The organism is Kitasatospora sp. NPDC058478 (genome assembly GCF_042720345.1).
Lineage (GTDB): Bacteria > Actinomycetota > Actinomycetes > Streptomycetales > Streptomycetaceae > Kitasatospora.
The window spans coordinates 1-57,671 of sequence record NZ_JBHXML010000059.1; the positions used below are offsets into that span (position 1 = coordinate 1).

The 57,671-nt window shown below is 71.9% G+C and carries 48 protein-coding genes and 2 tRNA genes (1 of these 50 running past the window's edge); 16 read left to right on the forward strand and 34 right to left on the reverse strand.

Annotated features, from left to right (window positions below):
• Nucleotides 1-467, forward strand: a 467-nt coding sequence (locus tag ACFWPT_RS28755) for a transposase (RefSeq protein ID WP_380485300.1), incomplete at its 5' end; no start/stop codon positions are given.
• Nucleotides 464-1,384 carry an IS3 family transposase gene (locus ACFWPT_RS28760; RefSeq protein WP_380485351.1) on the forward strand — a complete coding sequence of 307 codons (921 nt, stop codon included), beginning with the start codon at nt 464-466 and terminating at the stop codon, nt 1,382-1,384. The genes ACFWPT_RS28755 and ACFWPT_RS28760, both read left to right, overlap by 4 nt.
• Before the next feature lie 32 nt (nt 1,385-1,416).
• Here the strand turns inward: ACFWPT_RS28760 and ACFWPT_RS28765 are convergent, their stop codons facing one another.
• From ACFWPT_RS28765 to ACFWPT_RS28780, 4 genes are all read right to left on the reverse strand, one after another.
• Nucleotides 1,417-1,710, reverse strand: coding sequence for a hypothetical protein (locus ACFWPT_RS28765; protein WP_380485302.1), 294 nt, complete (start codon nt 1,708-1,710; stop codon nt 1,417-1,419).
• A 383-nt stretch (nt 1,711-2,093) separates the two neighbouring features.
• A complete protein-coding gene (locus ACFWPT_RS28770) occupies nt 2,094-2,453 on the reverse strand; it encodes a hypothetical protein (protein WP_380485304.1) in 360 nt (119 codons plus the stop codon).
• Nucleotides 2,450-2,605 carry a hypothetical protein gene (locus ACFWPT_RS28775; protein ID WP_380485307.1) on the reverse strand — a complete coding sequence of 52 codons (156 nt, stop codon included), beginning with the start codon at nt 2,603-2,605 and terminating at the stop codon, nt 2,450-2,452. Before ACFWPT_RS28775 ends, ACFWPT_RS28770 begins: the two co-directional genes overlap by 4 nt.
• Nucleotides 2,602-3,054: an ATP-binding protein gene (locus ACFWPT_RS28780; protein WP_380485309.1), complete on the reverse strand. Its 453-nt coding sequence runs from the start codon at nt 3,052-3,054 to the stop codon at nt 2,602-2,604. Before ACFWPT_RS28780 ends, ACFWPT_RS28775 begins: the two co-directional genes overlap by 4 nt.
• A 155-nt stretch (nt 3,055-3,209) precedes the next feature.
• Here ACFWPT_RS28780 and ACFWPT_RS28785 point away from each other — a divergent pair, with 155 nt between their 5' ends.
• The gene (locus ACFWPT_RS28785; protein ID WP_380485311.1) at nt 3,210-4,562 is read left to right on the forward strand and encodes a transcriptional regulator; all 1,353 of its coding nucleotides are present in this window, start codon (nt 3,210-3,212) and stop codon (nt 4,560-4,562) included.
• Nucleotides 4,563-5,081: 519 nt separating this feature from the next.
• Here the strand turns inward: ACFWPT_RS28785 and ACFWPT_RS28790 are convergent.
• Nucleotides 5,082-7,019, reverse strand: coding sequence for a TIGR03960 family B12-binding radical SAM protein (locus tag ACFWPT_RS28790; protein WP_380485313.1), 1,938 nt, complete (start codon nt 7,017-7,019; stop codon nt 5,082-5,084).
• A 461-nt stretch (nt 7,020-7,480) separates the two neighbouring features.
• Between ACFWPT_RS28790 and ACFWPT_RS28795 the strand changes: the two genes are divergently transcribed.
• A complete protein-coding gene (locus tag ACFWPT_RS28795; RefSeq protein ID WP_380485315.1) occupies nt 7,481-8,773 on the forward strand; it encodes a M14 family zinc carboxypeptidase in 1,293 nt (430 codons plus the stop codon).
• 131 nt (nt 8,774-8,904) lie between these two features.
• Here ACFWPT_RS28795 and rodA read toward each other — a convergent pair whose 3' ends face one another.
• From rodA to ACFWPT_RS28835, 8 genes are all read right to left on the reverse strand, one after another.
• Complete coding sequence (gene rodA, locus ACFWPT_RS28800; protein WP_063347559.1) at nt 8,905-10,104, reverse strand: rod shape-determining protein RodA; 1,200 nt, start codon at nt 10,102-10,104, stop codon at nt 8,905-8,907.
• On the reverse strand, nt 10,101-12,392 hold the full coding sequence (gene mrdA, locus ACFWPT_RS28805) for a penicillin-binding protein 2 (protein ID WP_380485317.1): 2,292 nt from the start codon (nt 12,390-12,392) through the stop codon (nt 10,101-10,103). The genes rodA and mrdA overlap by 4 nt, the downstream gene beginning before the upstream one ends.
• Before the next feature lie 51 nt (nt 12,393-12,443).
• Nucleotides 12,444-13,085, reverse strand: a complete 642-nt coding sequence (gene mreD, locus ACFWPT_RS28810) for a rod shape-determining protein MreD (protein WP_063347560.1) — start codon at nt 13,083-13,085, stop codon at nt 12,444-12,446.
• A 3-nt stretch (nt 13,086-13,088) separates the two neighbouring features.
• Nucleotides 13,089-14,027 (reverse strand): rod shape-determining protein MreC, encoded by a 939-nt coding sequence (gene mreC, locus ACFWPT_RS28815; protein WP_380371253.1) that lies wholly within the window; start codon nt 14,025-14,027, stop codon nt 13,089-13,091.
• A 95-nt stretch (nt 14,028-14,122) separates the two neighbouring features.
• Nucleotides 14,123-15,148, reverse strand: a complete 1,026-nt coding sequence (locus tag ACFWPT_RS28820) for a rod shape-determining protein (RefSeq protein ID WP_031076009.1) — start codon at nt 15,146-15,148, stop codon at nt 14,123-14,125.
• Nucleotides 15,149-15,467: 319 nt separating this feature from the next.
• The gene (ndk, locus tag ACFWPT_RS28825) at nt 15,468-15,881 is read right to left on the reverse strand and encodes a nucleoside-diphosphate kinase (RefSeq protein ID WP_063347562.1); all 414 of its coding nucleotides are present in this window, start codon (nt 15,879-15,881) and stop codon (nt 15,468-15,470) included.
• Nucleotides 15,882-15,991: 110 nt separating this feature from the next.
• Nucleotides 15,992-16,342, reverse strand: coding sequence for a DUF4233 domain-containing protein (locus ACFWPT_RS28830; protein WP_063347563.1), 351 nt, complete (start codon nt 16,340-16,342; stop codon nt 15,992-15,994).
• A 1-nt stretch (nt 16,343) separates the two neighbouring features.
• Complete coding sequence (locus ACFWPT_RS28835) at nt 16,344-17,735, reverse strand: bifunctional folylpolyglutamate synthase/dihydrofolate synthase (protein WP_380485319.1); 1,392 nt, start codon at nt 17,733-17,735, stop codon at nt 16,344-16,346.
• A 175-nt stretch (nt 17,736-17,910) separates the two neighbouring features.
• Between ACFWPT_RS28835 and ACFWPT_RS28840 the strand changes: the two genes are divergently transcribed.
• The 3 genes from ACFWPT_RS28840 to ACFWPT_RS28850 all read left to right on the forward strand — a co-directional run bounded on the left by ACFWPT_RS28840 (nt 17,911) and on the right by ACFWPT_RS28850 (nt 22,311).
• Nucleotides 17,911-19,344 carry a glycosyltransferase gene (locus ACFWPT_RS28840; protein ID WP_380485321.1) on the forward strand — a complete coding sequence of 478 codons (1,434 nt, stop codon included), beginning with the start codon at nt 17,911-17,913 and terminating at the stop codon, nt 19,342-19,344.
• A 78-nt stretch (nt 19,345-19,422) separates the two neighbouring features.
• On the forward strand, nt 19,423-20,601 hold the full coding sequence (gene wecB / locus ACFWPT_RS28845; protein ID WP_380336982.1) for a non-hydrolyzing UDP-N-acetylglucosamine 2-epimerase: 1,179 nt from the start codon (nt 19,423-19,425) through the stop codon (nt 20,599-20,601).
• Nucleotides 20,602-20,772: 171 nt separating this feature from the next.
• Nucleotides 20,773-22,311 carry a chitinase gene (locus tag ACFWPT_RS28850; protein ID WP_380485323.1) on the forward strand — a complete coding sequence of 513 codons (1,539 nt, stop codon included), beginning with the start codon at nt 20,773-20,775 and terminating at the stop codon, nt 22,309-22,311.
• Nucleotides 22,312-22,332: 21 nt separating this feature from the next.
• Here ACFWPT_RS28850 and ACFWPT_RS28855 read toward each other — a convergent pair whose 3' ends face one another.
• Nucleotides 22,333-22,854 carry a hypothetical protein gene (locus ACFWPT_RS28855; RefSeq protein ID WP_350878266.1) on the reverse strand — a complete coding sequence of 174 codons (522 nt, stop codon included), beginning with the start codon at nt 22,852-22,854 and terminating at the stop codon, nt 22,333-22,335.
• Nucleotides 22,855-23,170: 316 nt separating this feature from the next.
• Entirely contained in the window at nt 23,171-25,783 is a 2,613-nt protein-coding gene (locus ACFWPT_RS28860; RefSeq protein WP_107453022.1) for a valine--tRNA ligase, read from the reverse strand.
• A 213-nt stretch (nt 25,784-25,996) separates the two neighbouring features.
• Between ACFWPT_RS28860 and ACFWPT_RS28865 the strand changes: the two genes are divergently transcribed.
• Nucleotides 25,997-26,881, forward strand: a complete 885-nt coding sequence (locus ACFWPT_RS28865) for a hypothetical protein (protein WP_380371242.1) — start codon at nt 25,997-25,999, stop codon at nt 26,879-26,881.
• Between the two features lie 92 nt (nt 26,882-26,973).
• Nucleotides 26,974-27,756 carry a hypothetical protein gene (locus ACFWPT_RS28870; RefSeq protein WP_380336924.1) on the forward strand — a complete coding sequence of 261 codons (783 nt, stop codon included), beginning with the start codon at nt 26,974-26,976 and terminating at the stop codon, nt 27,754-27,756.
• Nucleotides 27,757-27,852: 96 nt separating this feature from the next.
• Here the strand turns inward: ACFWPT_RS28870 and clpX are convergent, their stop codons facing one another.
• The 5 genes from clpX to ACFWPT_RS28895 all read right to left on the reverse strand — a co-directional run bounded on the left by clpX (nt 27,853) and on the right by ACFWPT_RS28895 (nt 32,756).
• Nucleotides 27,853-29,142 (reverse strand): ATP-dependent Clp protease ATP-binding subunit ClpX, encoded by a 1,290-nt coding sequence (clpX, locus tag ACFWPT_RS28875; RefSeq protein ID WP_063347569.1) that lies wholly within the window; start codon nt 29,140-29,142, stop codon nt 27,853-27,855.
• Nucleotides 29,143-29,391: 249 nt separating this feature from the next.
• A complete protein-coding gene (locus ACFWPT_RS28880; RefSeq protein ID WP_063347570.1) occupies nt 29,392-30,054 on the reverse strand; it encodes an ATP-dependent Clp protease proteolytic subunit in 663 nt (220 codons plus the stop codon).
• 56 nt (nt 30,055-30,110) lie between these two features.
• A complete protein-coding gene (locus tag ACFWPT_RS28885; protein WP_360211667.1) occupies nt 30,111-30,728 on the reverse strand; it encodes an ATP-dependent Clp protease proteolytic subunit in 618 nt (205 codons plus the stop codon).
• Between the two features lie 265 nt (nt 30,729-30,993).
• Nucleotides 30,994-32,388 carry a trigger factor gene (gene tig, locus ACFWPT_RS28890; RefSeq protein ID WP_363369863.1) on the reverse strand — a complete coding sequence of 465 codons (1,395 nt, stop codon included), beginning with the start codon at nt 32,386-32,388 and terminating at the stop codon, nt 30,994-30,996.
• Nucleotides 32,389-32,682: 294 nt separating this feature from the next.
• A tRNA-Pro gene (locus ACFWPT_RS28895) sits at nt 32,683-32,756 on the reverse strand.
• A gap of 157 nt (nt 32,757-32,913) precedes the next feature.
• On the opposite strand from ACFWPT_RS28895, the gene ACFWPT_RS28900 reads away from it, so the two are divergent.
• Nucleotides 32,914-32,984: transfer RNA gene (locus ACFWPT_RS28900), tRNA-Gly, on the forward strand.
• Between the two features lie 90 nt (nt 32,985-33,074).
• Here the strand turns inward: ACFWPT_RS28900 and ACFWPT_RS28905 are convergent.
• Nucleotides 33,075-33,647: a hypothetical protein gene (locus ACFWPT_RS28905; protein ID WP_380485325.1), complete on the reverse strand. Its 573-nt coding sequence runs from the start codon at nt 33,645-33,647 to the stop codon at nt 33,075-33,077.
• Between the two features lie 210 nt (nt 33,648-33,857).
• On the opposite strand from ACFWPT_RS28905, the gene ACFWPT_RS28910 reads away from it, so the two are divergent.
• Nucleotides 33,858-34,649 carry a DUF6348 family protein gene (locus ACFWPT_RS28910; RefSeq protein ID WP_380371235.1) on the forward strand — a complete coding sequence of 264 codons (792 nt, stop codon included), beginning with the start codon at nt 33,858-33,860 and terminating at the stop codon, nt 34,647-34,649.
• Between the two features lie 34 nt (nt 34,650-34,683).
• On the opposite strand, the gene ACFWPT_RS28915 is transcribed toward ACFWPT_RS28910, so the two are convergent.
• The 4 genes from ACFWPT_RS28915 to ACFWPT_RS28930 form a co-directional block, all read right to left on the reverse strand.
• Nucleotides 34,684-34,881, reverse strand: coding sequence for a hypothetical protein (locus tag ACFWPT_RS28915; protein ID WP_063347574.1), 198 nt, complete (start codon nt 34,879-34,881; stop codon nt 34,684-34,686).
• 501 nt (nt 34,882-35,382) lie between these two features.
• Nucleotides 35,383-36,522, reverse strand: a complete 1,140-nt coding sequence (locus tag ACFWPT_RS28920) for a PP2C family protein-serine/threonine phosphatase (protein ID WP_063351101.1) — start codon at nt 36,520-36,522, stop codon at nt 35,383-35,385.
• 384 nt (nt 36,523-36,906) lie between these two features.
• On the reverse strand, nt 36,907-37,392 hold the full coding sequence (locus ACFWPT_RS28925) for a ribose-5-phosphate isomerase (RefSeq protein ID WP_063347575.1): 486 nt from the start codon (nt 37,390-37,392) through the stop codon (nt 36,907-36,909).
• Nucleotides 37,393-37,436: 44 nt separating this feature from the next.
• Nucleotides 37,437-38,036, reverse strand: a complete 600-nt coding sequence (locus tag ACFWPT_RS28930; RefSeq protein ID WP_063347576.1) for a biotin transporter BioY — start codon at nt 38,034-38,036, stop codon at nt 37,437-37,439.
• A gap of 277 nt (nt 38,037-38,313) precedes the next feature.
• On the opposite strand from ACFWPT_RS28930, the gene ACFWPT_RS28935 reads away from it, so the two are divergent.
• Nucleotides 38,314-39,729, forward strand: a complete 1,416-nt coding sequence (locus tag ACFWPT_RS28935) for an amino acid permease (RefSeq protein WP_063347577.1) — start codon at nt 38,314-38,316, stop codon at nt 39,727-39,729.
• A gap of 63 nt (nt 39,730-39,792) precedes the next feature.
• Here the strand turns inward: ACFWPT_RS28935 and ACFWPT_RS28940 are convergent, their stop codons facing one another.
• The gene (locus tag ACFWPT_RS28940; protein ID WP_380336936.1) at nt 39,793-40,425 is read right to left on the reverse strand and encodes a DsbA family protein; all 633 of its coding nucleotides are present in this window, start codon (nt 40,423-40,425) and stop codon (nt 39,793-39,795) included.
• 225 nt (nt 40,426-40,650) lie between these two features.
• On the opposite strand from ACFWPT_RS28940, the gene pepN reads away from it, so the two are divergent.
• Nucleotides 40,651-43,215 (forward strand): aminopeptidase N, encoded by a 2,565-nt coding sequence (pepN, locus tag ACFWPT_RS28945; protein ID WP_380485327.1) that lies wholly within the window; start codon nt 40,651-40,653, stop codon nt 43,213-43,215.
• Nucleotides 43,216-43,271: 56 nt separating this feature from the next.
• Here the strand turns inward: pepN and ACFWPT_RS28950 are convergent, their stop codons facing one another.
• Nucleotides 43,272-44,597 carry a glycoside hydrolase family 18 protein gene (locus ACFWPT_RS28950; RefSeq protein ID WP_380371228.1) on the reverse strand — a complete coding sequence of 442 codons (1,326 nt, stop codon included), beginning with the start codon at nt 44,595-44,597 and terminating at the stop codon, nt 43,272-43,274.
• A 207-nt stretch (nt 44,598-44,804) separates the two neighbouring features.
• Nucleotides 44,805-47,450 (reverse strand): aconitate hydratase AcnA, encoded by a 2,646-nt coding sequence (gene acnA / locus ACFWPT_RS28955; RefSeq protein ID WP_063347581.1) that lies wholly within the window; start codon nt 47,448-47,450, stop codon nt 44,805-44,807.
• Nucleotides 47,451-47,908: 458 nt separating this feature from the next.
• Between acnA and ACFWPT_RS28960 the strand changes: the two genes are divergently transcribed.
• A complete protein-coding gene (locus tag ACFWPT_RS28960) occupies nt 47,909-48,496 on the forward strand; it encodes a superoxide dismutase family protein (protein WP_380485330.1) in 588 nt (195 codons plus the stop codon).
• Between the two features lie 9 nt (nt 48,497-48,505).
• Here ACFWPT_RS28960 and argF read toward each other — a convergent pair whose 3' ends face one another.
• From argF to ACFWPT_RS28975, 3 genes are all read right to left on the reverse strand, one after another.
• Nucleotides 48,506-49,507 (reverse strand): ornithine carbamoyltransferase, encoded by a 1,002-nt coding sequence (gene argF, locus ACFWPT_RS28965; protein ID WP_380485332.1) that lies wholly within the window; start codon nt 49,505-49,507, stop codon nt 48,506-48,508.
• A 196-nt stretch (nt 49,508-49,703) separates the two neighbouring features.
• The gene (locus ACFWPT_RS28970; RefSeq protein ID WP_380485334.1) at nt 49,704-52,493 is read right to left on the reverse strand and encodes a polynucleotide kinase-phosphatase; all 2,790 of its coding nucleotides are present in this window, start codon (nt 52,491-52,493) and stop codon (nt 49,704-49,706) included.
• Nucleotides 52,490-54,088 carry a 3' terminal RNA ribose 2'-O-methyltransferase Hen1 gene (locus ACFWPT_RS28975; RefSeq protein ID WP_380485354.1) on the reverse strand — a complete coding sequence of 533 codons (1,599 nt, stop codon included), beginning with the start codon at nt 54,086-54,088 and terminating at the stop codon, nt 52,490-52,492. Before ACFWPT_RS28975 ends, ACFWPT_RS28970 begins: the two co-directional genes overlap by 4 nt.
• Nucleotides 54,089-54,264: 176 nt before the next feature.
• On the opposite strand from ACFWPT_RS28975, the gene dapD reads away from it, so the two are divergent.
• A complete protein-coding gene (gene dapD, locus ACFWPT_RS28980) occupies nt 54,265-55,254 on the forward strand; it encodes a 2,3,4,5-tetrahydropyridine-2,6-dicarboxylate N-succinyltransferase (RefSeq protein WP_063347584.1) in 990 nt (329 codons plus the stop codon).
• Between the two features lie 448 nt (nt 55,255-55,702).
• Entirely contained in the window at nt 55,703-55,942 is a 240-nt protein-coding gene (locus tag ACFWPT_RS28985) for a hypothetical protein (protein ID WP_380371214.1), read from the forward strand.
• Here the strand turns inward: ACFWPT_RS28985 and ACFWPT_RS28990 are convergent.
• From ACFWPT_RS28990 to ACFWPT_RS29000, 3 genes are all read right to left on the reverse strand, one after another.
• On the reverse strand, nt 55,885-56,508 hold the full coding sequence (locus ACFWPT_RS28990; protein WP_380485336.1) for a DUF6099 family protein: 624 nt from the start codon (nt 56,506-56,508) through the stop codon (nt 55,885-55,887). The two genes, ACFWPT_RS28985 and ACFWPT_RS28990, sit on opposite strands and share 58 nt — an antisense overlap.
• A 165-nt stretch (nt 56,509-56,673) precedes the next feature.
• Nucleotides 56,674-57,039, reverse strand: a complete 366-nt coding sequence (locus tag ACFWPT_RS28995; protein WP_380336988.1) for a nucleotide pyrophosphohydrolase — start codon at nt 57,037-57,039, stop codon at nt 56,674-56,676.
• 78 nt (nt 57,040-57,117) lie between these two features.
• Nucleotides 57,118-57,671: the 3' end of an AAA family ATPase gene (locus ACFWPT_RS29000; RefSeq protein WP_380485338.1), read on the reverse strand. 799 nt of this gene lie beyond the right edge of the window; 554 of the gene's 1,353 nt are visible here — the last part of the coding sequence; the start codon falls outside the window, past its right edge; it ends in the stop codon at nt 57,118-57,120.

Below are 57,671 nucleotides of genomic sequence, written 5' to 3' on the forward strand. Positions count from 1 at the left end.
GGCACAATCATCGGACAACGGGACTCCGTCGAGTAGGAAGACCTTGGTCGGCTTCCTGGCTCTACCCGGGGTCCCGCCTTCATGATCTCCGCCGCTGCCTTCGGCGAGCTGGAACATCACCCGGACGTGGTCTTGACCAGCCCAACCACCCCTTAACTACGCGGCATTGGAAGTACCCGCCCGAGTTGCGGCAGCGTGCTGTTGCCGCGTATCGGGCTGCCGATCCGAAGCCCGTGATCCGGCAGATGGCCCGCGATCTCGGGGTGCATCACGAGGCCCTGCGGAACTGGATCCGTCAGGACGAAGCAGACCGGGGCGAGCGCGACGACCGGCTGACCACCGCGGAGAAGGAGGAGCTGGCCGCTCTGCGCAAGGAGAACGCCGAGCTCCGCCGGTCCTGCGAGATCCTCAAGGCCGCATCGGCTTTTTTCGCCCAGGAGCTCGACCCGACCCGGCGACGGTACTGAAGCTCGTCGACGAGCACCAGGACCGCTTCGGGGCCGAGCCCGTCCTCCGGGAACTGCACATCCCCGCCTCCACCTACTACCGCTGGCGCCGCGACGTCCACGAGCCCTGCGAACACAAGCGCCACGACGCCGAACTCACCGAGCACATCCGACGCATCCACGCCGGCTCCGACGAAACCTACGGCTCCCCGCGCGTCCACGCCGTCCTGCGACGCGAGGGCGTGCACGTCGGCCGTAAAAGGGTCGAGCGTCTGATGCGCGAGGCCGGGCTTCAGGGCGTCAGCCCGCGCCGGCCCCGCTCCTTCACCCGCCGCGACCCGGCGGCCGACCCCGCCCCGGACCTGGTCCAACGCAACTTCACCGCGAACGCCCCCAACCGGCTGTGGGTCGCCGACATCTCGCTGATCCCCACCGGCGAGGGAGCATGGTGGCTGGCCACGATCCGCGACGCCTTCTCCCGCCGGATCGTGGGCTGGCACACCTCGGAGCGAGCGGACACCGACCTCGTCCTCACCGCCCTGGAGTACGCGCTGCACGGCCGGCCAGTCGAGCCCGGCAAGCTGATCCATCACAGCGACCACGGCTGCCAGTACACATCCATCAAACTCACAACCCGCCTGCTGAAGGCGGGAATCGAGCCAAGCATGGGAACCGTCGGCGACTCGTTCGACAACGCCCTCGCGGAGAACTTCTGGAGCGTGCTGAAGACCGAGTGCGTGCGCCGCACGACCTTCGCGGCCCGCACGGACGCCGACCTCGCACTGTTCGCCTACATCGACGGCTGGTACAACACCCGCCGCATCCAGAAACGACTCGGCTGGCTCAGCCCGGACGAGTACGAGGCAAAGTACTACGCCGACCAGGCGACGGCCGAACCGGTGGCCGTCGCACCACCCACACCTGCCCTGACCAGGTAATCACCACCTCCCGCACAACGGGGGAAGCTCAGTCAGGCCAGCTCACCACGCACGTGCGCGGCCAGACACAGCAGTTCCTTGAGGCTCAACCACCCTTCGGCGACGCCCTCCAGCCGGACCACTGCGCCGCCCTCAGCATCGGTGTCGGCGATCGCCCTCAGGTTCGAACGTTTCACGCCGCACGCAGCCAGCAGCGCGTTCACCTCGTCTGCTGTCCGACGCGCCGCCCGCCAGCCGGCGGCGTAGTCCACGCCCGGCAGCCACACCCACGCATCCGGGTCGAGGTCCCCGGCCAGCTCTGCGCGGAAGTCGTCGTCCCCGTGCAACGCCTCTCAACTCCCTTGATCTACAACCGAACCGGCTCATCCGTGCGCACACATGCCGAGGAGCCCGATACCATCGGCACCGGGTTCCGACCCACCGGACCACCCCATCTCCCGCCAAGGTCACGGGGTGGTCCGGCACGTCTTCAGTTGTCGTTGATCAAGTCAGGAGCAGTTCTGCGAGGCCTGTTCGTGGTCGCACTCGAAGATCCGCTGCATCAGCCCCAACCGCAGCCCCACGAGGAACCCCGGCTCAGCGCACCACAGCGCCACGTCACGGTGCGCAGATCGGCGACTCGGCGAGATGGCCCTCACCGGCCACGAGAACTGGCCGTCCAGTTGCCACCACGTGAGAGCGCGATCGTGCCAGGCCCGCAATCTCCCCATCACAAGGGAGCCTTGGGGTCGGCCGGGTAGAGCTTGACCAGGTGCGGGGTGAGGTCGAGGAACGCCAGGGTCCGTACCTCCCCGTACGTCGCGAGCCGGTACCCGATCTGCTGAACCGCCGAAGGCCCGAACAGCTCGTCGAAGTAGTCCTGCTGCTCCAGACTGAGCGGCAACACCCGCAGAGCCCCCAGCAACGCAGCCAGCGCGTCCGACAGCTTGGAGAACTCCGCGGGCTCCGTTACCCCGCGGACTTCCACGACCACCGGAAACGGGTACGGCGCGGCTCCCTCCAGCCCCGCATCGTCGCCGGCCGACACCGCTTCCGCCCCCTGCGTACCGAGGCCTCGAAGTGTCGTCACTTCGTCACCTCGCCCGCACGACGCGGGTGCCACATGTGGACCCCGACCGGCTTGCCGTTCACCACGATGTACCGGGCCACCGCCTTCCGCAGCCCCGCCCCACAGTAGAAGCACCGCGTCGCCGCCGCCCCGAACACCCGCCTGGCGCTCATCGCGCACCGCCTTCCGGGCCCACCAGAGCCCAAACGATCTTTCCGATGCCCTCAGGCCGGGGCGCGCAGCCCCATTCCAGGGACAGTGCTTCCACCAGGCAGAGCCCGCGCCCCGAGAGCTTGTCCGGACCGGTGAACCGCCGAATCACGGGCTTCTCGCTGCTCGTGTCATGCACCTCGATCCGCAGGTGACCGCGCACGCCCTCGAACCGCACCGCGATCCGTCGCCCCTTGGGCACACGGGCGTGCACCACCGCGTTCGTCACCAGTTCGGAGAGCACGAGCTCGCCGCTCTGCACGAGCTGGCCCCCGCCCTGGATGCCGCGCAGGAAGTCCCTCAGCAGCGACCGCGCCGCGCCGGCCGACGACCGGTGGCGAGGAATCCAGAAGAACGCCCAGGGAGCGGACGGAGATGCCGCCGCCCCTGCCGATGTACCTGCTCTGTTCACCACATCCGCCCCAACCCTCGCCGGACTCACTCAGTCCACGAAGCAGCCGTACCGACCTTGCATTCAGACAACACGGTCAGCCCCGGTCGGAGTAATGTCGTGGGGGGTGTTGAACCGTTGTGAATGGTCGTCAGACCGCCGACAGGGGAACGATCTTGAAAACACCGAACTCTCAACTCGCCGACTGGCTGGGCCGTACCGGCTGGTCACTCGGCGAACTCGCCCGGCGGGTCCGGGCGAAGGCTGCTGACTGGGGACACCCCCATGTCTCCTCGGACCCGTCCAGCATCAAGCGCTGGATTGACGGCCAGTCCCCGCGCTGGCCGGTGCCGGACATCCTGTCGGACGTGTTCTCGGCGCACTTCGGCTACCGCGTCACGGCCTACGACCTTGGCCTTGGGACTTCATCCGTCGCAGACAGGGCCCTTGTCTACAACCAGTCCTACACCGCTACGGTGGAGGCTGTTGCCGACCTTGGGAGGGCCGACGTGGATCGACGGAAGTTCCTGACCGGATCAACATTCGCTGTCGCGGCAGCGGTTGGGCCATCTCGTGACTGGCTGCTCCAGACGCTCGACCAGACACCGACGCCCGGCCGGCGGGTCCTGCTGGAGGACGTGACCGCCGTCAAGAACATGTTCGGCACGTTCCAGCAGATGGACATCTTCCAGGGCGGCGGGTCCGGCCGCCTGGCACTGGCCGCCTACATGAACGAGCACGTGTTCCCTCTGCTCCGGCGAAGCCACACGGAGGAGGTCGGGCACGCACTTTGCGAAGCAGCTGCGGAGCAGACCTACCTGCTCGGCTGGATGGCCTACGACAACGGCGAGCACGGACCGGCTCAGCGCTACCTGATCCAGTCCCTCCGACTCGCAGAGGAGTCCGGTAACGCGGCGCTCGGCGCCCACGTCCTTGCGGGCATGGCCGACCAGGCGACGCTCCTCGGGCACCCCGACGAGGGCCGCCGACTGGCCCAGGCCGGACGAGCGGGCCTGTCCAGGACACCGGAGTCTCAAGCCTGCCTGGCGGACCTGTGGGCCCTCGAAGGGCGCGCGCTCGCCAAGCTCGGCGAGAAGCGCGCCGCTGCTCAGGCCGTCTCCGCCTCGGAGGAGGCGTACTCCAACGTCCAGCCCGACAACGAGGCCGAGTGGGCCCGGTTCATCGACCCGGCCTACCTGAACGGCGAGCACTCCCAGACGTTCCAGGACCTCGGCGACGGCGCCGAGTCCGCGCGGTACGCCCGCCTGTCGATCGAGCACGCCCGGTCGCAGAACCGGGCCCGCCGCGGAGCGATGTCGCACGCCGCACTGGCCGTGTCCCACCTCCAGCGCCGGGACCTTGAGGCAGCACACGCTGTCGGCCTGCGGACGCTCACCCTGACCCGTCAGGTCAAGTCGTCCCGCGCCGTCGAGGCCGTGCAGAACCTCCAGAAGCAGATGGTGCCGTTCGGCCGCCACACCCTCGTCGCCGACTTCAACGACCGGGCGCGGGAACTGCTGGCCGCCTGATCGACGCTCGAAACACCACGGGCCCTCTCCAGCCAAGGAGAGGGCCCGTCTGCATGCTCCAGCTGAACCGACCAGCCAAGCCGAGCAGCGGGATCTCGATGTCAGGACACTCCACCCGCGAAGCGACCGCCTGGGAAAGCTCAGGCGCCGAAGACCTGCGACAGAATCGGCCGTAGCCCACCTGTCACTCATAGGGGGTAGCTGACAGCGCCGACCATCACCCGCAGGCGGTAACACCCCACCGAGCGCAACAGCCCTCCCCGAGAGAATCGGGGAGGGCTCCATGCGCCGCCTCAGGGACTCAGACCCACTCGATCGAGGACTCGATGCCCGGGGCACTCCGGGCAGAGGGCAGAGGGGTCCTCTGGCCGCCTTGCCGGGCCTCCCCGGGGCGGGCAGGGCCATCCGGGGCGCGCGTCAGGCCGAACGCGCCCAGGACGAGCTCCCGCTCACCCTCAGAGAGGCTGTGAAGTAAGTCACACAGCTCGCTCGCCGTGTCACCCACGCCAGCAGGCATTCCTACTGGCCAGCGCCGTTGACGACCGTCAGCGGAAGCATCTTCTTGCCCGTCGGGCCAATTTGTATGGTCGTGTCCATCTGGGGGCACACGCCGCAGTCGAAGCACGGGGTCCAACGGCAGTCGTCGACCTCGACCTCCTCCAGGGCGTCCTGCCAGTCCTCCCAGAGCCAGTCCTTGTCGAGGCCACTGTCCAGGTGGTCCCAGGGCAGCACCTCCTCGTAGGTGCGCTCGCGGGTGGTGTACCAGTCGACGTCGACGCCGGTGCCGGCCAGGCCCTTCTCGGCGGAGGCCATCCAGCGGTCGTAGGAGAAGTGCTCGCGCCAGCCGTCGAAGCGGCCACCGTCCTCGTAGACGGCGCGGATGACGGCGCCGATGCGGCGGTCGCCGCGGGACAGCAGGCCCTCGATGATGCCGGGCTTGCCGTCGTGGTAGCGGTAGCCGATGTTCTTGCCGTACTTGCGGTCGCCGCGGATCGAGTCGCGCAGCTTGGCCAGCCGGGCGTCGGTGGCCTCGGCGGACAGCTGCGGGGCCCACTGGAACGGGGTGTGCGGCTTGGGCACGAACCCGCCGATGGAGACGGTGCAGCGGATGTCGTTCTGGCCGGTGACCTCGCGGCCCTTCTGGATGACGTTCTTCGCCATCGCGCCGATCTGAAGCACGTCCTCGTCGGTCTCGGTGGGCAGGCCGCACATGAAGTACAGCTTCACCTGGCGCCAGCCGTTGCCGTAGGCGGTGGCGACGGTGCGGATCAGGTCCTCCTCCGACACCATCTTGTTGATCACCTTGCGCATGCGCTCGCTGCCGCCCTCGGGGGCGAAGGTGAGGCCCGAGCGACGGCCGTTGCGCGACAGCTCGTTGGCGAGGTCGATGTTGAAGGCGTCGACGCGGGTGGACGGCAGCGACAGGCCGATCTTGTCGTCGCTGTAGCGGTCGGCCAGGCCCTTGGCGATGTCCCCGATCTCGGTGTGGTCGGCGCTGGACAGCGACAGCAGGCCGACCTCCTCGAACCCGGTCGCCTTCAGCCCGCGCTCCACCATCTCGCCGATGCCGGTGATGCTTCGCTCCCGCACGGGGCGCGTGATCATGCCGGCCTGGCAGAAGCGGCAGCCGCGGGTGCAGCCGCGGAAGATCTCCACGGACATCCGCTCGTGCACGGTCTCCGCGAGCGGGACGAGCGGCTGCTTCGGGTAGGGCCACTCGTCGAGGTCCATCACGGTGTGCTTGGACACCCGCCACGGCACGCCCGGGGCGTTCGGCACGACGCGGCCGATCCGGCCGTCGGCCAGGTACTCCACGTCGTAGAACTTCGGCACGTACACCCCGCCGGTGCGGGCGAGGCGCAGCAGCAGCTCGTCGCGTCCGCCCGGGCGGCCCTCGGCCTTCCAGCCGCGGACGAGCTCGGTGATGTCGAGCACGGCCTGCTCGCCATCGCCGACCACCGCGCAGTCGATGAAGTCCGCGATCGGCTCGGGGTTGAACGCGGCGTGGCCGCCGGCCAGGACGATCGGGTCCTCGTCGGTGCGGTCCTTGGCCTCCAGCGGGATGCCGGCCAGGTCGAGCGCGGTCAGCATGTTGGTGTAGCCGAGCTCGGTGGAGAACGACAGGCCGAACACGTCGAAGGCCTTCACCGGGCGGTGCGCGTCCACGGTGAACTGCGGGACGTCGTGCTCGCGCATCAGCGCTTCGAGGTCCGGCCAGACGCTGTAGGTGCGCTCGGCGAGCACGCCCTCGCGCTCGTTGAGCACCTCGTAGAGGATCATGACGCCCTGGTTGGGCAGGCCGACCTCGTAGGCGTCGGGGTACATCAGCGCCCAGTGGACGTCGCAGGCGTCCCAGTCCTTGACGGTCGAGTTGAGCTCGCCGCCGACGTACTGGATCGGCTTCTGGACGTGCGGGAGGAGGGCCTCCAGGCGTGGGAAGACCGATTCGACAGTCATGTACTAGGAACCCTTACGACGTGATTCGGTGCCGCGCGCATCGGCAGGCGACGGCGGGGAGGGGTGACCCTCAAGGGTAGCCCAATCCGGGGAAAGGCCCGCTGGCTCACCCCCCGCCCGGGCCGGGCACCCGCCCGCGCTCCGGCGCGGCCGCCCCGGTCCGGCCCGCCCCGGCACGCGCAGTGCGCGCCCGCCGCCCGGCGCCGTCCGCCGTTGACATGCCCGGACCACCCATGCGGTACTGACAGGGCCTCGCCAGAGACCTCTGCACCCCTTCCGGACAAGGGAGTTGGGCCGTACGCTCAACCCTCGCCGACTCCCCCCGGCGACCCGTCCCCGGCGCGCAGGGCCCCGCCCCCGGCCCCGCAGGCCGCGTCCGCCGGCGCCCCCGCGCGCCCCGGCGGCCCGACGAGCCGGGCGGCCGCGCGAACACACCCCAGGGGACACGCCCTAGGAGAGCCATGACCGACACCGACCGGCGGGTCCGCCCGCCCCGGCCCCTCGGCAGCCGGGCGGCCCGCTACCCCGCGCCGGCCCAGGCCGAGGCCGCGGCCCGGCGGCTCGCGCTGCGCCACCCGGAGCGGTGCCGGCTGCGCGAGGTGGGCCGCTCGCGGGCCGGGCGCCCGCTGCTGCTGCTGTCCGTCGACCGGGGCCCGCGCACGGTGCTGGTCGTCGGCGGCCCGCACCCCAACGAGCCGATCGGCACGGCCGGCGCCCTGCGGCTGGCCGAGGTGCTGCTGGCGCGCCCCACCCGGCCCGGCCTGTCCTGGCACCTGCTGCTCTGCCTGGACCCGGACGGCGCCGCGCTCAACGCGGGCTGGCTGGACGGGCCGCTCACCATGCGCCGGCACTACGAGCACTTCTTCCGCCCCTCGTTCGAGGAACAGCCCGAACTGCTGCCGGCCGCCGGCGCGGGCCGGCCCCCGATGCCGGAGAGCCTGGCGCTGACCGGCCTGATCGACGAGCTGCGCCCGTTCCTGCAGTGCTCGATGCACGGGGTGGACTTCGGCGGCGCCTTCATCCAGCTGACCGCTCCGGTGCCCGGGCTGCCCGAACTCTTCGCCTCCTCGGTGCGCCGGGCCGGCATCCCGCTGGACGTCGACCCCTTCGACGCGGTCGGCTGGGCCAGCCCCTTCCCCGGCACCTATCTGATGCCCTCGGCGGACGGCGCCGGCCGGTCACGGGCGCTGCCGGACGAGCCGGAGCTGTCCACCTGGTCGTACGCCGGCCGCCACGGCGGGGTGACGGCCGTGCTGGAGGTGCCGATGTGGGCCGTGGACGCGGTCGGCGACGGCCGTCCGCACCCGGCGGCGGACCGGGCGGTCGGCGCCGCGGCCCGGACGCTGCGCGAGCGCGCCGAGGAGCTCTCCGGGCTGCTGGCCCACGTGCCCGCGCACACCCGGGCGGCGCACGGCGCACTGGTGCGCGCGGCCGGGTTCACCCTGGAGTTCTGCCCGTCGGTGGCCCAGGAGTGGCTGGCCCGCTGGTGCGCCGAGCCGCTCACGGTGTCCCGGGTGACCACCGCCGGGATCGTCGCGGCCCGGATCCCGCTGCGGGTGGCGTCGACGGTGCTGCGACTGCTGGCGGACAGCGGCGGTCCGACCGTGGCGGCGGCCCGGGGCCGGGCCCGCGACATCGTCACCGAGAGCCTGGGTCAGCTGCACCACCGCTTCGGCGCCCGCTGGGTGCCGGTCCAGGAGCAGCTGGCCCACCAGGTCCGCGCGGCGCTCACCGCCGCCGACTGCCTGCTCTGACCGGGGCCACAGCCCGCCGCAACCGGGCAACAACTACCCACCCACAGCGCCAAGTTGAAAAACACCAAGGGCCGACCCGAGAAATTCCCGGGCCGGCCCTCGACCGACGAACGCGTGGACGGACAGTCCGCTCAGGCCGCTATCGGCCGCTGGCTGCGGACCGCCTGGAGCAGCCCGATCGCGATCCAGACCGCGAACATCGACGACCCCCCGTAGGAGACGAACGGCAGCGGGATGCCCGCCACCGGCATGATGCCCAGGCACATCCCGATGTTCTCGAAGGCCTGGAAGGAGAACCAGGCGATGATCCCCGCGGCCACGATCGTCCCGTACAGGTCGGTCGCCTGCCGGGCGATCCGGCAGGCCCGCCACAGCACCACGCCGACCAGCAGGATGATCGCCAGCGCCCCGACGAAGCCCAGTTCCTCACCGGCCACCGTGAACACGAAGTCGGTCTGCTGCTCCGGCACGAACTGCCCGGTGGTCTGCGTCCCGTGGAACAGCCCCTTGCCGGTCAGCCCGCCCGAGCCGATCGCGATCCGGGCCTGCGCGGTGTTGTAGCCGACGCCGGAGGGGTCCAGCTGCGGGTTGGCGAAGGCCGCGAAGCGGTCGATCTGGTACTTGCTCAGCACCCCGAGCTTCCAGATCGCCACGCACCCGCCGGTGCCCGCCACCAGCAGCCCGAGCACCCAGCGGTTGGCCGCCCCCGAGCCGAGCAGGATGCCCAGCACGATCGCGGCCATCACCATCACCGAGCCGGCGTCCGGCATCAGCAGCACGACGCACATCGGCAGGAAGGCCCAGACCAGGCCGCGGAACACCGCCCGGTGCGAGGGGTACTCCCGCTCCCCCGCGTCCACCTGGTCGGACAGCACGACCGCCATCGCCAGCACGATCCCGAGCTTCGCGAACTCTGCGGGCTGGATGGAGAAGCCGCCGCCCAGCTGGATCCAGGAGTGCGCGCCGTTGATGGTCGAGCCCAGCGGGCTGAGCGTGGCGAGCAGCATCAGGATCACGCCGATGTACAGGAACGGCACGAGGGTGCGGAAGCGCCGGCTCCCTATCCCTATCACCACCGAGCACAGCACCAGCCCGACGACCAGGTTGGTCAGGTGCCGGTACAGGAAGTACTGCGGGTCGCCGTGGGTGAGCGAGTCCCGGCCGCGGGTGGCCGACCAGACCAGCAGGGAGCTGCCGAGCGACAGGGCCAGCGCGGCGAGCAGCAGTATCCAGTCCAGCCGCCACAGCGGGGAGTCCTTGGCCAGGGCCTTGGAGACCCCGCTGCGCTGCGGGCTCAGCCGCAGTTGCCGGTAGGAGCCGTAGGAGGTCATGCCCGCCCCCTTCCCGGGCCGCGGTTCGGTTCGAGTGCGGCGTCGGCCGCGGTGCCCGGGGCGGGCCGGTCGTTCGGCTGCGCCGGGTCCAGGAAGGCCGAGGCCGGGGCGGGTTCGCCCGGCACCTGTTCCAGGAAGGCCGGCGCCGGGCCGACGGTGTCGGCGGTGTCGACGGTGTAGGCCGCCGGCTTGATGATCGCGGTGCCGTCCGGGTTGAACTTCGGCAGTTCGGCCTGCGGCGCGGGCAGCAGCGCCTTGCCGTTGTCGATGTTGCCCTTGTCGTCGACGCCGTACAGCGCCTGGTAGATCCGGCGAACCGCGTCGCCGGAGCCGCCGGAGCCGGTGCCGCCCTGGCTTATCGTCATGACGACCGCGTAGTCCTTGCTGTACGTGGTCAGCCAGGAGGTGGTCTGCTTGCCCTCGACCTCGGCGGTGCCGGTCTTGGCGTGCAGCTCGATCTTGTTCTGCGGCCAGCCGGCGCCGGAGAACTTCCAGGCGGCGGTACCGCCGGTGATGACGCCCGCGGTGGCCTGGTCGATGTAGCTCAGCAGCTTCTGGGAGCCGGGGAACTTGCCGTCCTCGTGCGGGGCGATCTCGCGGACGAGGTCCCCGCTCGGGCTTATCACCGCCTTGGCGACGGTCGGCCGGTAGAAGGTGCCGCCGTTGGCCAGCGCCGAGTAGATCCGGGCCATCTGGACCGGGGTGACGAGCGTGTCGCCCTGGCCGATCGCGAAGTTGACGGCGTCACCGGCGCGCATCTGGTAGCCGTCGACGCAGTTCTCCTTGGCGATCTGGTCGGAGAAGCTGGTGCCGCCCTTCTGCGCCTGCGCGCACCAGGCGTCCTTGTTGTTGTCGTAGAAGGACTGCTTCCACTGCCGGTCCGGCACCCGGCCGGTGACCTCGCTGGGCAGGTCGATGCCGGTCTTGGCGCCGAGGCCGAACTGGTGGGCGGTCTTGAAGAACCAGTCGCCCGGCTCCTTCTTCGGCTTGATGCCGCCGTCCTTCATCCACTGGTCGTACGCCAGGCCGTAGAAGACGGTGTCGCAGGAGACCTCCAGCGCCTTCTCCAGGGAGATGGAGCCGAAGTTCTCGCTCTCGAAGTTCTTGAACTCGCGGCCGCCGATGGTCATGCTCTTCGGGCACGCGTACGTCCCGTCCAGCGAGTAGCCGGCCTCGACGGCGGCGGTGGTGGAGACGACCTTGAAGGTCGAGCCGGGGGCGGACTGACCCTGTATGGCCCGGTTCAGCAGCGGGAAGTTGGAGTCCTTGCTGGTCAGCGACTGGTAGTCCTTGCCGGTGATGCCGCCCACCCAGAGGTTGGGGTCGTAGGTCGGCGCACTGGACATCGCGACGATCCGGCCGGTGTGGACGTCCATCACCACGGCGGCGCCGGAGTCGGCCTCGTAGTTGCGGTTGGTGACCTTGTCGAAGGTCTTCCGGGCGTCGGCCATGGCCTGCGCCAGGTTGTCCTCGACCACCTTCTGCACCCGGGCGTCGATGCTGGTGACCAGGTTGTTGCCGGTCTGCGGGGCGGCGGTGCCGGCGGTGCCGATCACCCGGCCGAGGTTGTCCACCTCCAGCTGGGTGATGCCGGCGGTGCCGCGCAGGTCGCGGTCGTACACCGACTCCAGGCCGGCCCGGCCGATCTGGTCGGCCGGCAGGTAGCGGTCCAGGCCGGCCTTGGAGGCGGTCTTGCTGACCTCCTCGTCGGTGACCGGCGAGAGGTAGCCGAGCACCTGCGCCATGTTGGCGCCCTCGGCGCCGGTGTAGCGGCGCACGGCGGTGGGCTGCGCGGTGACCCCGGGGAAGTCCTCTCGGCGCTCCATTATCTGCATCGCCTGCTGGGTGGTCGCCTCCTTGGTGACCGGGATCGGCTGGTAGGGCGAGCCGTTCCAGCAGGGCTGCGGGGTCTTGGCGTCGCAGAGCCGGGTCTTCTCCTGCACGTCCTTGGCGGGCATCCCCAGCACCTCGGCCAGCCGGCCGAGCACCGCCTTGCCGCCGTCCTTCTGCTGCAGCAGCGAGGTGCGGCTGACCGAGACCACCAGCCGGGCCTCGTTGCCGGCCAGGATCCGCCCGGAGGCGTCCAGGATCTCGCCGCGGACGGCCGGTTCGACCACCTCGCGGATGTGGTTGCCGGTCGCCTTGGCGGTGTAGACGCTGGCGTTGCGGATCTGCAGGTACCACAGCCGTCCGCCGAGGGTGGCGAGCAGCGACAGGACCAGGATCTGCAGCACCACCAGACGGATCGTCACCCGCCGGGTACGGCCGGTCTCGGGGATGTTGCTCACGTCTCGTGCGCTCCAGGATGCGGGAAGTCGGGAGGTCGGGGGCCGGGCCGGTTACGGGCGCCGGACGAAGCCGGGCATGCGCCGCTTCTTGTAGGACGGGCCGGACGAGGCCTCGCGCGTGGTGCGGTAGCGGGCCAGCGTGCCCAGGCCGGAGCCGCCCTGGTCGTCATCGGTGGCCGCGGTCACCGGGTCGCGCCCGAAGCGGCGGCCGACCAGCATCACCAGCGGCACCACGAACGGCGCCAGCAGCACGTCGTACAGCAGGGCGCTGACCACCAGGCCGCCGAGGCCGACGTGCCGGGCCGCGGTGTCGCCGACCAGGGCGCCGACCATCGCGTACAGCAGGGTGGAGGCGACCGCCGCGGCGGCCACCACCATCAGCGCGCTGGACACCGACCGCTGGCGGCCGTGGTCCGGGCGCAGCAGCCCGGCGGCGTAGCCCATCAGGCAGAGCACCAGCGCGTAGCGGCCGATCGCGTGGTCGGAGGGCGGCGCGAGGTCGGCCAGCAGGCCGGCCGAGAAGCCGACCACGCAGCCGCCGGACGGCCCGTAGACCATGGCCAGGCCGACCACGACGAGCAGCAGTATGTCCGGGGTGGCCCCCGGGAGCTGGAGCCGTCCGAAGACGCTGACCTGGAGGATCAGGCCGAGCAGGATCAGGCCGGCGGAGACGGGGATGCGGGCGAGGCGCATGGCTCAGTTCCCCCCAGTGGGCTTGGCGGGCGGGGCGGCGGGCGCGGCCGGGGTCTGGGCCGGGGCGGCCGGGGTCTGGGCGGGGGCCGGCGGCAGGACGGCGTCGCGCGGGTCGGCGCGCGGCGGCACGACCACCACGCCGACCAGGTCCAGCCGGGTGAACTGGACGAAGGGCTCGACCAGGATGGTCTTGGTCAGCTGGCCCGGGGTGGCCTCGACCTCGACGACCTTGCCGACCGGCACGCCGGGCACGAACGGGCGGCCGCTCTGCGAGCCGAAGGTGACCAGCCGGTCGCCGGCCTTGACCTGGGCCTTGCCGTTGAGCAGCGAGACCTTCATCGGGCTGGTGCCGCCGCCGGAGGCGAAGCCGATCTCGCCGGAGGCCTCCAGCCGGGTGCCGGCCGAGAAGCCGGGGTCGGAGGCGAGCAGCACGGTGGCGGTGGTCGGGGCGACGGTGGTGATCCGGCCGACCAGGCCCTGACCGTTGATCACCGTCATGTCGCGGGTGAGGCCGTCGTCGCTGCCGGCGTCGATGGTGATGGTCCAGGAGAAGCCCTGGGCGGGGCCGATCGCGATGACCTGGGCGGCCTTGACGGTGTAGCCGCCGGCGCCGGCGGTGCGCAGCAGGTCGTCGAGCTGCTTGGTGCGCCCGGTGGCCATGTCGGAGGAGGCGAGCTTCTGCCGCAGTTCGGTGTTCTCGCGGGCGAGCTCGTCGGTGCGGCCGTTGTTGGAGGCGGCGTCGCGGAAGGCCCGGACGGTGTCGGCGACCGGGTCGACGACGGTGGCGGCGCCGCGCTCGACCGGGCCGAGGACGCTGGCGGCGGCGTGTCGGGCACCGCCGAGGGGGGAGCTCTCACCGCCCTTGATGTCCACGGTGACGAGTGCGAAGGCGACGGCCACCAGCAGGATGAGCAGCAGCCGGCTCTCTCGTGTGTCCCTCACGGTGCTGGTACTGCCCCTTCGTACCTGGTCGGCCGCCCGGGCTGTGGGGCCCGGGCGGCAGCCCGTTCAGTTGAGTGTCGGATGTCTCGGTGGTGCTAACGGCGCGGGGAGGCGTCCAGTACCTGCTGGAGCGCCTCGAACTCCTCGACGCACTTGCCGGAGCCGAGCGCGACCGAGTCGAGCGGGTTCTCGGCGATGTGGATCGGCATGCCGGTCTCGCGGCGCAGCCGCTCGTCGAGGCCGCGCAGCAGGGCGCCGCCGCCGGTGAGCACGATGCCGCGGTCCATCACGTCGCCGGCCAGCTCGGGCGGGCACTGGTCGAGGGTGGTCTTCACGGCGTCGATGATCGAGTTGACCGGCTCGTCGATGGCCTCGCGGACCTCGGCGGCGGAGATGACCACGGTCTTGGGCAGGCCGCTGACCAGGTCGCGGCCGCGGATCTCGGCGTGCTCGTCCTTCTCGCCCTCCAGGCCGAAGGCGCTGCCGATGCTCATCTTGATCTGCTCGGCGCTGCGCTCGCCGAGGAGCAGCGAGTACTCCTTCTTGATGTGCTGGACGATCGCGTTGTCCAGCTCGTCGCCGGCGACCCGGATGGACTGGGCGGTGACGATGCCGCCGAGGGAGATGACCGCGACCTCGGTGGTGCCGCCGCCGATGTCGACGACCATGTTGCCGGTGGCCTCGTGGACGGGCAGCCCGGCGCCGATGGCGGCGGCCATCGGCTCCTCGATGATGTGCACCTGGCGGGCGCCGGCCTGCGAGGAGGCCTCGATCACGGCGCGGCGCTCGACTCCGGTGATGCCGGAGGGCACGCAGACCACGACCCGGGGGCGGGCGAGGTAGCGGCGGCGGTGGATCTTGAGGATGAAGTAGCGGAGCATCCGCTCGGTGATCTCGAAGTCGGCGATCACGCCGTCCTTGAGCGGGCGGATGGCGACGATGTTGCCCGGCGTCCGGCCGATCATCTTCTTCGCCTCGGCACCGACCGCCAGGATGCCGCCGGTGTTGGTGTTCACCGCGACGACGGACGGCTCGTTGAGGACGATCCCCTTGCCCCTGACGTACACCAGCGTGTTGGCAGTTCCAAGGTCGATCGCCAAGTCGCGGCCGATGAACGACAGGTTGCTCGCCATGGGGTGTGGTTGCCTTCCCGGGCTCGGAGTTCATGGGGGGTTGGACGAGAGCGCGCCCACGCTCGGGCGGAGCCAGCTGAGCTGCCTTACCGGGCCCTTGAGTCGCGTCCATCGTAGTCACGCGGCGCGGCACGGACGTCGATGCGGGGCATACCGTCCATTGTCCGGAGCGTGTTCGCTTCTCCGGGCATTGGGACGCCGTGTCGGCACCTCTGGTTGCTTATTTCACGATAAAAGTGCCCCGGCCGGGCCAATGGTCCCGACCGGGGCAGTGCCAAGGTCCCTCGGGCGTGTCGCCCGGCTGGACTCAGGCGTGCGCCGGGAAGAAGATCTTGATCTCGCGCTCGGCCGACTCCGGGGAGTCCGAGGCGTGGATCAGGTTCTCGCGGGTGATCGTCGCGTAGTCGCCGCGGATGGTGCCGGCCCCGGCCTCCAGCGGGTTGGTCGCACCGGCCAGCATCCGGATGCCGCGGACGACCTCCTCGCCCTCGACGATCAGGGCGATCGACGGACCGGAGGTCATGAACTCCAGCAGCGGCTCGTAGAACGGGCGGCCGACGTGCTCCGCGTAGTGCTGCTCCAGCGTCGCCCGGTCGAAGGTGCGCAGCTCGACGGCGGTGAGCCGCCAGCCGGCCTTGCGCTCGATGCGGCTGATGATCTCGCCGGCCAGGCCACGCTGGACGGCGTCGGGCTTGAGCAGGACGAGAGTGCGCTGGGACACGGTGCGTCTCCTGGGGATTCGGTACGGCAAGGCAGTCGGGCCGACGGGCGGGAGCCGACACGGCAGAGATTACCTTGCGTGTGCGGCGTGTCGGCCCGCCGGTCCGGGCCCTAGACCGGTACGGCGGCCGCCTCGGCGGCGGCCCGGGCGGCCTTGAACTCGTCCACCTTGCGGCCGTAGTGCACCGAGCACCACCACAGGCCGGCGAAGACCACACCGAGGCCGAACATGGTCGGCAGGATGAAGCCGCTGGCGATCAGGCCGATCTGCAGCGCCCAGCCGACGGCCACCGCCCCAGGGCGGTTGATCATGCCGCAGAGCGCGATGCACAGCGCCATGACGATCCCGGTGACGATCCAGATCGTGGCCGTGGAGACGCTCGACAGCTGCATCGCGACCAGCGCGGCGAACATGGCCAGGAGAGCCTCGCCGATCAGGGTCGAGGAGCAGAGGGTCCTCATGTCACTTCCTCCCGAGCAGCAGGCGGGCCTCGCCCACCGTGATGACCGAACCGGTGACCAGCACCCCGGCGCCGCCGAGGTCGCCCTCCTCCTCGGCGAGGGTGACGGCGGCCGCGATGGCGTCGTCGAGCCGGGGCTCGACCTGGACGCGGTCCTCGCCGAAGATGTCGACGGCCAGCGCCGCCAACTCGTCGACGTCCATCGCGCGGTGGGTGGAGTTCTGGGTGATGACGACCTCGGCGAGGACCGGCTCGAAGGCCTCCAGCACGCCGGCCACGTCCTTGTCCCCGGAGGTGCCGATCACGCCGACGAGCCGGGTGAAGCCGAAGGACTCGCCGAGGGCGGCGACGGTGGCGCGGGCGCCGTGCGGGTTGTGCGCGGCGTCCAGGATGATCGTGGGGCTGCGGCGGACGACCTCCAGGCGGCCGGGCGAGGAGACGCCGGAGAAGGCCTGGCGGACCTTGTCCACGTCGAGCTGCCCGCCGCGGGCGCCGCCGACGCCGAAGAAGGCCTCGACCGCGGCCAGCGCCAGCACCGCGTTGTGCGCCTGGTGCTCGCCGTGCAGCGGGATGAAGACGTCCTCGTACTCCTCGCCGCCGAGCCCGCGCAGCGTCACCAGCTGGCCGCCGACGCCGAGCTCACGGCGGATCACACCGAACTCCATGCCCTCGCGGGCCACCGTGGCGTCGACCTCGACGGCGCGCCGCAGGATGTTCTGGGCGGCGTCCAGCTGCTGCTGGGCGACGACGGCGACGGCACCGGACTTGATGATCCCGGACTTCTCGACCGCGATCTCGCCGGTGGTCTCGCCGAGCTTGTCGGTGTGGTCCAGCCCGATCGGGGTGATCACGGCGACGGCGGCGTCGATGACGTTGGTGGCGTCCCAGGAGCCGCCCATGCCGACCTCGACCACGGCGACGTCCACGGGGGCGTCGGCGAAGGCGGCGTAGGCCATGCCGGTCAGCACCTCGAAGAAGGACATCGGCACCGGCTGCGCCACGTCGACCATCTGCACGTACGGCTCGATGTCGCGGTAGACCTCGACGAAGCGCTCGGGGGTGATCGGGGCGCCGTCCAGGGTGATCCGCTCGGTGACGCTCTCCACGTGCGGGCTGGTGTAGCGGCCCGTGCGCAGTTCGAAGGTGTTGAGCAGCTGCTCGATCATCCGGGCGGTGGAGGTCTTGCCGTTGGTCCCGGTGATGTGGATGGAGGGGAAGGACCGCTGGGGCTGGCCCAGGATGTCCATCAGCGCCTCGATCCGGTCGAGCGAGGGCTCCAGCTTGTTCTCCGGCCAGCGCTTGGAGAGCTCCACCTCGACATCGCGCAGGGTGTCGTCGGTGTCGCCGTCGGCGGGGCGGAGGGTGTACGGGTTCGGGTCGGCCTTGTCGCTCACGACCACAGTCTACGGAGGGTTGGCGGGCCGTCCTCACGGGGTGAGAACGACCACTTTGGTCGGAGTTTCCAATTTGCCCCCTTTACTATCTCTTTTGGCGAATTTGAACCGCGACGAAGCATCGATTCGCACCCCCTGGAGCCGCGCCGCCTTTGATCACGAGGAGTACTACGCCATGCCCGACGCTCTGCACGACTGGATCGTGCTCCGCCAGGACGCCGTCGTCTGGTTCGCCGGACTGGTCTCACTGGCGCTCGTCGGCTACATGGCCTTCGTCTTCGGACGCTTCCTCCTGTACTGGGCCGGCTCCCGGCACGCCTTCCGGCACAACCGGCCCGCCGAGCCCGGCGACCCGGCCGCCTTCCAGTGGCACCTGGTGATCCCCTGCCGCGACGAGGAGGCCGTGGTCACCCAGACCCTGGCCGGCCTGCGCGCCAGTGCGCCCGAGGCCCACCTGTGGGTGATCGACGACGACAGCGAGGACGCCACCCGCGACCTCGTCCTCGCCGCCGCGGCGCACGACGACCGCGTCCACCTCGTCCAGCGCCGCCGCCCGCACGCCCGGATCGGCAAGGGCGCCGCCCTCAACGCCGCCTACCGCGAGATCACCGCCTGGCTGCCCGAGGACACCGACCGCTCCCGCGTGGTGATCGGCGTCGTCGACGCCGACGGACGGCTCGACCCCGGCACCCTCCCCCAGGTCTGCAACGGCAAGGCGCTCGGCCGCCCCGACACCGGCGCCGTCCAGATCGGCGTGCGGATGCGCAACGCCGACGACGAACTCCCGCTGCCCGGCCACGGCCGGGCCGCCAACGCGTTCGCCCGCGCCCTGGTCCGGATGCAGGACGTCGAGTTCCAGGCCAACAACGCCGGCATGCAGCTGCTGCGCCGCCGCACCGGCAGCGTCGGCCTCGGCGGGAACGGCCAGTTCGCCCGCCTCACCGCCCTCGACTCGCTCACCGCCGAGGAGGGCCGGGCCGGCCGCCCCTGGCCCGAGCGCGCCCTGCTGGAGGACTACGAGTCCGGCCTCGACCTGCGCCTGGCCGGCTGGCGGCTCACCCACGTCACCGAGACCCAGGTCTCCCAGGAGGGCCTGATCTCGCTGCGCCGCTTCCTCACCCAGCGCACCCGCTGGGCCCAGGGCAACATGCAGTGCCTGCGCTACACCGGCCGGGTGCTGCGCTCCCCCTTCTACACCTGGTCCGGCAAGGCCGAGGTGCTGTACACCTTCCTGCAGCCCGTCGTCTGCGTGCTGCTGGTCCTGCTGTTCCCGCTCTCGCTCGGGATCACGGCGGCCGGGCTGGTGCTCTTCCCCGCCGAGACCGCCGACTTCCACGTCAGGTTCGGCCCGTGGATGCTGCTCGCCTTCGCGGTCGCCACCCTGCCGATGGTGTTCTGGGGCTTCGCCTACCGCCGGCTCGTCCACCCCGACCGCGGCCGGCTCACCGGACTGCTCTGGGGCGTCCTGATCTGGCTCTACGCCTACCACCTCTTCGTGGTCGCCACCCGGGCCGCCGCCCGGATGCTGCTCGGCCGCAACGGCTGGGCCAAGACCCGGCGCAACGCCGAGAAGGTCGCCCTCGGCTCCCCCACCGCCCTTGAGTCCTGAGCCTCAGTCCTGAGCCCCGCGCCTGAGCCCCGCGCCCGAGCCCTGAGCTGCCCCACCCCCTCGGAGCCTCCCATGAGCATGTGCCTTCCCCCCGCCAGCGTCGCCGTCGTCCTGGGCACCCGCCCCGAACTGGTCAAGCTCGCCCCGCTGATCCACGAACTCGGCGACGCCACCCGCCTGGTGCACACCGGCCAGCACTGGGACGAGGCGATGTCCGGCCGCTTCCTGCGCGACCTCGACCTGCCCCGCCCCGAGCTGCTCACCGGCGTCGGCGGGCGCCCCCGGGCCGGCCAGATCGCCCAGTCCCTCGGCCAGCTGGACGCCGCCTTCGCCGAGGACCGCCCCGCCGCCGTCGTCGTCCAGGGCGACACCAACGCCACCCTCGCCGGGGCGCTGGCCGCCAACGCCCGGGAGATCCCGCTGGTGCACGTCGAGGCCGGGCTGCGCAGCTTCGACCGGGCGATGCCCGAGGAGCACAACCGGGTGATGGTCGACCACGTCTCCGACCTGCTCTGCGCCGCCACCGGGGACAACGTCGCCAACCTGCGCGCCGAGGCCCTCGCCGAGGAGCGGATCGCGCTCACCGGCAACACCGTCGTCGAGGTGGTCCGCCGTCAGCTGCCGGCCGCGGCCGACCGCGCCGCGCTGCTCGCCGCGCACGGGCTGCGCCCGGACGGCTACGTGCTGGCCACCGTGCACCGCCCGGAGAACACCGACACCGCCGAGGCGCTGGGCGCCGTGCTGGCCGAACTGGACCGGATCGCCCGGGCGGGCACCCCGGTGCTGTTCCCGATGCACCCGCGCACCCGGGCCGCCGTCGAGCGCTTCGCACTGGACGCCCTGCTGGAGCGCCTGGCCGTCACCGGGCCGGTCGGGTACGCCGACTTCCTGGGTCTGGCGAGCCACGCCGCGCTGCTGGTCTCCGACTCCGGCGGCGTGCAGGAGGAGTGCACCGTGCTCGGCCGCCCGCTGCTGGTGGTGCGCCGCTCCACCGAGCGTCCGGAGGCGGTGGCGGCGGGCTTCGCCGCACTGGTGGGCCCCGACGAGGACCTGGGCGAGCTGGCCCGGGCCTGGCTGGCCGACACCCCCGAGCGGCTCGCCCGGCTCGCGGCCACCCCGAGCCCGTACGGCGACGGCCTGGCCTCGGCGCGGATCGCCGCGCTCACCGCCGCGGTCGCCGAGCCGGCCGAGCCGGCCCAGCCCGGAGCAGTCGGTACCGCAGCAACCGACTCCACGGCACGGCCGTCGGCCGCCTAGCGCCCTCTTGACAGCCGGATTGGTCTACTCCACCTTGTGAGTCAAGTCTCCTTCCCCGACAGTGACTTGAGTTGTCGGTAGCTCCCGCACGCGCACCATCGACACCCCGGACGGCGCTCCACCCCCACCACTCAGGCGCGCCGCCGGGCCTCCCCCACAGGAGATGGAGTCATGCCACCTGCCCGACACCGGCGCCCACGCGCCGCCCACACCCTGATCGCCGGGGCCTGCGCCGTCGCCCTCGGCCTGAGCGGGCTCGCCCTCGCCACCGGCACCGGCGCCCAGGCCGCCGACCCCGACCTGATCACCAACGGCGGCTTCGAGACCGGCACGCTGTCCGGCTGGTCCTGTGGCAACGGCGCCGTCCAGAGCACGACCGCGCACTCCGGCCGCTACGCCCTGCAGTCCACCCCCGGCTCGGGCGACACCGGCGAGTGCACCCAGACCGTCGCCGTGCAGCCCTCCTCGACGTACACGCTGAGCTCCTGGGTCCAGGGCTCGTACGTCTACCTGGGTGCCCGCGGCACCGGCGGCACCGACCCCGGCACCTGGACGAACTCCACCGGCTGGGCCCAGCTGAGCACCGGCTTCACCACCGGCCCGGGCACCACCAGCGTCACCGTCTACCTGCACGGCTGGTACGGGCAGCCCGCCTTCCTCGCCGACGACGTCTCACTGATCGGCCCGGGCGGCCCGCAGCCCTCCCAGAGCCCGACCGCCACCACGTCCCCGAGCCCCACCGGCACCGGCAGCCCCTCCCCCACGGACACCGGCACCGCAAGCCCCACCGCCACCTCGACCGGCAAGCCGCCCGGCCTGCCCAAGCACATCCTGACCGGCTACTGGCAGAACTTCGACAACGGCGCCACCGTCCAGCGGATCGGCGACGTCCCGGCCGCCTACGACATCATCGCGGTCTCCTTCGCCGACGCCACCAGCACACCGGGCGGGCTGGGCTTCACCCTGGACCCCGCCCTCTCCTCCCGCCTCGGCGGCTACACCGACGCCCAGTTCAAGGCCGACATCGCGGCCAAGCGGGCGGCCGGCAAGAAGGTGGTGCTCTCGGTCGGCGGGCAGAACGGCACGGTGTCGGTGAGCGACCCGACCTCGGCGGCCAACTTCGCCGGCACCGCCCGGGCGCTGATGCAGGCCTACGGCTTCGACGGGATCGACATCGACCTGGAGAACGGCGTCAACGCCGTCTACCTCGGCCAGGCGCTGCACTCGCTGGCGGCGAAGAGCGGCAGCGGGTTCGTCCTCACCATGGCGCCGCAGACCATCGACATGCAGTCGACCGGCATGGAGTACTTCAAGCTGGCGCTGAACGTGAAGGACATCCTCACCATCGTCAACATGCAGTACTACAACTCCGGTGCGATGAACGGCTGCGACGGCAACGTCTACTCGCAGGGCACCGAGGACTTCCTCACCGGGCTGGCCTGCATCCAGCTCAAGAGCGGGCTGCGGCCCGACCAGGTGGGGCTCGGGGTGCCGGCCTCCACCAGCGCGGCGGGCGGCGGGTACGTCAGCCCGAGCGTGGTCGACAACGCGCTGGACTGCCTGGCCGCAGGCACCAACTGCGGCAGCTACAAGCCCGACACCACCTGGCCGGGCATCGGCGGGGCGATGACCTGGTCGACCAACTGGGACGCCAAGGCGGGCAGCCCCGTCGCGGGCACCATCGGCGCGCACCTGCACGCCATGCCGTGACGCCCCTCCCCGGACCGGGGTTCAGACCCCGGCCCGGGCCTCCGGGACGTGGGCCGCGGGCCCGCCGTGCCGGCGGCGCAACTCGGCCGTGATCTCGGCCAGTTCGCCCTCGGGCAGCAGCGGCAGCATCATCGCGACGCCCTGGAGCAGACCGCCGAGCAGGAAGGTGGTGTCGGCGGTCGAGGCGACCAGGCCGCGCACCTCGGCCACCTCGCCGGCGGCCACCGCCTCGATCAGCCGGGCGGCGTCCGCGCTCTCCTCGTCCACCGCGACCGCGCCGTTGTCGGCCGGGGCGCGCCGGGCCATCGCCCGCAGCACCCGGTCGCCGACCTCGGGCGCGTACGCCTTGCGGACGGCCTCGGCGGCGATCCAGGCGAGCAGGGTGGTCACCTCGCGCTCGGCGCGCTCGGCGAGGAGCAGGTCCAGCTCGTGGTCGAAGGCGAGCTGGTTGCCGTGGCGGAACGCCAGCAGCAGGGTCGCCGCCCTGGCCTTGGCCTCCTCCACCGCCTCGGCAGGAAGTTCGTCGGCCAATTCCTCGGTCACCACCACGCCATGCCCTCCCGTCCGTCGGCTCAGCAGGAACGCTCAGCAGAAACACCCGTCAGAAACTCCGTGCACACCGTACACATCCGACCTGCAAACTTCCGCGAACCCGCGCGGGCAAGACCGGAATGAATTCGGAAGGAATAGGACCTCACCCGGTCCAGGATGAATATTCGCCGGAAGGGAGCAATGTTGATGGGCTATTAGGCGTAGCAAAAAGAACACCGCCGCCGCGACCGGCCGAGCCGCCCGGAAACGCCGGAGGGGCCGCACCCCGCGCGTCGCGGAGTGCGGCCCCTCACGGACCGGTGCGGGCTCAGCCCTGCGGCAGCGCCGCGAGCTGGGCGGTGATCCGGGCGATGTCGGCCTCGGCGGCCTCCTGACGGCCCCGGATCTTGGCGACCACCTCGTCCGGCGCCTTGGCGAGGAACGCCTCGTTGCCGAGCTTGGCCGTGGTCTGCGCCTTCTCCTTCTCGGCGGCCGCGAGGTCCTTGGCGAGGCGCTTGCGCTCCGCCGCGACGTCGATGGTGCCGGAGAGGTCGAGCGCGACGGTGGCGCCGGCGACCGGGAGCGAGGCGGTGGCCGCGAAGCCCTCCTCGGGGACGGTCAGCCGCAGCAGCGAGCGGATCGCGTCCTCGTGGACGGCCAGCACGGTGCCGTCCAGCTCCAGCTTCGCCGGGACGCGCTGGCCCGGCTTGAGGCCCTGGTCCGAGCGGAACCGGCGGACCTCGGTGACCACCTGCTGCAGCGTGGCGATCTCGGCCTCGGCCTCGGCGTCGCGGTAACCGCTGTCCGTCGGCCAGTCCGCGATGACCAGCGACTCGGCGCCGGTGAGCGTGGTCCACAGGGTGTCGGTGACGAAGGGCACGATCGGGTGCAGCAGCCGCAGCGTGACGTCCAGGACCTCGCCGAGCACCCGGCGCGCGGCGTCGGCCTGCGGGCCGCCCTTGGCCAGGGTGGTCTTGGAGAGCTCGACGTACCAGTCGAAGACCTCGTCCCAGGCGAAGTGGTACAGCGCCTCGGACAGCTTGGAGAACTGGTAGTCCTCGTACAGCGCGTCCACCTCGGCGACGGTGCTGTTCAGGCGCGACAGGATCCAGCGGTCGGTCGCGGTCAGCTCCTCCGGCGCGGGGAGCGGGCCCTCGACGGTGGCGCCGTTCATCAGCGCGAAGCGGGTGGCGTTCCAGATCTTGTTGGCGAAGTTGCGGGCCGCCTGGACCCAGTCCTCGCCGATCGGCACGTCGACGCCCGGGTTGGCACCGCGCGCCAGCGTGAAGCGCAGCGCGTCCGAACCGTACTTGTCCATCCAGTCCAGCGGGTTGACCACGTTGCCGAAGGACTTCGACATCTTCTTGCCGTTCTGGTCACGGACCATGCCGTGCAGCGCGATGGTGTGGAACGGCGGGGTGCCGTCCATCGCGTAGAGACCGAACATCATCATCCGGGCGACCCAGAAGAACAGGATGTCGTAGCCGGTGACCAGGACGGAGTTCGGGTAGAACTTCGCCAGGCTCTCGGTCTGCTCCGGCCAGCCGAGCGTGGAGAACGGCCAAAGCCCGGAGGAGAACCAGGTGTCCAGGACGTCGTTGTCCTGGTGCCAGCCCTCGCCGGTGGGCGGCTGCTCGTCCGGACCGACGCAGACGACCTCGCCGTTCGGGCCGTACCAGACCGGGATGCGGTGGCCCCACCACAGCTGGCGCGAGATGCACCAGTCGTGCAGGTTGTCGACCCAGTCGAAGTAGCGCTTCTCCATCTCCTGCGGGTGGATCTTGACCTTGCCGTCGCGGACCGCGTCGCCGGCGGCCTTCGCGAGCGGGCCGACCTTGACCCACCACTGCATGGACAGCCGCGGCTCGATGGTGGTCTTGCAGCGCGAGCAGTGGCCGACCGAGTGGACGTACGGGCGCTTCTCGGCGACGATCCGGCCGTCGGCGCGCAGCGCGGCGACGATCGCCGAGCGGGCCTCCAGCCGGTCCAGGCCGAGGAACGGGCCGTGCACGGTGATGACCGCGTGCTCGTCCATGACGGCGACCGAGGGCAGGCCGTGCCGCTGGCCGATCTCGAAGTCGTTCGGGTCGTGCGCGGGCGTCACCTTGACGGCGCCGGTGCCGAACTCCGGGTCGACGTGGGCGTCGGCGACCACCGGGATCCGACGGCCGGTCAACGGCAGCTCGATCTCGGTGCCGACCAGGTGGCGGTAGCGCTCGTCGTCCGGGTGGACGGCGACCGCGGTGTCGCCCAGCATCGTCTCGGCGCGGGTGGTGGCGACGACGATCGAGGCGTCACCCTCGCCGTAGCGGATCGAGACCAGCTCGCCGTCGTCGTCCTGGTACTCCACCTCGATGTCCGAGATGGCGGTCAGGCAGCGCGGGCACCAGTTGATGATGCGCTCGGCCCGGTAGATCAGCTCGTCGTCGAAGAGCTTCTTGAAGATGGTCTGGACGGCCTGGGACAGGCCCTCGTCCATGGTGAACCGCTCGCGGGACCAGTCCACACCGTCGCCCAGGCGACGCATCTGGCCGGAGATCTGGCCGCCGGACTCCGCCTTCCACTTCCAGACGCGCTCGACGAAGGCCTCCCGGCCCAGGTCGTGGCGGGACTTGCCCTCCTTGGCGAGCTCGCGCTCGACCACGTTCTGGGTGGCGATGCCGGCGTGGTCCATTCCGGGCTGCCACAGCGCCTCGTAGCCCTGCATCCGCTTGCGGCGGACCAGCGCGTCGATCAGCGTGTGCTCGAAGGCGTGGCCCAGGTGCAGGCTGCCGGTCACGTTCGGCGGGGGGATGACGATGGTGAACGGGGGCTTGTCGCTCTTGGCGTCCGCGGTGAAGTAGCCACGCTCTACCCAGCGCTCGTACAGCTCGCCCTCTACGTCCGCGGGGGTGTAGGTCGTCGGGAGAGTGGCTGCTTCGTCCCCGGCAAAGGTGCTCACGGGGTGCTGGTTCGTCGTGTCGGTCACGACGCACAGTTTACGTAACCGCAGGCCCGTGTTACGAACCGCTTTCTCCGCGCGGACGCGACCCGCCCGAACGGCTCGGCGGAGGACACCGTACGGTACCGTTCCCGGGCACTCGTCCGGTGTCCGCACGGACCCCGGGACGACACGACGACAGGCCGCGGGTGCGGCGGGGGAGCACGGACGCAGATGTACGGCCAGGGCCAGCAGTATCCGCAGGGACAACCGCAGGGACAGCCTCAGCCGTACGGGGGTCAGCCCCCGTACGGCCCGCCGCAACCGCCGCCGCCCTACGGCGCCCCGCAGCAGCCGCCCCAGTACGGCTACCCGCCGCAGGACGGCCAGCCCTACGGCGTTCCCCAGCCGCCCTACGGCACCCCGCAGCAGCCGTACGGCGCCCCGCAGCCCCCGTACGGCTACCCGCCGCAGGCCCCGTACGGCCAGCCGGGCCAGCCGGGCTACCCGCCGCCGCCGAAGAAGGGCCGGACCGGCCTGGTGGTCGGCCTGGTCGTGGGCGCGCTGGTGCTGGGCGGCGGCGGTTTCGCCGCGTGGAAGTTCCTCGGCGACGACCAGGGCGGCCAGTACAAGATCTCCGCGCCGCAGTCGCTGCCGGACGGCTACACCCAGAAGTCGGCCAAGGAGGAGGCCGTCGACCCGGCCAAGCCCGAGGCGGCGAAGTTCGGCAAGAACCTCAACGTGCTGGCGGCCAGCTACAGCAAGGGCTCCGACGCGCTCGACACGCTCTCCGTGGTCGGCGTCTACGGGGAGCTCAACGACCCCGGCCAGATCATCGACGACTCGAAGAAGGACAGCGGCGGGCTGACCTGGTCCACACCGCTGACGGACTTCCCGGCGCAGGACGGCCACAGCTCCTCGGCGAAGCTCGCCTGCGGCGTGGCCAGCGTCATCGCGGGCAAGGCCGGGCCCACGGTCTGCGTGTGGGCGGACAAGTCCACCACCGGCCGGATCACCTTCAGCAAGATCAGCCTGACCGGCGGCGGCCAGGGCCTCACCCCGGCCCAGGCCGCGGACAGGACCCGGGCGATCCGCGACGCCATGGTCGTCGCCAAGTAACCGGGGCACCGCCCCGCCACGTCACCACCACCTCCCCGCCGCCGCCGGCCGCGCCGGGCGGCACCCGGGCATCGCCATCAGAGAGGCCTCGCGTGACCGAGCAGAACCCCTACGGCCCCCCGCCGCAGCCGGGACACGACGCACCGCCGCCCCCACCGGCCCCGCCGGGCTACGGCGGCATCCCGCCGCAGAGCCCCCCGCCCGGCTACCCGCCGGTCGGCGAGCCGGGCGCCTACCCCGGGTACGGCGCGTACCCGCCGGTGCCGCCGCCGCGCAAGTCCCGCAAGACGCTCTGGACCGTGCTCGGCGTCGTCGGCGCCTTCGTGCTGCTGGGCGGCGGCGCGCTCGCCTACTTCGTCTACGACGTCGCCAGCAGCGCGGGCACCCAGAAGATCGTCCTGCCGGCCACGTTCAAGGACCTGCGCCAGAGCGACGACCCCCAGGTCGCCGACACCCTGGAGAAGGGGCTCACCTCCAGCTTCGGCAAGGGCGACGGCAACTGGAGCCCCACCGGGGTGGGCGCCCTCTACCAGAACGCGCAGTCGGACCCTCAGCTGGTCGTGTTCGGGGGCTACGGCAAGGTCCTGGCGCCGAAGCAGGAACTGAACCAGGCGTTCCAGGGCATGGCGTCCACCGGTCGCAAGCTCGACAACCGGCACGTGGTGGACGCCGGCCCCAAGGGCGGCGCGATGGAGTGCGCCACCGTCGTCGGCGGCGAGGGCGAGGCCGGGACCACGATGGGCATCTGCGCCTGGGCCGACAGCAGCGGCCTGGTGATGGTCATGACGGTGGCCGACCCGAGCGCCCAGCCGGACCTGGACAAGCTCGCCGCCGACACCCGCGACCTGCGCGCGGTCGCCGAGGTCCCCAAGTAGTCCACCGGGAACCGCCGGTGACCCTCCGGCACCGGGAAACGCCGAAGGGCCCCGCACCGGTCGGTGCGGGGCCCTTGCGGATGCGGCGGGCGCGGGTCAGGCGCTCTTCTCGCGTCGCTCGCGCTTGATCATGTCGCGCGGGACGAGGGTGGGGATGGCGTGCTTGGAGACCACGTCCCCGGTGACCACCACGCGGGCGACGTCCTGACGCGAGGGCACCTCGTACATCACGGACATCAGCACCTCCTCCATGATGGCCCGCAGACCGCGCGCGCCGGTGCCGCGCAGGATCGCCTGGTCGGCGATCGCCTCCAGCGCGTCCCGGGAGAACTCCAGCTCCACGCCGTCCAGTTCGAAGAGCTTGCGGTACTGCTTGACCAGCGCGTTCTTCGGCTCGGTGAGGATCTGCAGGAGCGCCTCGCGGTCCAGGTTGTGGACGCTGGTGATCACCGGCAGCCGGCCGATGAACTCGGGGATCATGCCGAACTTCACCAGGTCCTCGGGCATCACCTGGCGGAAGTGGTCGCTGGCGTCCGACTCCCGCTTGGAGCGGATGTTGGCGCCGAAGCCGATGCCCTTGGCGCCGGCCCGGCCCTCGATGATCCGCTCCAGGCCGGCGAACGCGCCGCCGACGATGAACAGCACGTTGGTGGTGTCGATCTGGATGAACTCCTGGTGCGGGTGCTTGCGCCCGCCCTGCGGCGGCACCGAGGCGGTGGTGCCCTCCAGGATCTTCAGCAGCGCCTGCTGCACGCCCTCGCCGGAGACGTCCCGGGTGATCGACGGGTTCTCGCTCTTGCGCGCGACCTTGTCGATCTCGTCGATGTAGATGATCCCGGTCTCGGCCTTCTTGACGTCGTAGTCGGCCGCCTGGATCAGCTTGAGCAGGATGTTCTCGACGTCCTCGCCGACGTACCCGGCCTCGGTCAGCGCGGTGGCGTCCGCGATCGCGAACGGCACGTTGAGCATCCGGGCCAGGGTCTGCGCCAGCAGCGTCTTGCCGGAGCCGGTGGGGCCCAGCAGCAGGATGTTGGACTTGGCCAGCTCGATGGCGTCCTCACGGCCGTTGCCGCCGCTGCGGCCCGCCTCGCCGGCCTGGACGCGCTTGTAGTGGTTGTAGACCGCCACCGACAGCGCCTTCTTGGCGAGGTCCTGGCCGACCACGTACTGGTCCAGGAACTCGTAGATCTCCCGCGGCTTCGGCAGCTCCTCGAAGCGCACCTCGGAGGTCTCGGCGAGTTCCTCCTCGATGATCTCGTTGCACAGGTCGATGCACTCGTCGCAGATGTACACGCCTGGGCCGGCGATCAGCTTCTTCACCTGCTTCTGCGACTTGCCGCAGAACGAGCACTTGAGCAGGTCGCCACCGTCTCCGATGCGTGCCACGAGGTGCTTCCCCTTCGCCAGGGGCCCCGCAGAAGTTCCGGGGCCTGGTGCTGTGGACCGTCAACGCCGACGGCGATCGGTCTCGCTATCCGACGGTACTCTGCCGGGCCCCTGATTCCGTCCTCTTCGCCGGGTCTGCCCTACGCCCTGGGCGAATTGATACCGAACAGATGCCGTTGCGGAGGCCGCCGACGACCCGGAGCGGAGCGCGCACGCAGGATGCGCGCCCCGCCTCGGAGGGTGCCGGCCTCAGGAGGTCAGCGAGGTCTTGCGGGTGGAGATGATCTGGTCGACGAGGCCGTACTCCAGGGCCTCCTCGGCGGTGAGGATCTTGTCGCGCTCGATGTCCTCGCGCACCTGCTCCACCGGCTTGTTGGAGTGCTTGGAGAGCATCTGCTCCAGCTGCTCGCGCATCCGGAAGATCTCCTTGGCCTGGATCTCCAGGTCGGACACCTGGCCGCGGCCGGTCTCGGTGTACGGCTGGTGGATCAGGATGCGGGCGTTCGGCAGCGCCATCCGCTTGCCGGGGGTGCCGGCGGCGAGCAGCACGGCCGCGGCGGAGGCCGCCTGGCCCATGCAGACCGTGGTGATGTCCGGCTTCACGTACTGCATGGTGTCGTAGATGGCCGTCAGGGCCGTGAACGAGCCGCCGGGCGAGTTGATGTACATCTGGATCTCGCGGTCCGGGTCCATCGACTCCAGGCACAGCAGCTGCGCCATGATGTCGTTCGCCGAGACGTCGTCGACCTGCGAGCCGAGGAAGATGATGCGCTCCTCGAACAGCTTGGCGTACGGGTCGTACTCGCGGATGCCCTGCGTGGTGCGCTCGACGAAGCGCGGGACGATGTAGCGACCCTCGGCGCGCATGTCCTCGACGCGGGCCTGGGCGGCCGACAGGCTGGGGATGATCATGGGGGTTCTTGTCCTCCGGGGCGTTGTGGCTGTGGTCTCGTGGGCCGGGCCGAGGCTCAGGCGCCCGTGCCGCCGCCGCCGGGAACGTCCGCGGCGCTGTGCATGATCGCGTCGATCAGGCCGTACTCCAGGGCCTCCTCCGGCGTGAACCAGCGGTCGCGGTCGGAGTCCCTGGTGATCTGCTCGAAGGACTGGCCGCTGTGGAAGGCGATCAGCTCGGACATCCGCTTCTTGGTGCGCAGCAGCTGCTCGGCCTGGATGCGGATGTCGGTGGCGGAGCCGCCGAGGCCGGCGGACGGCTGGTGCATGAGGATGTTGGCGTTCGGCAGCGAGAAGCGCTTGCCCTTGGCGCCGGCGGTCAGCAGGAACTGGCCCATCGAGGCCGCCATGCCCATCGCGATGGTGACGACGTCGTTCTTGATGTACTGCATGGTGTCGTAGATCGCCATGCCCGCCGAGATCGAACCGCCCGGGGAGTTGATGTAAAGGAAGATGTCCTTTTCCGGGTCCGCGGCCAGCAGCAGCAGCTGGGCGGTGATCTTGTTGGCGATGTCGTCGTCGACCTGCTGGCCGAGGAAGATGATCCGCTCGTTGAGCAGCCGGTTGTACACCTGGTCGCCCAGGCCGCCGAGCACGTCACCAGAGGCGGCGTGCGGCGCCATCGGGCCAGGCATCTGCATCTGCGGGAACGTCACTTAGCCACCTGCTCAGTCGATTTGGACGGTCGCTCCACGGCCGTCACGATGTCGCACAGCTTCCGGGTATCACGGTGTGATTGGTGCTGTCCAAGGACCCTAACGCGCAGGCCGGGCCGCAGAATCCCTCACGCAGAACTGTTCGCTGTGAGCGCAGGGTCGGGTCCGCCCCGGGGGACGACGACGGGCCCGGACGCCGTACGGCGTCCGGGCCCGTCGCAGACCTCAGGGGTTACCGGGGCACTCAGGCCTCGGTCTTCTCCTCGGCGGCGGTCTCCTCGGCGGCGGGGGCCTCGACGGTCTCGGCCGTCTCGTCCTCGTCGTCGAAGTTGACCTCGTTGCCCTCGGTGTCGACGACCTTGGCGGCCTCGACCACGGTGGCCAGCGCCTTGCCGCGGGCGACCTCGCCGACCAGCAGCGGCACCTGGCCACCCTGGACGACCTGCTGCGCGAACTGGTCCGGGGTGAGACCCGAGCCGGCGGCGCGGCGGATGAGGTGCTCGGTCAGCTCCTCCTGGTTAACACCCAGCTCTTCGTCGGCGACGATCTGGTCCAGGACGAACTGGGTCTTGATGCCCTTCTTCGCCTGCTCCTCGATCTCGGCGTCCCACTCCTCGCGGGTCTTGCCCTGGGTCTCCAGGTAGCTGTCGATGTCGAGGCCCATCGGCTGGAGCTGGTGGTGCTCCAGGTTGTGCTTGCGGGTCTCGACCTCGTCCTTGAGGAGCTTCTCCGGGAACTCGATCTCGACCAGGCCGAGCAGGGCGTCCAGCACCTTCTCCTGGGCCTGGGTCGCCTGGTCGTACTCCTTCATGCGCTCCAGGCGCTTGCGGGAGTCGTCGCGCAGGGCCTCCAGGGTGTCGAACTCGCTGGCCAGCTGGGCGAACTCGTCGTCCAGCTCGGGCAGCTCCTTCTCCTGGACGGCGGTGACGGTGACGGTGACCTCGGAGGTCTGGCCCGCCTGGGTGCCACCCTTGAGCTCGGTGGAGAAGGTGGCGGTGCCACCGGCCTCCAGGCCGGTCACGGCGTCGTCGATGCCGTCGATCAGGCGGCCCGAGCCGATCTCGTAGCTGACGCCGTTGGCGGTGCCGTCCTCCGGCACCTCGCCGTCGACCTTGGCGATCAGGTCCACGACCACGATGTCGCCGGCGGCCGCGGCGCGCTCGACGTCCTTGACCGAGGAGAAGCGCTCGCGCAGCTGCTCCAGGGACTTCTCGATGTCCTCGTCGGAGACGACGATCGGGTCGACGGTCACCTCGATGGAGGCGAAGTCCGGGAGGGTGATCTCCGGACGGATGTCCACCTCGGCGGTGAACTTCAGGTCGCCGCCATCGGCGAGCTTCTCGACACCCTCGATGTTGGTGATGTCGGGCTGTCCGAGGACCTCGATCTTGCCCTCGTCGACGGCCTGCGTGTAGAAGCGCGGGAGGGCGTCGTTGACGGCCTCCTCCAGCACGGCGCCACGGCCGAAGCGCTGGTCGATGACCCGGTTCGGGATCTTGCCCTTGCGGAAGCCCGGGACCGAGACCTGCTGGTTGATCTTCTTGTACGCCGCGTCGAGGCTGGGCTTGAGCTCCTCGAAGGGCACCTCGACGGTGAGTCGAACCCGGGTCGGGTTCAGAGTCTCGACGGCGCTCTTCACGGTTAGGTCTCCTATGGGCTTGCGGTCAGGTTGCCTCCGCCGTTCCCGGCCGCCGGCCGAGGCCGTACGAATGGGTCGGGCGAGACGGGCGATGAAGGGTTGGAGCTGCATCTCCCGTGGGGGGTGGACGGTGAGAGTGACTCCTCGCCCTCGTGCGGTTGACCTGGGTTGACACCGCAGGGACTACCGCCAGCGCCCCATCCTACCGGTACCACGAAAGGCGGACGCCAGGCGCCACCGTCGGGCCCGAACAGAACAGGGCCCCGCCACGGTGGACGAGACCCTGCCGCACTGTCGGGGTGACCGGATTCGAACCGACGGCCTTCCGCTCCCAAAGCGGACGCGCTACCAAACTGCGCCACACCCCGTGGTGCCGAGAGGAAGCGTACACGTCGGGCCCTGGCGGCTCGCCGACATATTCGGGGGCGGTCCGAGGGAGCGCGCGCAGAATCCGGTGTGCACGGAAGCGACCGGACCAGGTACGCTGTCCCCCGAACTTCCGGCCGACAACGACCGGGGGATCGCGCGGGCGTAGCTCAATGGTAGAGCCCTAGTCTTCCAAACTAGTCACGCGAGTTCGATTCTCGTCGCCCGCTCATCGGCCCGGCCCCGGTGCGTCTCCACGCACCGGGGCCGTTGGCGTTTCCGGGCGGTCCACCCGGCCCCGCGAGGCCGGAAGGGCCGGTTCAGAGTCCGAGCCGGGCGGCCCGGGCGGCCGCCCGGTCGAGCAGCCGGTGGACGTCGGCCTCCCTGGTGGCGGGGCGGTCGTTGTACTCGTCCGGGGAGTGCGCCGGGCGGCCGGTCGCGTGCAGCACCTCCATCAGCTGGACCCGGGCGGTGCGCACGGTGGCCGGGGTGCCGTAGCCGTGCGCGAGGACGGCGGCCTGGGCGCCGAGCAGGCAGACCCGGCCGCGTGCGTCCCACATCGCGCCCTGCAGCCAGCCGTGGGCACCGATGTAGCGGGAGGCGAGCCGCAGGTGGTCGGCGGCGCTGACCGGCACCGGGCGGGCCGGGCGGCGCAGCACCCGGTCGAGCAGGGTGGCCCGGGGCGCCGGGTGGCCGGCGCACCACGGCCGCACGGCGGTGCCGTGGGGGCAGACGTACGGCACCGGGCGGCGCGCGGGGGCGGGCAGCGAGGCGAGGTAGGCCTCGATCTCGGCGGCCAGGCCGGAGCCGTCCGGGCCCGCCAGGAGGGGCGGAAGGGGTGCCGGAGGGGCCGTCAGGAGCGACGGAGGGGGTGTCGGGGCGGCGGGGGTCATGCGGGCTCTCCAGGCGGGCGGCAGGGCCCCGGCCGGCGGCCACAGGGCGGTTCCGCTTCCCAAAGTGGTGCATTCCAGACATTTCCGCGACCGGAGAACCGGGGAGGCCGGACGGTTTCCCGCCTGGCTGCCGGGCCGATAGCCTCGGCGGCGTTCGAGCGCAGTTCGAGCGGGAGCTCACCCGCCGCGCTCCGAGGTGGAGGAGTCCCGGTGCGTCCCCAGGAGCGGCTGGCCGTCATACAGCGCTGTGTCGTCCGGGAGATGGCACGCCTCGGACAGGAGTTCAGCGCCGACGGCGAGGTGGTGCGCGGCCCGGGGACGACGGCGGTGGCGGTGCGCGAGCACCCCGGGAACGACGGCGCCGGCCACGTCGACCTCGGCTACGTGCTGCACCTGGGCCGGGCGGACGCGCCGGTGGTGTGGGACTGCGCGGCCGGCCTCGGCAAGACCGAGGAGGAGAAGCTCGCCAACGCGGTGAAGATGTGGGCGACCACCACCGCCTCGGTGCTGGTCGAGCTGACGGACGGGCGCGGCGTGCACGCCGACCACGCGGACCACCCCGAACTCCCGGGCTGGCACGCCGTCCAGGGGCCGGCGGCGGTGTTCGGCTTCGGCAACGAGCACCTGGCGGGCTGGCTCGCCGAGCACCGGGTGCTGCCGGCGCTCGCGCCCGCGCTGCGGCCGCAGCTGGCCGGGCCGGGGCCGGTCGGGGTGAAGCTCTTCCTGGGCGGGAAGGCGGGCGACGACGTCGCCGAGGTCCGGGTCGACGGCGAGGTGTCGGAGGCCGCGTCGGCGGCGCTGCGCGCGATGGACTGGCCGCGGGGCGAACGACTGTGCTGGGCGCGGCTGTTCGTGCTGTTGACGGCCGAGCGGGCGGCGCCGGGGCAGGCCGCGGCGGCGGGTGCCGCGGCACCCGCGCCGATGCGCGCCCCCGCCCCGGCGGCGGCCCGCCCCCGGGGACTGTTCGCTCGCTGGCGGGAGGCCAGACGGGCCGGCCGGTGATCCCCTCGCGGGGGTCGCGGACGGCCCGGCCGGGTCAGCCGCCGGTGATGCCCGAGATGCTGTGGGCGAGGTTCGCCAGCAGGGAGTTGATCGAGCCCGCGACCGTGGTCTCGTGCAGCATGAAGCCGAACAGGGCGGCGATGATGCCGTGCGCGATCTTCAACTGCTTGTTGCGGATGAAGATGATGCACAGGATTGCGAACAGGACCAGCGCGGAGACGGAGAGTGCCACCCGGACTCACTTCCTCGTTTCATAGCGTGGTGCCGCCGCCCGGCGGCACCTGCGAAGCCGGACCCCGGCCTGTCCGACGGTCCCGAGGCGGAATCGCGGATCGACCGGCACACCACCGGCGAGGGAGCCCGGCGCGGTCGAACGTTGTCTGCCGTGCCGCACGTGACGCCCCCCATCCCCCGAATCCTGAACAGTCCCGCCCGGACTCAGTGTGGTCGACCGTGCCGATTGCGTAAAGGTCTGACAGTCAGCCCAACGCCGATATCCTGCGATGCGAGACGAGTTTCCGCCGACCGGGACGATAGCGGAGCCGTTCTGACGAATCGTCGCCGGGGCGGCGCTGAGCGGCCGGAAGGCGGCCGGAGACGGGTAACGGAAGCCGCAGGTCCGGTCAGCCGACGGGGCGGCCGATTTGGCCGAAGATCGGCTGCCCGGCTTGACAGCAGGTGCCCGCGGCATGTGCCGGTCCGTCCGGTGACGGACGGCCGGGGCGAGGGGGCGTCAGTCGCGCCAGAGCAGCAGGACCGCGCGGTCGTCGTTGATGTCCCGGGCCACCGTCTCGATCAGCGCGGCCGCCGCACCGGCCCCCGCGCCCGGACCGCTGCCGGGCACCAGCCGGTCCGCCTCCCCCATCAGCCGGTCCATCCCCTCGGAGAGGTCCCGGCCCGGCTCCTCGACCATGCCGTCGGTGCACAGCATCAGCACGTCGCCGCGGTTCAGCCGGCCGCGCACCCCGTCGAACTTCGCGCCGTCGTAGATCCCGAGCAGCGGGCCCTCGGCCTCCTTGACCTCCCAGCGCCCGGCGCCCGCCAGCCGCTGCATCCCCGGCAGGTGCCCGGCCGACAGCAGCTCGTACTCGCCGGTGTCCAGGTCCAGCACCAGGTGGACGGCGGTCGCGAAGCCCTCCTCCCAGGACTGGCGCAGCAGGTAGCCGTTGGCGGCGGGCAGGAAGTCGTGCGCGGGCAGCGAGCCCACCAGGCCGCCGAAGGCGCCGGAGAGCAGCAGCGCGCGGGAGCCGGCGTCCATGCCCTTGCCGGAGACGTCCGCGAGGACCACCTCCAGCAGCCGCTGGCCCGGGCCGGTACGGGCGGCGACCACGAAGTCCCCGGAGAAGGACTGCCCGCCGGCCGGGCGCAGCGCCATGTCGGCGTGCCAGCCGTCCGGGAGCTCCGGCACCCGGCTCTGCACCCGCAGCCGCTCGCGCAGGTCGAACAGCATGGTCGAGCCGCCCCACCAGGGCACGCCGACCCGGGCCCGGAACTGGGCCAGCAGCAGGCCGCCCACCCCGGCGGCGCCGACCACCAGGGCCGCGCCCGGGGTGACGCCGTAGACGTAGGCCTCGGGGTTCTCGCTGGCCACCCGCTGGCCGGTGTGGATCACCGACTCGGCGGACAGGCCGAGCGCCGCCAGCGCGTACAGCACCACCAGGCTGCCGGGGCGCAGCAGCAGCGCGCCGGCCAGGATCGGCAGGACCAGCGCGGTGGGCGGGGCCCAGGCGGGGATCCAGATGTTGAGCAGGATCAGCAGCGGGACGAGCAGGGCGAGGGCGCAGAGCACCGGCCAGTCGGCGGCGCCGCCGCGGAAGTAGTCGACACCGGCCGTGCGCAGCCTTCGGCGGACCCGGCGGAGCCTCCTGCGCAACCGGGCCGTCACGGGTCCGGACGCCGTGGCGGCGCCGGGCCTCGTCGCAGTCGTCTGGGGCGGTGCGCCCGGCGGTCTGCCAGCCATGGGGCCCGACCTTATCCACGGGCACCGCCCGGCGTCGACGGGCCGGACACGAGCGGGTGCGCCGTGGCGCGGGCCCGTCAGTCGGTTTCGGCCGATTGCCGCGACGGCGGGCGCGGCGTCAGGAGGCGTGCGCCGGTTGGGCGTACGAACCACGCGGGCGGCGCACGCGCCCCGCGCGCGCCGGCGCCGGCGCGCCCGGCCCTGTGGCCGATGACACAGCCGTACGGGCCCGGGAACGGCGGCGGCCGGCCGCGTGGAGCGTGCGGCGGGCCGACGGGGGGTGGACGGGGGGAGGGATCAGCCCTGCGGGTGGTGGGCCGGGATCGGCGGGAGCTCGCCGGTGGTCTCGTACTCGCTCAGCATCTCGATCCGGCGGGTGTGCCGCGGCTCGCCGCTGTAGGGGGTGTTGAGGAAGACCTCGACGAACTTGGTGGCCTCCTCCAGCGTGTGCATGCGGCCGCCGACGGAGACCACGTTGGCGTTGTTGTGCTCGCGGCCGAGCCCGGCGGTCTGCTCGCTCCAGGCCAGCGCCGCCCGCACGCCCTTGACCTTGTTGGCGGCGATCGCCTCACCGTTGCCCGAGCCGCCGATGACGACGCCCAGCGCCTCCGGGTCGGCGGCGGTGCGCTCGGCGGCGCGCAGGCAGAACGGCGGGTAGTCGTCCTCGGCGTCGTAGATGTGCGGCCCGCAGTCGACCGGCTCGTGGCCGGCCTCCTTGAGCCACTCCACGAGGTGGTTCTTCAGTTCGTATCCGGCATGGTCTGAGCCCAGGTACACGCGCATGCCATGAGTGTGGCATGCGCGTGCGCCCGGGCCCGGCAGGGGGCTCACCGCTTCGCGGCGAGCTTCCAGACCAGCGGCAGGGCCCCGGCGGCGAGGACGGCCTTCAGGGCGTCGCCGACCAGGTACGGGTAGAGGCCGAGCTCGGCCGCCCGGGCGAGCGGGACGTGCAGCGACAGGGCCAGGTACGGGACGCCGACCGCGTAGATGGCGAGGCTGCCGAGGACCATGGTGACGGCGGTGTTCACCGGGCTCCGGTCGGCGCCGCGGCGGGCCAGCTCGCCGGTCAGGCCGGCCGCCAGGACGAAGCCGAGCACGTAGCCGAGCGAGGGCATCGTCCAGCCGGAGGTGCCCTCGGCGAACCAGGGCATCCCCGCCAGGCCGGCCAGCAGGTAGAGGGCGAGCGAGGCGATGCCGCGGCGGGCGCCGAGCGCGGTGCCGACCAGCAGAGCGGCGAAGGTCTGGCCGGTGACCGGCACCGGCGAGCCGGGGACGTTCACCGACAGCTGGGCGGCCACGCCGGTCAGGGCGGCGCCGCCGGCCACCAGGGCCAGGTCGCGGGCCTGGGCGCCGAGGCGGGTGGTGGCGGCGGGCAGCAGGTCGGCGAGGACGGCGCGGCGCGGTATCGGGGTGGTGGCAGTGGCCATCGGGGGTCTCCTGTGGGGTGCTCAGGTGAGTGAACACCTGTGAACCTACGTGGTGATCCACTACGCCACCGCCACGGTTTCGGACAAAGCCCCGCCCTCGGCCGTTGTCGGAACCGGCCCATTTCAGCCCATAACGACGCTGTGTCACCGGTCGACCCCGCCTCGTCACCGCGTGGTCCGCATGGTGGGCCCGAGGTCCCCGCTCTTGGCATGAACAGAGGTGTCGCCGGATATTGGACAGCTCATGCCGCATTCCGCACAGTCTGGATCCAGCCCTATGGCCCCCACCTCCGCGCCCAAGGCGTCCGGGACCACCGACGCCGACGGTGCCCCGGCCACCGGCCAGCAGCTCGCGCACGGCCTCAAGCAGCGCCACCTGTCGATGATCGCGCTGGGCGGGGTGATCGGCGCGGGCCTGTTCGTCGGCTCCGGCGCCGGCATCGCGGCCGCCGGTCCGGCGATCATCCTGGCGTTCACCCTCTCCGGCCTGCTGGTCATGCTGATCATGCGGATGCTCGGCGAGATGTCGGCCGCCCGCCCCGCCTCCGGATCGTTCTCGGTGCACGCCGAGAAGGAGATCGGCCCCTGGGCCGGGATCACGGCCGGCTGGATGTACTGGGTGATGCTCTGCTGCGGCGTCGCCGCCGAGGCCACCGCCGCCGGGAAGATCGTCAACGGCTGGGTGCCGGGCGTCTCCTCCTGGGTCTGGGTCGGCCTGTTCATGGTCTTCTTCTGCGCCAGCAACCTGACCGCGGTGAAGAACTTCGGCGAGTTCGAGTTCTGGTTCGCCGCCATCAAGGTCGCCGCGATCATCGCCTTCCTGGTCCTCGGCGGCCTCGGCATCGCCGGGGTGATCGGCCCCGGCGCCCCCGGCACGACCAACCTGACCGGCCAGGGCGGCTTCCTGCCCACCGGGGTCAGCGGGCTGATCGTCGGCCTGCTCGCCTCCGTCTTCGCCTACGGCGGGCTGGAGACCGTCACCATCGCCGCCGCCGAGTCCGACGACCCCCGCAAGAACGTCGCCAACGCGGTGCGCACGGCGGTGTGGCGGATCGCGATCTTCTACATCGGCTCGATGGCCCTGGTCGTCACCCTGGTCTCCTGGAAGGACCCGGCGGTGGTCACCGACGGCCCGTACGTCACCGTGCTGCGGCACCTCGGGGTGACCGGCGCCGGGACGATCATGGAGGTGGTGGTGCTGATCGCGCTGCTCTCCGCGATGAACGCCAACATCTACGGCGCCTCCCGGATGGCGTACTCGCTGGTCGGCCGCGGCCAGGGCCCCCGGGCGCTGGCCAAGGTCTCCGGCGGGGTGCCGCGCCGGGCCGTGCTGGCCTCCTGCCTGTTCGGCTTCGGCGCCGTGCTGGCCGCCAAGTTCTGGCCGGAGACCGTCTTCACCTGGCTGATGAACACCACCGGCGTGGCCATCCTGGTCGTCTGGCTGTTCATCTGCCTCGTCCAGCTGCGGATGCGCCGCCGGCTGGAGCGCGAGGCGCCCGAACTGCTCACCGTGAAGATGTGGGGCTACCCCTACCTGACCTGGATCGCGATGGCCGCCGTGGCCGGCATCCTCGCCCTGATGACCACCACCGAGGGCAACCGGCAGCAGCTGTACGCGGCCGGGGTGCTGGTCGCGCTGCTGAGCGCCGCCGGCCTGGTCAAGCAGCGGCGGGACGCGGCCGCCGCCCGCTGACCCCGGAACGCACGAGGGCCCGGTACCGCCGGCCGCGGTACCGGGCCCTTCGCGCGCCCCGCGCTACTCGAAGGACGGGCCCGCCGTACGGGTCCGCTTGATCTCGTAGAAGCCCGGGGTGGAGGCCACCAGCAGGGTGCCGTCCCAGAGCCGGGCCGCGGCCTCGCCCTTCGGGGCCGGGGTGACCACCGGGCCGAAGAAGGCGACCCGCTCGCCGTCCACGCCCTCCACCGCGATCACCGGGGTGCCGACGTCCTCGCCGACCAGGGTGATGCCCTCCTTGTGCGAGGCGCGCAGGGCCTCGTCGTACGCGTCCGTGTCGGCCGCGTCCGCCAGCTCCGCGGGCAGCCCGGCGGCCACCAGCGCCGCCTCGACCGTCTCCCGGTTCTGCGGCAGGCCCTGGTTGTGGAAGCGCAGGCCCAGCTCGGTGTAGAGCCGGCCCAGCACCTCGTCGCCGTGCTGCCGGGCGGCCGCTATGCACACCCGCACCGCGCCCCAGGCGTTGTCCAGCAGCTCGCGGTAGTTCTCCGGGAGGTCGCGGTCCTCGTTCAGCACCGACAGGCTCATCACGTGCCAGTTCACGTCCACCGGACGCAACTGCTGCACCTCGATCAGCCAGCGGGACGTCATCCACGCCCACGGGCAGGCCGGGTCGAACCAGAAGTCGGCGGTCTTGCGCTCAGCGGCAGTCGTCACGGCTGTCGTCCTTCGTGAGGTGATGACGAGGCAGGCAGGCGTGCCACCCCGACCCGTCAACACCCGCCCGCCGCCGCTGATTCCGGCCCCGCCGGGACGGCCTGTGCAATGGTACCGGCGAGGGAGGGCGTGAAAGGATGCCCCTGCGGAGCGCGGCACACCGCGCGCCGAGACCGCACCACCCACAGACGCACCACCGTGCGAGCCGGACAAAGGAGTACCGCCGTGCCGGGCAAGAACCTGAGCCGCGACGAAGCGCAGCAGCGGGCCAGCATCCTGGCCGTGGAGGGCTACCAGGTCCGGCTGGACGTGACCTCCGCCCCCGATCCGGCGGCCGCCACCTTCCGTTCCACCACCACCGTCACGTTCCGCTGCTCCCGGCCCGGCGCCGCCACCTTCCTCGACCTGCTCGCCCCCGCCGTCCACGCCGTCACCCTCAACGGCCGCGCGATCGACCCGGCCACCGCCTACGACGGCGCCCGGGTGCACGTCGACGGCCTCGCCGCCGAGAACGTCCTCACCGTCGAGGCGGACTGCGCCTACAGCCGCACCGGCGAGGGCCTGCACCGCTTCACCGACCCGGTGGACGGCGAGACGTACCTCTACACCCACTACGAGCCGGCCGACGCCCGCCGGGTCTTCGCGACCTTCGAACAGCCCGACCTGAAGGCCCCGTTCGGCTTCACCGTCACCGCCCCCGCCGCCTGGGACGTCTGGTCCAACGCCGTCCACGACAAGGTCACCGAGGAAGGCGCCGCCCGCACCTGGGAGTTCGCGCCGACCCAGCCGATCTCCAGCTACCTCACCGCCGTCGTGGCCGGCCCCTACCACGTCGCCCGCGACCACTACAGCCGCGAACTCGCCGACGGCACCACCCTGGAGATCCCGCTCTCCGCGATGTGCCGCAAGTCCCTCGCCCAGTACTTCGACGCGGACGAGATCCTCGGCGTCACCAAGCTCGGACTCGACTTCTTCCACGAGGAGTTCGACTACCCGTACCCCTTCGGCAAGTACGACCAGGCGTTCGTCCCCGAGTACAACATCGGCGCCATGGAGAACCCCGGCTGCGTCACCTTCCGCGAGGAGTTCGTCTTCCGCTCGAAGGTCACCGACGCCGCCTACGAGGGCCGCGCCAACGTCATCCTGCACGAGATGGCGCACATGTGGTTCGGCGACCTGGTCACCATGCGCTGGTGGGACGACCTGTGGCTGAAGGAGTCCTTCGCCGACTTCATGGGCTCCTACGGCCTGATCGGCGCCCGCACCCGGTACTCCTCCGCCTGGGTCACCTTCGCCAACCAGCGCAAGGCCTGGGCCTACCGGCAGGACCAGCTCCCCACCACCCACCCGATCACCGCCGACATCCGCGACCTCGAGGACGCCAAGCTCAACTTCGACGGCATCACCTACGCCAAGGGCGCCGCCGTCCTCAAGCAGCTGGTCGCCTACGTCGGCTCCGAGGCCTTCTTCGAGGGCGCCCGCCGCTACTTCAAGCGCCACGCCTTCGGCAACACCGAACTCGGCGACCTGCTGGACGTCCTGGAGGAGACCAGCGGCCGCGACCTCAAGGCCTGGGCCGCCGCCTGGCTGCAGACCGCCGGGGTCGACTCGCTCACCCCGCAGGTGACCACCGACGCCGAGGGCCGGATCACCGAACTCGCCGTCCTCCAGGACGGGACGGTGCTGCGCCCGCACCGGATCGCGATCGGCCTCTACGACCGGGACGCCGACGGCTCCCTGGTGCGCACCGAGCGGATCGAGCTCGACGTCACCGGCAACCGCACCGTCGTCGCCGAGGCCGCCGGCCGCCCCCGCCCCGCGCTGGTGCTGCTCAACGACGACGACCTCACCTACTGCAAGATCCGCTTCGACTCCGAGTCCCTGGAGACCCTGCGCACCGGCCTCGGCGACATCCACGACGAGCTGGCCCGGGCACTCGCCTGGTCCGCCGTCTGGAACCTCACCCGGGACGGCCTGATGCCGGCCCGCGACTACGTCGCCCTGGTGCTGCGCTTCGCCGGCCAGGAGGGCAACATCGGCGTGCTGCAGTCGCTGCACGCCCAGGCCAAGACCGCCGTCGACCTGTACGCCGACCCGGCCTGGCGCGGCGAGGGCGGCCGGCAGCTGGCCGACGGCGCCCTGCGCGAACTGCGCGAGGCCGTCCCCGGCAGCGACCACCAGCTGGCCTGGGCCCGCTTCCTCGCCCAGACCGCGGGCGGCGCCGAGCACCTCGGCCTGGTCCGCGGCCTGCTGGCCGGCAGCGCCCGGATCGACGGCCTGGACATCGACCAGGAGCTGCGCTGGTCGCTGTGGCTGGCGCTGGCCGCCGCCGGCCAGGCCGGCGACGAGGAACTGGCCGGGGAGCTGGCCGCCGACAACACCGCCAGCGGCAAGCGCCAGTACACCCAGTGCCTGGCCGCCCGGCCCACCGCGGAGGCCAAGGCCGCCGCCTGGTCGGCCGTGGTCGACTCCGACGAACTGCCGAACGCCCTGGTCGAGGCCCAGATCGCGGGCTTCGCGCTGCCCGCCCACCGCGACCTGACCGCGCTCTACGCGGCGCCCTACTTCAAGCTGCTGGAACGGGTCTGGGCCGAGCGGACCATCGAGATCGCGATGCGGATCGTCAGCGGGTTCTTCCCGCGCGCGCAGACCAGCGAGCAGACCCTGGCCGAGGCCGACGCCTGGCTGGACGGCCACCCGCAGGCCGCGCCGGCGCTGCGCCGCCTGGTCCTGGAGTGCCGCGACGACCTGGCCCGCGCGCTGCGGGCGCAGGCCTGCGACCGGGCCTGACACAGGCGTGAAGGGGCCCGCCGTGCGGACACGGCGGGCCCCTTCGCGTCGGGGCGTCAGTCGCGGCGCAGGCCGCGGTCCAGGGCGGCGATCGCGCTGCCCTGGGCGTCGTCGCCGTCCAGCGACCAGACCATCACGCCGCCCAGGTCGTTCCAGCGCACGTACCGCGCCTTCTGGGTGAGCACCTCGGCGGTGTCGTAGCTGTAGAAGGTGGTGCCGTCGTACTTCCAGGACGCGCCGTGGTCGCGGTCCACGTACACCTTGCCGGGCAGCGCGTTGACCTCCCGGTAGGAGAGGTCGGGGGCGGTGGCGGTGGCGCTCTGGTAGAGGCCCCCGCGCTTGCCGGGCGCGACGCCCGTCCAGCCGTGGCCGTACAGCGGGGCGCCGAGCACGATCTGCTCGGCGGGCAGGCCGCGCTCCTGGTAGTGGTCGACGGCCGTGTCGGCGCTGCGCCGGCGGGCGTCGGGGTCGGCCGGGTCGGAGTAGAGGTTGGCCTGGTGGTTGGCCGGGCCCTTGCCCTCCCAGGGGCCGTGCAGGTCGTAGGTCATCAGGTTGAGCCAGTCCACCGACTCGCTCAGCTCGGGCAGTTCGAGCCGGTCGGCGACGGTCTCGTTGGCGGCGACGGCGGCGGTCAGCAGGTAGTGCCGGCCCTTGTCGCCCTTCTTGCCGCCCTTCTTGCCGAAGTCGTCGAGCTGGCGGCGGAACTCCTGCATCAGCAGGGTGAAGTTGCGCCCGTCCTCGGGGCGGACCACGTTGCCCGCGTCCCCGCCACCGCCCGGGTACTCCCAGTCGATGTCGATGCCGTCGAAGACGCCCGCGGCCGCGCCGGCGCCGCCCTCCGGGGAGCCGGGCAGGACCGGCACGTCGCCCTTGAGGTAGAGGCCGATGCAGGAGGAGACGAACTTCTTGCGCGCGGCGTCGGTGGCGGCCGCGTCGGAGAAGTACTTGGACCAGCTCCAGCCGCCGAGCGAGATGACCGTGCGCAGCTGCGGGTTCTTCGCCTTGAGCTTGCGCAGCTGGTTGAAGTGGCCCTTCAGCTTCTGGCCCGGGGCGTCGGCCACGCCGTCGACCGACTCGGCGGCGGAGAAGGCGCGCTGGTAGTCGTTGCGGGCGTCGCCCTGGCCTGCGTCGTTGGTCTCGAAGCAGGTGCCGTCGGCGGAGACGTTGCCGAAGGCGTAGTTGACGACGGTGAGCTTCCCGGCCTGGCCGGAGTCCTGGACGCGCTTGGCGGAGCTGTCGGCGCCCCACTGGGTGAAGTAGCCGACCCGCTGGCCCTTCAGCTTCGGGCCGTGCCCGCCGTCGGCGGCGTTGGCGGTGGCGGGGGCGGCGAGCAGCGCGGCGACGGTGGCGGCGGCGAGCAGGGCTGAGGCGCGAGTGGGCATACCGGACCTGTTCTCTGAATGATCGTCAAATGGTCTGGACCAGATGGGATAGAGGTTTAGTCCATCGCGGCACACCGCACAAGGGGCAGGGCTCAGGAGAGGCAGCATGCAAAAGAGGCCGGACCGCGCGATGCGGTCCGGCCTCTCAGCCACCGGGGCGCTCAGCCCCCGGAACTAGAACTCGGTTCAGCCGAACTAGAACTCGGTTCAGCCGATGAGCGAGCGCAGCACGTACTGCAGGATGCCGCCGTTGCGGTAGTAGTCCGCCTCACCGGGGGTGTCGATGCGGACGACCGCGTCGAACTCCTTGTCACCCGCCTTGACCTTGACGGTCTTCGGGGTGCGGCCCTCGTTGAGCTCGGTCACGCCGGTGAAGGAGAAGGTCTCCTCGCCGGTCAGGCCGAGGGACTCGGCGGTCTGGCCCTCCGGGAACTGCAGCGGCAGGACGCCCATGCCGATCAGGTTCGAGCGGTGGATGCGCTCGTACGACTCGGCGATGACGGCCTTGACGCCCAGCAGCGCGGTGCCCTTGGCGGCCCAGTCGCGGGACGAGCCGGAGCCGTACTCCTTGCCGGCCAGGACGACCAGCGGGGTGCCGGCGGCCTGGTAGTTCTGCGAGGCGTCGTAGATGAACGACACCGGGCCGTCGGCCTGGGTGAAGTCGCGGGTGTAGCCGCCCTCGGTGCCCGGCGCGATCTGGTTGCGCAGACGGATGTTGGCGAAGGTGCCGCGGATCATCACCTCGTGGTTGCCGCGGCGCGAGCCGTAGGAGTTGAAGTCGCGCTTCTCGACACCGTTGGCGGTCAGGTACTGCGCCGCCGGGGTGCCCGGCTTGATGTTGCCGGCCGGGGAGATGTGGTCGGTGGTGACCGAGTCGCCCAGCTTGGCCAGGACGCGGGCGCCGGCGATGTCGGTCACCGGGCTCGGGGTCTTGGCCATGCCCTCGAAGTACGGGGGCTTGCGGACGTAGGTGGACTCGGCGTCCCACTCGAAGGTGTTGCCGGTCGGGACCGGGAGCGACTGCCAGCGGTGGTCACCGGCGAAGACGTCCTGGTAGCCCTTGTCGAACATCGCCTCGTCGATGGAGCCGGCGACGGTGTCCGCCACCTCCCGCTCCGACGGCCAGATGTCGGCGAGGAAGACGTCGTTGCCGTCGGCGTCCTGGCCCAGGGCGTCGCGGGTGATGTCGATGTTCATGTTGCCGGCCAGGGCGTAGGCGACCACCAGCGGCGGCGAGGCCAGGTAGTTCATCTTCACGTCCGGGTTGATCCGGCCCTCGAAGTTGCGGTTGCCGGAGAGCACCGAGACGACCGCCAGGTCGGCCTCGTTGACGGCGGCCGAGACCTCCTCGGGCAGCGGGCCCGAGTTGCCGATGCAGGTGACGCAGCCGTAGCCGACCAGGTTGAAGCCCAGCTTCTCCATGTACGGGAGCAGGCCGGCCTTCTCGTAGTAGTCCATGACGACCTTGGACCCGGGGGCCAGGGTGGTCTTGACCCACGGCTTGACCGTGAGGCCCTTCTCCACGGCCTTCTTCGCCAGCAGGGCGGCGCCCAGCATGACGGAGGGGTTGGAGGTGTTGGTGCAGGAGGTGATCGAGGCGATCACGACCGCGCCGTTGTCGATCTCGTACGTCGACCCGTCGGGGGCGGTGACGGCGGTCGGCTTCGAGGCCTCGGCGGAGTAGGTCGGCAGCGCCTCGGCGAACCGGGTGGCGGCCTCGGCCAGGACGACGCGGTCCTGCGGGCGCTTCGGGCCGGAGATCGACGGGACGACGGTGGAGACGTCCAGCTCCAGGTACTCGGAGAAGACCGGCTCGACCGACGGGTCGTGCCAGAGGCCCTGCTCCTTGGCGTACGCCTCGACCAGGGCGAGCTGCTGCTCGTCGCGGCCGGTGAGCTTGAGGTAGTTGATGGTCTCGGCGTCGATCGGGAAGATCGCGCAGGTCGAGCCGAACTCCGGCGACATGTTGCCGATGGTGGCGCGGTTGGCCAGCGGGATCGCGGAGACGCCCTCGCCGTAGAACTCGACGAACTTGCCGACCACACCGTGCTTGCGCAGCATCTCGGTGATGGTGAGCACCAGGTCGGTGGCGGTGGTGCCGGCCGGCAGCTGGCCGTTGAGCTTGAAGCCGACCACGCGCGGGATCAGCATGGAGACCGGCTGGCCCAGCATCGCGGCCTCGGCCTCGATGCCGCCGACGCCCCAGCCCAGCACGCCCAGGCCGTTGACCATGGTGGTGTGCGAGTCGGTGCCGACGCAGGTGTCCGGGTAGGCCTGGCCGCCGCGGACCATGATGGTGCGGGCCAGGTGCTCGATGTTCACCTGGTGGACGATGCCGGTGCCGGGCGGGACGACCTTGAACTCGTCGAAGGCGGTCTGGCCCCAGCGCAGGAACTGGTAGCGCTCCTTGTTGCGGCCGTACTCGATCTCGACGTTCTGGACGAAGGCGTCCGGGGTGCCGAACTTGTCGGCGATGACGGAGTGGTCGATGACCAGCTCGGCCGGGGCAAGCGGGTTGATCTTGGCCGGGTCGCCGCCCAGCTCCTTGACGGCCTCACGCATGGTGGCGAGGTCGACCACGCACGGCACACCGGTGAAGTCCTGCATGATCACGCGGGCCGGGGTGAACTGGATCTCCTGGCTCGGCTGGGCGCTGGCGTCCCAGTTGCCGAGCGCGCGGATGTGGTCGGCGGTGATGTTCGCGCCGTCCTCCGTGCGGAGCAGGTTCTCCAGCAGCACCTTGAGGCTGTACGGCAGCCGCTCGGAACCCTCGACGGCGGAGAGCTTGAAGATCTCGTACGACTCGTCGCCCACCTGCAGCGAGCTGCGGGCGTCGAAGCTGTTCGCGGACACGACTGACTCCTTCTGGGTGCTTCGTGCGGTATCCGGCCGCCACGGTGGTAAGGTCAGCCTTACTTAGGCTTACCTTGCCCGCATCGCCGGCGAGCTCCGCTCGGCAAGTATCTTGATGTCGAGATATATCCTATGGGGCAGTTATCTCGATGTCGAGATAAACCATAGTGCATGCCGTCACCTTCACCACCGCAGGCATGCCTGGGTCGGCAAAAGCGCAGGTCAGTGGCCATTTGGGCGGCGGCGGTCGGCAATCGCACCGCAGTCGGCCCGCCACTGGCCCACCACCGGCTCACACCGGTTCACACCAGCTCACCACCGGAACCGCCGGTCGGCGACGGGACGAGCAGAGGCGCGCCCGCGCGGCCCGCGCGCCTCCGGGCCCGTTCGAGGGTGTCCGCCGGCGCCCGACGCCGTTGAGCAGGGTGTCCGTCGCCCTGCCCCTGGAAGGCCCCTTGATGTCCGCTCCGCTCGCCGCCACTCCGCTCGCCGCCGCACTGCTGCCGCTGGCCCTGCTCGTCCCCGCCGCCGCCTCGTCGGCCCCCGTCGCCCCGTCGGTCGCCGCTGCCTCGCCGGTCTCCGTCGTCGAGGCCGCCTTCGACCCCGCGACGGCCTTCGTCCCGCCGACCGCCGTCAGCTACGCGGACGACCTCGTGCCGTACGGCGCGCACACCCGGATCGTCACCGACCGCTCCGCCCCGGGGCGGACGGTGCTCACCATGACCGTCACCGGGCTCGCCCCCGACCACGAGTTCCCGGTCCACCTGCACACCGGCTCCTGCGGGGCCGACCCGGCCTCGTCCGGACCGCACTACCAGGACGCCGTGGACCCGGTGCAGCCGTCCACCGACCCGGCGTACGCCAACGGGCGCAACGAACTGCGGCTGGCGCTGCGCACCGACGAGCACGGCGAGGGCACCGCGACGGCCTCGGTGCCCTGGCAGCCGCGGCCGGGCGAGGCCCGCTCGCTGGTGATGCACGCGGGCACCCCGACCGGCCCGCACGCGGCGGGCGACCGGGCGGCCTGCGTCAAGCTGGAGAAGTGAGCTTCCGCCTCAGGAGCCGAGGGTGGCGACCAGGACCGCCTTGATGGTGTGCAGGCGGTTCTCGGCCTGGTCGAACACGACGGAGTGCGCCGACTCGAACAGCTCGTCGGTGCACTCCAGCTCGGTCATGCCGGTCGCCTCGTACATCTGCCGCCCGAGCACCGTGCCGAGGTCGTGGAACGCGGGCAGGCAGTGCAGGAACTTCACGGCCGGGTTGCCGGTGGCCCGGACGGTGTCCATCGACACCTGGTAGGGCTTGAGCAACTCGATCCGCTCGGCCCAGACCTCCTTGGGCTCGCCCATCGAGACCCAGACATCGGTGTAGAGGAAGTCCACGTCGGCCACGCCCTCGGCCACGTCCTCGGTGAGGGTGATCCGGGCGCCGGTCGCCTCGGCCAGCGTCTCGGCCACCTCCCGGACCTCCTCGGCCGGCCAGAGGGAGCGCGGGGCGACGATCCGGACGTCCATGCCGAGCAGGGCGCCGGTGACCAGCAGCGAGTTGCCCATGTTGGAGCGGGCGTCGCCGAGGTACGCGAGGGCGGTCCCGGTCAGCGGCTTGGTGCTGTGCTCGGTGATGGTGAGGACGTCGGCCAGCATCTGGGTGGGGTGCCACTCGTCGGTGAGACCGTTCCAGACCGGGACGCCGGCGTTCGCCGCCAGCTCCTCGACGATCTCCTGGCCGTGGCCGCGGTACTCGATGCCGTCGAACATCCGGCCGAGCACCCGGGCGGTGTCCCGGATGGACTCCTTGTGGCCGATCTGCGAACCGGACGGGTCCAGGTAGGTGGTGGTGGCGCCCTGGTCGTGGGCGGCGACCTCGAAGGCGCAGCGGGTGCGGGTGGAGGTCTTCTCGAAGATCAGCGCGATGTTCTTCCCGCGCAGCCGGGGCTGCTCGGTGCCCGCATACTTGGCCGCCTTGAGTCCGGCGGCGAGGTCCACCAGGAAGCGGAACTCCTGGGGCGTGAAGTCGAGCTCCTTGAGGAAGTGCCTGTTCCGGAGGTTGAAGGCCATACCGGGCTCCTGGGATGACGGGGCGTACGGGAAAGTAGCAAGTCTATACGATACTCGGAATTTCTATACACGGCGGGGGTGGGAGAGGGGGAGCCCCGCCGCGGACTCCCCCTCGACACCCGACCGGCCCACAGCTGCGGGCGCCCTCTGCGCCCGACCGGCCTACAGCCGTGGGCGACCTCGACGCCCGGCCGGCCTACAGGCGCGGATCGACCGGCTCGGACTCCAGCGCGAGCACCGCGAACACCGGCTCGTGCACCCGCCACAGCGGCTCGCCGGCCGCCAGCCGGTCCAGCGCCTCCAGGCCCAGCGCGTACTCGCGCAGCGCCAGCGAGCGCTTGTGGCCCAGCGACCGCTCGCGCAGCCGGTCCAGGTACTCGGTGTAGTCCGGGCCGTAGACGATCCGCAGGTACTCCCGGCCGCGCACCTTCACCCCCGGCTGCACCAACCCGCCCGGACGGCCCCCGCCCCGCTTCGTGCGCACCACCGAGGCCAGCGGTTTGACCACCATGCCCTCGCCGCCCGCCGCCGTCAGCTCCTCCCACCAGGCCGTGGCGGCCGCCACCGAGGCCTCGTCCTCGGTGTCCACCAGGAGGCGGCCGGTGCGGTGCAGGACCGGCGCCCGGCCGCCGTCCGCTTCGGACGCCGTCTCGGGCGCCGTCTCGGGCGCGGCTTCGCGTGCGGCTTCGCGTGCGGCTTCGCGTGCGGCTTCGCGTGCGGCTTCGCGTGCGGCTTCGCGTGCGGCTTCGCGTGCGGCTTCGGCCGGCGCTTCGTCGGCCGCGACCAGGCGGTCGATCCAGGCCAGGTGCTCGTCGTGCGGGCGCACCGCGAGGTTCGCCCCCTCGGCGGCCAGCACCTGGAACGGCGCCAGCCGCACGCCCGACAGCCCCTCGGTCGGCCAGCAGTACCGCCGGTACGCCTCGGTGAACGCCTGCGCGTCGGCCGCGCGCCGCTGCTGCTTGGCGGTCAGCTCCGCCAGGTCCAGCCCGCGACCGGCCGCCCGCTCCAGGGCCGCCAGCGCCTCCGGCAGGGCAGCGCCCGCCGCAGCGCCGACCGCCGCGTACTGGCGGCGCAGCAGTTCCACGGCCTTCAGCGACCAGGGCATCAGCTCGGCGTCCAACAGCAGCCAGCCGGTGCCCAGCTCGTCGAACAGCCCCGAGCGCTCGGTGGCCGCCCGTACCCGGCCCAGCAGGGCCGCGGTCAGGCCGTCGTCGGCGAGGAACGCCCGGCCCGTCCTGGTCCAGATCGCTCCCGGACCGGCCACGCCGAAGCGCCGCTCCAGCGCCGCGTCGTCCCGGGCGACCAGCACCACCGCGCGGGAGCCCATGTGCTTCTCCTCGCACACCAGGTGCCGCACGCCGTCCGCGCGGTAGGCGGCGAACGCCTCCTGCGGGTGCTCCAGGAAGCCGTCCCGGCGGGAGGCCGCGCTCGGCGCCATGGTCGGCGGCAGGTACGCCAGCAGCCGCGGGTCCAGCGCGAAGCGGCTCATCACCTCCAGCGCCGCCGCCGCGTTCTCCTCCCGGACGGCGACCCGCCCGTGCAGCCCGGTCTCGACGATCCGGCGGCCCGCCACGTCGGCGAGATCCAGCGGACGGCCCTCGCGGGCGCCCGGCGCGTCCGTGGCCAGCGGGCGCACCGGCGCGTACCACTCCCGCTCGGCCGGCACGCTCACCAGCTCCCGCTCCGGGTAGCGCAGCGCCGTCAGGGTGCCGCCGAACACGCAACCGGTGTCCAGGCAGACGGTGTTGTTGACGAAGCTCGCCGACGGCACCGGCGTGTGGCCGTACACCACCAGCGCCTTGCCCCGGTACTCCTCCGCCCACGGGTAGCGCACCGGCAGGCCGTACTCGTCGGTCTCGCCGGTGGTCTCCCCGTACAGCGCGTGCGAGCGCACCCGGCCCGAGTTGCGGCCGTGGTAGCGCTCCGGCAGACCGGCGTGGCAGACCACCAGCGCGCCGCCGTCCAGCAGGTAGTGGCTCACCAGGCCGCGCATGAACTCCCGCACCTCGGCCCGGAACTCCTCGGACTCGCCGGCCAGCTGATCCAGCGACTCCTGCAGGCCGTAGGCGACGTTGACCTTCTTGCCGTCCAGCGCCCGGCCCAGCTTGTTCTCGTGGTTGCCCGGCACGCACAGCGCGTGCCCGGCCGCGACCATGCCCATCACCAGGCGCAGCACACCCGGCGTGTCCGGGCCGCGGTCGACCAGGTCACCGACGAACACGGCGGTACGGCCCGCCGGCGGCACCGCGTCCACCGGCCGGCCCCCGGCGTCCCGGGTCAGCGTGTAGCCGAGGCGGGTCAGCAGGGTCTCCAGCTCGGAGCGGCAGCCGTGGATGTCGCCGACGATGTCGAACGGGCCGGTCAGGTGACGCAGGTCGTTGTAGCGCTTCTCCAGCTCCACCTCGGCCGCCGCCACCTCGGCCTCGCCGCGCAGCACGTGCACCTTGCGGAAGCCCTCGCGCTCCAGGCCGCGCAGGGAACGGCGCAGCTCGCGGTGCTGGCGCGGGACGACGTGGGCCGGCAGCTGGCGGTCCGCGCGGGAGCGGTTGCGCTCGACGCACACGCCCGGCGGGACGTCCAGCACGATCGCGATCGGCAGCACGTCGTGCTCGCGGGCGATCCGCACCAGCTGGTGGCGTGCCTCGGGCTGGACGTTGGTGGCGTCCACGACGGTCAGCCGGCCGGCCGCGAGGCGCTTGCCGACGATGTAGTGCAGGACGTCGAAGGCCTCGGCGGAGGCCGACTGGTCGTTCTCGTCGTCGGCGACCAGGCCGCGGCAGAAGTCGGAGGAGACGACCTGGGTGGGCAGGAAGTGGCGGCGGGCGAAGGTCGACTTGCCGGCGCCGCTGGTGCCGATCAGGACGACGAGGGAGACGTCGGTGACGGGGAGGCGGCGGGGGGCGGGGTGGTCCTGGGGCAGTTCCTGGTCGTGCTCCTGGTCCTGGTGCTGGTGCTGCTCGGGCGTCGGGGTCGCTTCGTCGGTCATCGGGATTCGCCTCCTTCGGGCGCCGGGTCGGTCGGGGTCCGGTCGGTCGGGGTCTGCGCGGTCCGGGTGGTGCCGGTCGTGGTCTGCTCGGGCAAGGTCTGCTCGACAGGGCCGGTGCCGAGGCGGAACAGGGCCAGCTGGGTCGGCGCGCCGACCTCCCCGTCCTCCGGCCCCACCGGGCGCAGCACCACCGTGTAACCGAACGCGGCCGCGACCCGCTCGGCCCACGCGCGGAACTCGGCGCGCGACCACTCGAAGCGGTGGTCGGCGTGCCGGACAGCGCCCGCCGGCAGGCTCTCCCAACGGACGTTGTACTCGGCGTTCGGCGTGGTGACGACCACCGCCCCCGGCCGGGCCGCGCCGAACACCGCGTACTCCAGCGCGGGCAGCCTGGGCAGGTCCAGGTGCTCGACCACCTCGCACAGCACCGCCGCGTCGAAGCCCTTCAACCGGGTGTCCGTGTACGTCAGCGCACCCTGCGCCAGCGTCACCCGGGCCGCCTGCCGCTCCGGCATCCGGTCCAGGCGCAATCCGCGGGCCGCCGCCTGCAACGCCCGCGCGGACACGTCCACGCCGAGCACCTCGGTGAACCGGGCGTCCTTCAGCAGTTCGCCGATCAACTCACCCCGGCCGCAGCCGAGATCGGCGACGCGGGCCGCGCCCACCTCCCGCAGGGCGGCGAGGATCGCGGCGCGGCGCTGCCCGGCGAGGGACGGCGGCCCGGGCTCCGATGTCGCCCCGGCGGCCTCCGCCTGCTCCTCCGGCCGGTCGTCGACCGCGTTGTCGACCTCCTCGGGCTCCCGGTCGTCCGCCTCCGCCAGCCGGGCCAGCTCCAGACGCTCCAGCGCCACCCGGGTCAGCGCCCGGCTCCGGGACAGGTAGCGGCGGGTGATCAGGGCGCGCTCCGGGTGGGCGGCCAGCCAGCCCTCGCCGGCGGCGAGCAGCTTGTCCACCTCGTCCGGGGCGACCCAGTAGTGCTTGGCGCCGTCCAGCACCGGCAGCAGCACGTACAGCTGCTGGAGCGCGTCGGCGAGCCGCACGGCGTCCGAGACCAGCGTGAGCCGCACGTACCGGGACTCGCCCCACTCCGGGAACGCCTCGTCCAGCGGGAGCGCCACCGCCTCGACCCGCCAGCCCAGCGGCTCGAACAGCCGGAGCGCCATCGCCGGGCCACCGCCCTCGCCCGCGCCGTTCGCGGGCACCGCGGGCAGCGTGATCCGCAGCGGGCGCGGGCGCTCCGCCAGCCCCGGCCGGGCCGGGCAGTCGCCCTTCATCGCGGACCGGAACACCGTCCGAAGCGCCACCGCGAGCAGCGAGGACGCCGCGTACGGGCGGTCGTTGACGTACTGGGCGAGCGCGAAGTCCGGCGAACCGCCGCGCCCCTTGCCCCGGCCCTTGCGGACCAGCGCGATCGGATCGACGTCCAGCAGCAGCGCCGCCGTGCAGACGTCGTCGCCCGCATCGGGGTAGAAGACGTGCGCCTCGCCGTGCGACGTCGCGAACCGCTGGACCTTGCCCGGGTGCTTGTGCAGCAGGAAGCCGAGATCGGTGGCCGGGCCCTCGACGCTGCCGGTGGTGGAGATCGACATGAACACCTGCCCGAGTATCACCGAGCAAACCTCCGCTGAACACCGGGTTTCCCGGTGCGGCGGCCGTCCGCCGCGGCCCGCCGGCGGCCGTGTACGCACGGCGGGGGCCTGCCGACCGGCGGCCGCGTCCGCACGACGGGCGTGTTCGGCAGCGGAGCCCCGCATTGGTTAACGTGCACGGTGTGACTGCTGAATCGACCTCCCTCCCGAACGGGGCCGTGGCCGCCGGCCTGGCCACCATCGCCGCCGACGGCACCGTCCTCGACACCTGGTTCCCCGCCCCCGCCCTGGCCGCCGAGCCCGGCCCGGCCGGCACCGTCCGCCTGACCGCCGAGCAGGCCGAGGCCGAACTCGGCGCCGGCGCCGCCGAGGCGCTGCGCGCCGACGCGCGCCGCGGCGTCGAGGTGGTCGCCGTGCGCACCACCATCGCCTCGCTCGACGAGAAGCCGCTCGACACCCACGACGTGTACCTGCGCCTGCACCTGCTCAGCCACCGCCTGGTCAAGCCGCACGGCCAGAACCTGGACGGCGTCTTCGGACTGCTCGCCAACGTCGCGTGGACCAGCATCGGCCCCGTCCCGGTGGACACGGTCGAGCAGGCCCGCCTCGCGGTCCGCGCCCAGGGCGGCCAGCTCGCCGTGTACGGCATCGACAAGTTCCCGCGGATGACCGACTACGTCGCCCCGTCCGGCGTGCGCATCGCCCACGCCGACCGCGTCCGCCTCGGCGCCCACCTGGCCGTCGGCACCACCGTGATGCACGAGGGCTTCGTCAACTTCAACGCCGGCACCCTCGGCACCTCCATGGTCGAGGGCCGGATCAGCGCGGGCGTCGTCGTCGGCGACCACAGCGACATCGGCGGCGGCGCCTCGATCATGGGCACCCTCTCCGGCGGCGGCAAGCAGGTCGTCTCGGTCGGCGAGCGCTGCCTGCTCGGCGCCAACGCCGGCATCGGCATCTCGCTCGGCAGCGACTGCGTCATCGAGGCCGGCCTCTACGTCACCGCCGGCACCCGGGTCACCACCCCGGACGGCACCGTGGCCAAGGCCGTCGAGCTGTCCGGCCAGGACAACCTGCTGTTCCGCCGCAACTCGCAGACCGGCGCCGTCGAGGTCATCGCCCGCTCCGGCTCCTGGGGCGGCCTCAACGCCGACCTGCACGCCCACAACTGACCTGCGGGACCACGCCATCGGGGTCCGGAGCCGACTCGGGCTCCGGACCCCGAGTGCGTGCTCCGGCTTGCGGTGGGGGGCGGGCCCCCCTCCCCCCCTCCCCCCTCCCCTCCCTTCCGCCCTCCCCTCCCTTCCTCTCGCCCGAAGCCTTGGCCCTGTCCCGGCTTGGTCGGGCGCCCGGCTTGCTCGGCGCCGAGCAAGCCGGGTGTGTCTCGTGCGCCTAGCCCCGGCCGCTTCGCGGCGGCAAGCCGGGATCACCCAGGAGGCTTACGGTGTAACGGAGTTGGACCACATCGGGTGGTACGCGGTGACCGGCCGCCGGAGCGGTTCGTTGGTTGCTGCAGCGGGGGCGTGCGCCTCGGTGGCGAGGCATCAGGCACCCCCGCTGCGCGGGCCGAGCCACCGTCGGCCGCTTCACGCCGCACTACCGATCCGAAGAGGTCCCGTCATGTCCCAACCAACTGCCACGCCGCAGCTCCCGAGCAGCCCGGCGGGCTCGGCCGCCGGTACCTCGTCCGGGCCCGCCGCGCAGAAGAGCCTGCTGGAACAGATGCAGGAACTGCTCGCCTCGGTGTCCGCGGATCTCGCCGAGTTGCAGTCCTCCGGCATCCGGGAGGACGGCCCGGCCACCTATCCCACCGGTACGGACACCTCCTCCGACGCTCCCGCCACGCCAGGCACCCGATAGTCCGGCGCCTGCTCCTCCCCCGTCGGCCCGCCCTCGTCCGGCGGGCCGAGCCGGACCACGAGTAAGGGCGAGCCCCGCTCGGCCGGCGCCCCGCCGAGCACCGCGCCCTCCTCTTCCTCCAACCTGCCCGCCGCCTTCCACAGCCGCCCGGCCAGGTCCTTGCACTCCGACACCGCGTCCACGCCGTCGATGCACGTCCAGTAGAGGCTCTCGGTGTCGGCCCCGCAGGCCAGCACCACCAGCGTCTCCCCGACGTCCCGCAGCAGCCCGTCCAGCGCACCCAAGGTCGGCGCCAGCTCGCCGAGTTCGGTGAGCCGCCCGGCCCGGCCGCCGCTCAGCACGGCGGCCCTGACGACCGAGCGTTCCAGGCAGACCGCCGCGTGCGCCGCGGCCTCGGACAGCTGCTGCCCCAGCCCGGTGAGCTCGTCGTCGTCCAGCTCCGCCAGCCTGGCCCCCACCGCCTCGGTGAGCAGCGCGGCCTGCCGCGCCTCGGCCAGCACATCCGGTACGTGCCTGGCCTCGGCCAGGGCGTGCCGGGCCCTCTTGATCAGTCGCAGCGCCTCCATGGCCGCCACTCCTTCCGCTCGCTGTCGCCGTGGGACCACGACCGCCGGAGGGGCGGTCAGGTGGTCACGGCGAAAGCGTGCGGCGAAGTCGGCGAGGCCGCATCCGTCATCGGGAAAGCTGTGGACAAGTCCGGGGCTGTGGATAACTCCCGTCCCTCACAAGGACTATTCGTCCACGTCCGGGTTGACACCCGCCCCGTCCGGGTCGGCGTCCGCCGGTCCGTCCGGCACCGGGAAGCGGAGCTCGTTCCGCTCGATCTTGGCCGCGAGGGCCTCCAGCGGATCCACCCCGACCACCGTGCAGAACTGCACCAGGTACGCGAGGACGTCCGCGACCTCGTCCCGCACCCGGTGGGCCCGCTCCGGCTCGGACATCACCGCGGCCGCCTGCTCGGGCGTCAACCACTGGAAGATCTCCAGCAGTTCGCCGGCCTCCACGCTCAGCGCGGCCGCCAGGTTCTTCGGCGTGTGGAAGGGCTCCCAGCGCCGGGCCGCCGCGAAGTCCGCCAGCCGCTGCCGCAGGGCCTCCAAGGTCGGCCCGGTGGGCCCGGTGGGCCCGGCCGGTTCCCCCGGCCTCGTCACTCGTTCGTTCACCCGTCCAGGTCTACCTCACCCGTCCACCTCGTCCGCCCCCGGGTCCGCGCCGTCCCCGCGCCCGCACTGGGCCGGCACCCGGGTCGTCTCGGGCCGCAGCACGGTGTGCCCCGAGTCCGGGTCGCGCCGGCACTCGACCAGCACGGCCGCGCCCGACCGCGGTTCGGCTGCGCCGAGCGCCTCCCGCGCCGCGGCCGGCTCCTGAAGCGCGGCGAGGACGCGCAGCTGGTTGCGCCCGGACATGTCCCGGGCCAGCCGTAGCAGTGAGGCGGTCTGTTCGGTGGCGAGCCCGGCGCCGAGGTCCTCGGCGAGCACGGTGAGCTGCCGGTGCGCCCACGGCACCTCGGCGGCCACGTCGAGGTCGAGCACCCCGGCCCCGGTGAGCAGCACCGCGGCGAACGCGAGGTGTCGCAGCATGCCGTCGGAGGCCTGGTCGGCCCCGGTGCGCCCGAGGACGCCTTCGTCGAACACCGCGAGGACCCGCTGGTCGGGCCCGCTGCCGCGGTGGGCGAGGGAGAGTCCGAGCAGCGGGTGCGGGGCGGCGGACTGGACGGCGCGCAGGAGCTGCC

What these genes read in the sequence shown, in the direction of transcription:
- ACFWPT_RS28840 (WP_380485321.1), top strand. Translation starts at nt 17,911, where the DNA reads ATGCCCGACGCTCTGCACGACTGGATCGTGCTCCGCCAGGACGCCGTC.
- ACFWPT_RS28960 (WP_380485330.1), top strand. Translation starts at nt 47,909, where the DNA reads ATGTCCGCTCCGCTCGCCGCCACTCCGCTCGCCGCCGCACTGCTGCCG.
- ACFWPT_RS28790 (WP_380485313.1), bottom strand. Translation starts at nt 7,019, where the DNA reads ATGACTGTCGAATCGGTCTTCCCACGCCTGGAGGCCCTCCTCCCGCAC.
- ACFWPT_RS28925 (WP_063347575.1), bottom strand. Translation starts at nt 37,392, where the DNA reads ATGCGCGTGTACCTGGGCTCAGACCATGCCGGATACGAACTGAAGAAC.
- ACFWPT_RS28775 (WP_380485307.1), bottom strand. Translation starts at nt 2,605, where the DNA reads ATGAGCGCCAGGCGGGTGTTCGGGGCGGCGGCGACGCGGTGCTTCTAC.
- ACFWPT_RS28905 (WP_380485325.1), bottom strand. Translation starts at nt 33,647, where the DNA reads ATGACCCCCGCCGCCCCGACACCCCCTCCGTCGCTCCTGACGGCCCCT.
- wecB (WP_380336982.1), top strand. Translation starts at nt 19,423, where the DNA reads ATGTGCCTTCCCCCCGCCAGCGTCGCCGTCGTCCTGGGCACCCGCCCC.
- mreD (WP_063347560.1), bottom strand. Translation starts at nt 13,085, where the DNA reads ATGCGCCTCGCCCGCATCCCCGTCTCCGCCGGCCTGATCCTGCTCGGC.
- ACFWPT_RS28865 (WP_380371242.1), top strand. Translation starts at nt 25,997, where the DNA reads ATGTACGGCCAGGGCCAGCAGTATCCGCAGGGACAACCGCAGGGACAG.
- ACFWPT_RS28830 (WP_063347563.1), bottom strand. Translation starts at nt 16,342, where the DNA reads ATGAGGACCCTCTGCTCCTCGACCCTGATCGGCGAGGCTCTCCTGGCC.
- argF (WP_380485332.1), bottom strand. Translation starts at nt 49,507, where the DNA reads ATGGCCTTCAACCTCCGGAACAGGCACTTCCTCAAGGAGCTCGACTTC.
- ACFWPT_RS28795 (WP_380485315.1), top strand. Translation starts at nt 7,481, where the DNA reads ATGACCGACACCGACCGGCGGGTCCGCCCGCCCCGGCCCCTCGGCAGC.
- ACFWPT_RS28935 (WP_063347577.1), top strand. Translation starts at nt 38,314, where the DNA reads ATGGCCCCCACCTCCGCGCCCAAGGCGTCCGGGACCACCGACGCCGAC.
- rodA (WP_063347559.1), bottom strand. Translation starts at nt 10,104, where the DNA reads ATGACCTCCTACGGCTCCTACCGGCAACTGCGGCTGAGCCCGCAGCGC.
- ACFWPT_RS28880 (WP_063347570.1), bottom strand. Translation starts at nt 30,054, where the DNA reads ATGATCATCCCCAGCCTGTCGGCCGCCCAGGCCCGCGTCGAGGACATG.
- ACFWPT_RS28850 (WP_380485323.1), top strand. Translation starts at nt 20,773, where the DNA reads ATGCCACCTGCCCGACACCGGCGCCCACGCGCCGCCCACACCCTGATC.
- ACFWPT_RS28970 (WP_380485334.1), bottom strand. Translation starts at nt 52,493, where the DNA reads ATGACCGACGAAGCGACCCCGACGCCCGAGCAGCACCAGCACCAGGAC.
- ACFWPT_RS28950 (WP_380371228.1), bottom strand. Translation starts at nt 44,597, where the DNA reads ATGCCCACTCGCGCCTCAGCCCTGCTCGCCGCCGCCACCGTCGCCGCG.
- ACFWPT_RS28930 (WP_063347576.1), bottom strand. Translation starts at nt 38,036, where the DNA reads ATGGCCACTGCCACCACCCCGATACCGCGCCGCGCCGTCCTCGCCGAC.
- ACFWPT_RS28990 (WP_380485336.1), bottom strand. Translation starts at nt 56,508, where the DNA reads ATGGAGGCGCTGCGACTGATCAAGAGGGCCCGGCACGCCCTGGCCGAG.
- ACFWPT_RS28885 (WP_360211667.1), bottom strand. Translation starts at nt 30,728, where the DNA reads ATGCCTGGCCCGATGGCGCCGCACGCCGCCTCTGGTGACGTGCTCGGC.
- ACFWPT_RS28985 (WP_380371214.1), top strand. Translation starts at nt 55,703, where the DNA reads ATGTCCCAACCAACTGCCACGCCGCAGCTCCCGAGCAGCCCGGCGGGC.